At 62.3% G+C, this 56,286-nt stretch carries 58 protein-coding genes, 1 tRNA gene and 1 other RNA gene (2 of these 60 running past the window's edge); 37 read left to right on the forward strand and 23 right to left on the reverse strand.

Annotated features, from left to right (window positions below; all coding sequences use genetic code 11):
• From PCS43_RS11000 to PCS43_RS11010, 3 genes are all read right to left on the reverse strand, one after another.
• Positions 1–1,065: the 5' portion of a multicopper oxidase family protein gene (locus tag PCS43_RS11000; RefSeq protein WP_070160148.1), read on the reverse strand. It extends 474 nt beyond the left edge of the window; only the first 1,065 of its 1,539 coding nucleotides appear in the window; the start codon lies at positions 1,063–1,065; the stop codon falls past the left edge of the window.
• 136 nt (positions 1,066–1,201) lie between these two features.
• Positions 1,202–1,984: a histidinol-phosphatase gene (gene hisN / locus PCS43_RS11005; protein ID WP_007731284.1), complete on the reverse strand. Its 783-nt coding sequence runs from the start codon at positions 1,982–1,984 to the stop codon at positions 1,202–1,204.
• A 19-nt stretch (positions 1,985–2,003) separates the two neighbouring features.
• Complete coding sequence (locus tag PCS43_RS11010; protein ID WP_007731285.1) at positions 2,004–2,498, reverse strand: beta-class carbonic anhydrase; 495 nt, start codon at positions 2,496–2,498, stop codon at positions 2,004–2,006.
• A gap of 109 nt (positions 2,499–2,607) precedes the next feature.
• Between PCS43_RS11010 and prfB the strand changes: the two genes are divergently transcribed.
• The 7 genes from prfB to PCS43_RS11045 all read left to right on the forward strand — a co-directional run bounded on the left by prfB (position 2,608) and on the right by PCS43_RS11045 (position 8,258).
• On the forward strand, positions 2,608–3,714 hold the full coding sequence (prfB, locus tag PCS43_RS11015; RefSeq protein ID WP_003942364.1) for a peptide chain release factor 2: 1,107 nt from the start codon (positions 2,608–2,610) through the stop codon (positions 3,712–3,714).
• A gap of 22 nt (positions 3,715–3,736) precedes the next feature.
• Positions 3,737–4,621: a mechanosensitive ion channel family protein gene (locus PCS43_RS11020; RefSeq protein WP_003942304.1), complete on the forward strand. Its 885-nt coding sequence runs from the start codon at positions 3,737–3,739 to the stop codon at positions 4,619–4,621.
• Positions 4,618–5,103, forward strand: coding sequence for a hypothetical protein (locus PCS43_RS11025; protein ID WP_007731286.1), 486 nt, complete (start codon positions 4,618–4,620; stop codon positions 5,101–5,103). The genes PCS43_RS11020 and PCS43_RS11025 overlap by 4 nt, the downstream gene beginning before the upstream one ends.
• 71 nt (positions 5,104–5,174) lie before the next feature.
• Positions 5,175–5,855, forward strand: a complete 681-nt coding sequence (ftsE, locus tag PCS43_RS11030; RefSeq protein WP_020969258.1) for a cell division ATP-binding protein FtsE — start codon at positions 5,175–5,177, stop codon at positions 5,853–5,855.
• 81 nt (positions 5,856–5,936) lie between these two features.
• A complete protein-coding gene (gene ftsX / locus PCS43_RS11035) occupies positions 5,937–6,842 on the forward strand; it encodes a permease-like cell division protein FtsX (RefSeq protein ID WP_003942367.1) in 906 nt (301 codons plus the stop codon).
• A 76-nt stretch (positions 6,843–6,918) separates the two neighbouring features.
• Positions 6,919–7,392 carry an SsrA-binding protein SmpB gene (smpB, locus tag PCS43_RS11040; RefSeq protein ID WP_003942330.1) on the forward strand — a complete coding sequence of 158 codons (474 nt, stop codon included), beginning with the start codon at positions 6,919–6,921 and terminating at the stop codon, positions 7,390–7,392.
• Positions 7,393–7,400: 8 nt separating this feature from the next.
• Positions 7,401–8,258, forward strand: a complete 858-nt coding sequence (locus PCS43_RS11045) for a DMT family transporter (RefSeq protein WP_074447096.1) — start codon at positions 7,401–7,403, stop codon at positions 8,256–8,258.
• Between the two features lie 226 nt (positions 8,259–8,484).
• On the opposite strand, the gene PCS43_RS11050 is transcribed toward PCS43_RS11045, so the two are convergent.
• The 3 genes from PCS43_RS11050 to PCS43_RS11060 all read right to left on the reverse strand — a co-directional run bounded on the left by PCS43_RS11050 (position 8,485) and on the right by PCS43_RS11060 (position 11,500).
• Positions 8,485–9,363: a sugar phosphate isomerase/epimerase family protein gene (locus PCS43_RS11050; protein ID WP_161120861.1), complete on the reverse strand. Its 879-nt coding sequence runs from the start codon at positions 9,361–9,363 to the stop codon at positions 8,485–8,487.
• A 213-nt stretch (positions 9,364–9,576) separates the two neighbouring features.
• Positions 9,577–10,503 carry an aldo/keto reductase gene (locus PCS43_RS11055; RefSeq protein WP_039973210.1) on the reverse strand — a complete coding sequence of 309 codons (927 nt, stop codon included), beginning with the start codon at positions 10,501–10,503 and terminating at the stop codon, positions 9,577–9,579.
• Between the two features lie 412 nt (positions 10,504–10,915).
• The gene (locus PCS43_RS11060) at positions 10,916–11,500 is read right to left on the reverse strand and encodes a helix-turn-helix domain-containing protein (RefSeq protein ID WP_007731290.1); all 585 of its coding nucleotides are present in this window, start codon (positions 11,498–11,500) and stop codon (positions 10,916–10,918) included.
• A 65-nt stretch (positions 11,501–11,565) separates the two neighbouring features.
• Between PCS43_RS11060 and PCS43_RS11065 the strand changes: the two genes are divergently transcribed.
• From PCS43_RS11065 to ssrA, 3 genes are all read left to right on the forward strand, one after another.
• Positions 11,566–12,513, forward strand: a complete 948-nt coding sequence (locus PCS43_RS11065) for an NAD(P)/FAD-dependent oxidoreductase (RefSeq protein WP_073512821.1) — start codon at positions 11,566–11,568, stop codon at positions 12,511–12,513.
• Positions 12,514–12,533: 20 nt separating this feature from the next.
• Positions 12,534–14,108 carry an SDR family oxidoreductase gene (locus tag PCS43_RS11070; RefSeq protein WP_209908169.1) on the forward strand — a complete coding sequence of 525 codons (1,575 nt, stop codon included), beginning with the start codon at positions 12,534–12,536 and terminating at the stop codon, positions 14,106–14,108.
• A gap of 66 nt (positions 14,109–14,174) precedes the next feature.
• Positions 14,175–14,545, forward strand: a transfer-messenger RNA (tmRNA) gene (gene ssrA, locus PCS43_RS11075).
• Positions 14,546–14,636: 91 nt separating this feature from the next.
• Here the strand turns inward: ssrA and PCS43_RS11080 are convergent.
• The 3 genes from PCS43_RS11080 to PCS43_RS11090 all read right to left on the reverse strand — a co-directional run bounded on the left by PCS43_RS11080 (position 14,637) and on the right by PCS43_RS11090 (position 17,952).
• Positions 14,637–15,617 carry an alkaline phosphatase family protein gene (locus PCS43_RS11080; protein ID WP_007731293.1) on the reverse strand — a complete coding sequence of 327 codons (981 nt, stop codon included), beginning with the start codon at positions 15,615–15,617 and terminating at the stop codon, positions 14,637–14,639.
• A gap of 101 nt (positions 15,618–15,718) precedes the next feature.
• Positions 15,719–17,020 carry an HNH endonuclease signature motif containing protein gene (locus tag PCS43_RS11085; protein ID WP_270923030.1) on the reverse strand — a complete coding sequence of 434 codons (1,302 nt, stop codon included), beginning with the start codon at positions 17,018–17,020 and terminating at the stop codon, positions 15,719–15,721.
• A gap of 110 nt (positions 17,021–17,130) precedes the next feature.
• Complete coding sequence (locus tag PCS43_RS11090; RefSeq protein ID WP_083471182.1) at positions 17,131–17,952, reverse strand: GNAT family N-acetyltransferase; 822 nt, start codon at positions 17,950–17,952, stop codon at positions 17,131–17,133.
• 53 nt (positions 17,953–18,005) lie between these two features.
• Here PCS43_RS11090 and PCS43_RS11095 point away from each other — a divergent pair, with 53 nt between their 5' ends.
• From PCS43_RS11095 to PCS43_RS11160, 14 genes are all read left to right on the forward strand, one after another.
• Positions 18,006–18,638: a dienelactone hydrolase family protein gene (locus tag PCS43_RS11095; RefSeq protein ID WP_054187610.1), complete on the forward strand. Its 633-nt coding sequence runs from the start codon at positions 18,006–18,008 to the stop codon at positions 18,636–18,638.
• Positions 18,635–19,915, forward strand: a complete 1,281-nt coding sequence (locus PCS43_RS11100) for an NAD(P)/FAD-dependent oxidoreductase (protein ID WP_007731296.1) — start codon at positions 18,635–18,637, stop codon at positions 19,913–19,915. Before PCS43_RS11095 ends, PCS43_RS11100 begins: the two co-directional genes overlap by 4 nt.
• A complete protein-coding gene (locus PCS43_RS11105) occupies positions 19,906–20,649 on the forward strand; it encodes a DUF1365 domain-containing protein (protein WP_054826108.1) in 744 nt (247 codons plus the stop codon). The genes PCS43_RS11100 and PCS43_RS11105 overlap by 10 nt, the downstream gene beginning before the upstream one ends.
• Complete coding sequence (locus tag PCS43_RS11110) at positions 20,646–21,935, forward strand: SAM-dependent methyltransferase (protein ID WP_003942339.1); 1,290 nt, start codon at positions 20,646–20,648, stop codon at positions 21,933–21,935. Before PCS43_RS11105 ends, PCS43_RS11110 begins: the two co-directional genes overlap by 4 nt.
• Positions 21,932–23,248: an SAM-dependent methyltransferase gene (locus PCS43_RS11115; RefSeq protein WP_209908299.1), complete on the forward strand. Its 1,317-nt coding sequence runs from the start codon at positions 21,932–21,934 to the stop codon at positions 23,246–23,248. The genes PCS43_RS11110 and PCS43_RS11115 overlap by 4 nt, the downstream gene beginning before the upstream one ends.
• Positions 23,245–24,048 (forward strand): DUF1295 domain-containing protein, encoded by an 804-nt coding sequence (locus PCS43_RS11120; RefSeq protein WP_037130102.1) that lies wholly within the window; start codon positions 23,245–23,247, stop codon positions 24,046–24,048. The genes PCS43_RS11115 and PCS43_RS11120 overlap by 4 nt, the downstream gene beginning before the upstream one ends.
• A 23-nt stretch (positions 24,049–24,071) precedes the next feature.
• Entirely contained in the window at positions 24,072–24,449 is a 378-nt protein-coding gene (locus tag PCS43_RS11125; RefSeq protein ID WP_054781426.1) for a fluoride efflux transporter FluC, read from the forward strand.
• Complete coding sequence (crcB, locus tag PCS43_RS11130; protein ID WP_003942344.1) at positions 24,446–24,790, forward strand: fluoride efflux transporter CrcB; 345 nt, start codon at positions 24,446–24,448, stop codon at positions 24,788–24,790. The genes PCS43_RS11125 and crcB overlap by 4 nt, the downstream gene beginning before the upstream one ends.
• Positions 24,791–24,887: 97 nt before the next feature.
• The gene (gene pgm / locus PCS43_RS11135; protein ID WP_042924497.1) at positions 24,888–26,525 is read left to right on the forward strand and encodes a phosphoglucomutase (alpha-D-glucose-1,6-bisphosphate-dependent); all 1,638 of its coding nucleotides are present in this window, start codon (positions 24,888–24,890) and stop codon (positions 26,523–26,525) included.
• A 42-nt stretch (positions 26,526–26,567) separates the two neighbouring features.
• Entirely contained in the window at positions 26,568–27,821 is a 1,254-nt protein-coding gene (locus tag PCS43_RS11140) for an MFS transporter (protein ID WP_030534968.1), read from the forward strand.
• 25 nt (positions 27,822–27,846) lie between these two features.
• The gene (locus PCS43_RS11145; protein ID WP_003942318.1) at positions 27,847–28,335 is read left to right on the forward strand and encodes a MauE/DoxX family redox-associated membrane protein; all 489 of its coding nucleotides are present in this window, start codon (positions 27,847–27,849) and stop codon (positions 28,333–28,335) included.
• A 42-nt stretch (positions 28,336–28,377) separates the two neighbouring features.
• Positions 28,378–29,121, forward strand: coding sequence for a DsbA family protein (locus tag PCS43_RS11150; protein WP_007731305.1), 744 nt, complete (start codon positions 28,378–28,380; stop codon positions 29,119–29,121).
• Positions 29,122–29,266: 145 nt separating this feature from the next.
• Positions 29,267–29,339 (forward strand) — tRNA-Ala (locus PCS43_RS11155).
• A 241-nt stretch (positions 29,340–29,580) separates the two neighbouring features.
• Positions 29,581–30,681: an NAD(P)/FAD-dependent oxidoreductase gene (locus PCS43_RS11160; protein WP_270923031.1), complete on the forward strand. Its 1,101-nt coding sequence runs from the start codon at positions 29,581–29,583 to the stop codon at positions 30,679–30,681.
• A 10-nt stretch (positions 30,682–30,691) separates the two neighbouring features.
• Here PCS43_RS11160 and PCS43_RS11165 read toward each other — a convergent pair whose 3' ends face one another.
• On the reverse strand, positions 30,692–33,226 hold the full coding sequence (locus PCS43_RS11165; RefSeq protein WP_270923032.1) for an alpha/beta fold hydrolase: 2,535 nt from the start codon (positions 33,224–33,226) through the stop codon (positions 30,692–30,694).
• Positions 33,227–33,404: 178 nt separating this feature from the next.
• Here PCS43_RS11165 and PCS43_RS11170 point away from each other — a divergent pair, with 178 nt between their 5' ends.
• From PCS43_RS11170 to bluB, 3 genes are all read left to right on the forward strand, one after another.
• On the forward strand, positions 33,405–34,007 hold the full coding sequence (locus PCS43_RS11170) for a lipocalin family protein (protein WP_270923033.1): 603 nt from the start codon (positions 33,405–33,407) through the stop codon (positions 34,005–34,007).
• An 81-nt stretch (positions 34,008–34,088) separates the two neighbouring features.
• Complete coding sequence (locus PCS43_RS11175; protein WP_209908305.1) at positions 34,089–35,141, forward strand: CobW family GTP-binding protein; 1,053 nt, start codon at positions 34,089–34,091, stop codon at positions 35,139–35,141.
• A complete protein-coding gene (gene bluB / locus PCS43_RS11180) occupies positions 35,138–35,767 on the forward strand; it encodes a 5,6-dimethylbenzimidazole synthase (protein WP_007731309.1) in 630 nt (209 codons plus the stop codon). The genes PCS43_RS11175 and bluB overlap by 4 nt, the downstream gene beginning before the upstream one ends.
• A gap of 14 nt (positions 35,768–35,781) precedes the next feature.
• Here bluB and PCS43_RS11185 read toward each other — a convergent pair whose 3' ends face one another.
• The 4 genes from PCS43_RS11185 to PCS43_RS11200 form a co-directional block, all read right to left on the reverse strand.
• Positions 35,782–37,221: a DEAD/DEAH box helicase gene (locus PCS43_RS11185; RefSeq protein ID WP_042450056.1), complete on the reverse strand. Its 1,440-nt coding sequence runs from the start codon at positions 37,219–37,221 to the stop codon at positions 35,782–35,784.
• Positions 37,222–37,449: 228 nt separating this feature from the next.
• On the reverse strand, positions 37,450–37,863 hold the full coding sequence (locus PCS43_RS11190; RefSeq protein WP_003944730.1) for a molybdenum cofactor biosynthesis protein MoaE: 414 nt from the start codon (positions 37,861–37,863) through the stop codon (positions 37,450–37,452).
• A complete protein-coding gene (moaCB, locus tag PCS43_RS11195; protein WP_047271627.1) occupies positions 37,856–38,842 on the reverse strand; it encodes a bifunctional molybdenum cofactor biosynthesis protein MoaC/MoaB in 987 nt (328 codons plus the stop codon). The genes PCS43_RS11190 and moaCB overlap by 8 nt, the downstream gene beginning before the upstream one ends.
• Positions 38,843–38,870: 28 nt before the next feature.
• Positions 38,871–40,073: a molybdopterin molybdotransferase MoeA gene (locus tag PCS43_RS11200; protein ID WP_003944714.1), complete on the reverse strand. Its 1,203-nt coding sequence runs from the start codon at positions 40,071–40,073 to the stop codon at positions 38,871–38,873.
• Positions 40,074–40,184: 111 nt separating this feature from the next.
• On the opposite strand from PCS43_RS11200, the gene moaA reads away from it, so the two are divergent.
• The 3 genes from moaA (at position 40,185) to PCS43_RS11215 (ending at position 42,563) form a co-directional block, all read left to right on the forward strand.
• Positions 40,185–41,243 (forward strand): GTP 3',8-cyclase MoaA, encoded by a 1,059-nt coding sequence (gene moaA, locus PCS43_RS11205; protein WP_007731315.1) that lies wholly within the window; start codon positions 40,185–40,187, stop codon positions 41,241–41,243.
• Positions 41,236–41,493 (forward strand): MoaD/ThiS family protein, encoded by a 258-nt coding sequence (locus tag PCS43_RS11210; RefSeq protein ID WP_003944706.1) that lies wholly within the window; start codon positions 41,236–41,238, stop codon positions 41,491–41,493. The genes moaA and PCS43_RS11210 overlap by 8 nt, the downstream gene beginning before the upstream one ends.
• Positions 41,494–41,807: 314 nt before the next feature.
• Entirely contained in the window at positions 41,808–42,563 is a 756-nt protein-coding gene (locus PCS43_RS11215; protein WP_003944763.1) for a hypothetical protein, read from the forward strand.
• A 25-nt stretch (positions 42,564–42,588) separates the two neighbouring features.
• Here the strand turns inward: PCS43_RS11215 and nadE are convergent, their stop codons facing one another.
• Positions 42,589–43,413, reverse strand: coding sequence for an ammonia-dependent NAD(+) synthetase (gene nadE / locus PCS43_RS11220; RefSeq protein ID WP_042450051.1), 825 nt, complete (start codon positions 43,411–43,413; stop codon positions 42,589–42,591).
• Between the two features lie 68 nt (positions 43,414–43,481).
• Here nadE and PCS43_RS11225 point away from each other — a divergent pair, with 68 nt between their 5' ends.
• On the forward strand, positions 43,482–44,036 hold the full coding sequence (locus PCS43_RS11225) for a nucleosidase (RefSeq protein ID WP_003944766.1): 555 nt from the start codon (positions 43,482–43,484) through the stop codon (positions 44,034–44,036).
• A gap of 19 nt (positions 44,037–44,055) precedes the next feature.
• Here the strand turns inward: PCS43_RS11225 and PCS43_RS11230 are convergent, their stop codons facing one another.
• Together PCS43_RS11230 and PCS43_RS11235 are read right to left on the reverse strand one after the other, a co-directional pair.
• The gene (locus PCS43_RS11230) at positions 44,056–44,835 is read right to left on the reverse strand and encodes an META domain-containing protein (RefSeq protein ID WP_007736061.1); all 780 of its coding nucleotides are present in this window, start codon (positions 44,833–44,835) and stop codon (positions 44,056–44,058) included.
• Between the two features lie 35 nt (positions 44,836–44,870).
• Positions 44,871–45,470: a TetR/AcrR family transcriptional regulator gene (locus PCS43_RS11235; protein ID WP_003944690.1), complete on the reverse strand. Its 600-nt coding sequence runs from the start codon at positions 45,468–45,470 to the stop codon at positions 44,871–44,873.
• Between the two features lie 106 nt (positions 45,471–45,576).
• Here PCS43_RS11235 and PCS43_RS11240 point away from each other — a divergent pair, with 106 nt between their 5' ends.
• Complete coding sequence (locus PCS43_RS11240) at positions 45,577–46,143, forward strand: NAD(P)H-dependent oxidoreductase (protein WP_030534957.1); 567 nt, start codon at positions 45,577–45,579, stop codon at positions 46,141–46,143.
• 55 nt (positions 46,144–46,198) lie between these two features.
• Here PCS43_RS11240 and PCS43_RS11245 read toward each other — a convergent pair whose 3' ends face one another.
• On the reverse strand, positions 46,199–47,026 hold the full coding sequence (locus PCS43_RS11245; RefSeq protein WP_209908307.1) for a siderophore-interacting protein: 828 nt from the start codon (positions 47,024–47,026) through the stop codon (positions 46,199–46,201).
• A 291-nt stretch (positions 47,027–47,317) separates the two neighbouring features.
• On the opposite strand from PCS43_RS11245, the gene nrdH reads away from it, so the two are divergent.
• From nrdH to nrdE, 3 genes are all read left to right on the forward strand, one after another.
• Positions 47,318–47,548, forward strand: coding sequence for a glutaredoxin-like protein NrdH (gene nrdH / locus PCS43_RS11250; protein ID WP_003944717.1), 231 nt, complete (start codon positions 47,318–47,320; stop codon positions 47,546–47,548).
• Positions 47,549–47,630: 82 nt separating this feature from the next.
• Positions 47,631–48,110 (forward strand): class Ib ribonucleoside-diphosphate reductase assembly flavoprotein NrdI, encoded by a 480-nt coding sequence (gene nrdI, locus PCS43_RS11255; RefSeq protein WP_003944767.1) that lies wholly within the window; start codon positions 47,631–47,633, stop codon positions 48,108–48,110.
• A complete protein-coding gene (nrdE, locus tag PCS43_RS11260) occupies positions 48,068–50,251 on the forward strand; it encodes a class 1b ribonucleoside-diphosphate reductase subunit alpha (RefSeq protein ID WP_003944756.1) in 2,184 nt (727 codons plus the stop codon). Before nrdI ends, nrdE begins: the two co-directional genes overlap by 43 nt.
• 60 nt (positions 50,252–50,311) lie before the next feature.
• On the opposite strand, the gene PCS43_RS11265 is transcribed toward nrdE, so the two are convergent.
• Positions 50,312–50,524 (reverse strand): hypothetical protein, encoded by a 213-nt coding sequence (locus PCS43_RS11265; protein WP_003944723.1) that lies wholly within the window; start codon positions 50,522–50,524, stop codon positions 50,312–50,314.
• A gap of 12 nt (positions 50,525–50,536) precedes the next feature.
• Entirely contained in the window at positions 50,537–51,454 is a 918-nt protein-coding gene (locus PCS43_RS11270) for an SPFH domain-containing protein (RefSeq protein WP_003944699.1), read from the reverse strand.
• Between the two features lie 170 nt (positions 51,455–51,624).
• Here PCS43_RS11270 and nrdF point away from each other — a divergent pair, with 170 nt between their 5' ends.
• Positions 51,625–52,590 (forward strand): class 1b ribonucleoside-diphosphate reductase subunit beta, encoded by a 966-nt coding sequence (nrdF, locus tag PCS43_RS11275; protein WP_003944744.1) that lies wholly within the window; start codon positions 51,625–51,627, stop codon positions 52,588–52,590.
• A gap of 73 nt (positions 52,591–52,663) precedes the next feature.
• Here the strand turns inward: nrdF and PCS43_RS11280 are convergent, their stop codons facing one another.
• From PCS43_RS11280 to PCS43_RS11290, 3 genes are all read right to left on the reverse strand, one after another.
• Positions 52,664–53,137 carry an NUDIX hydrolase gene (locus tag PCS43_RS11280; RefSeq protein ID WP_064075196.1) on the reverse strand — a complete coding sequence of 158 codons (474 nt, stop codon included), beginning with the start codon at positions 53,135–53,137 and terminating at the stop codon, positions 52,664–52,666.
• 66 nt (positions 53,138–53,203) lie between these two features.
• On the reverse strand, positions 53,204–54,208 hold the full coding sequence (locus tag PCS43_RS11285) for an iron-siderophore ABC transporter substrate-binding protein (protein WP_245361627.1): 1,005 nt from the start codon (positions 54,206–54,208) through the stop codon (positions 53,204–53,206).
• 157 nt (positions 54,209–54,365) lie between these two features.
• Entirely contained in the window at positions 54,366–55,361 is a 996-nt protein-coding gene (locus tag PCS43_RS11290; protein WP_204855690.1) for an ABC transporter substrate-binding protein, read from the reverse strand.
• A gap of 350 nt (positions 55,362–55,711) precedes the next feature.
• Between PCS43_RS11290 and ctaD the strand changes: the two genes are divergently transcribed.
• Positions 55,712–56,286, forward strand: the start of a protein-coding gene (gene ctaD, locus PCS43_RS11295) for an aa3-type cytochrome oxidase subunit I (protein ID WP_020907234.1). It continues 1,216 nt past the right edge of the window; 575 of the gene's 1,791 nt are visible here — the first part of the coding sequence; its start codon is at positions 55,712–55,714; the stop codon falls past the right edge of the window.

The raw sequence follows: 56,286 nt of genomic DNA on the forward strand, positions 1-56,286 counted from the left end.
TACGGCCAACTGCGCCGGGAGAGTCGACCGTGACGCGCGGCTGGCAACGCCCCGCAGTTCGAGGATGTCGAAGCGGTCGTTCATGCCGAAGTTCTCGGCGTCGGAGGAACTCACGCCACCGCCGTCCTCGATCGGGAACGACACCAGTGTGGTCGTCGCACCGGGGTCGACGCGAACCACGATCTCGGCTCGTTCGCCGGGGCTGAGCTGAATCCGCTTGATCGCAATAGGTGATTCGAGCAGTCCGCCGTCGGTGGCAATCAGATCGAACGTGCGGTCGTCGGGGAACCCCAGGTTGTAGAGACGGCCGGAAGAGCCGTTCAGAATGCGTAACCGGACGACCCCGGTGGTGACGTCGAGGTAGGCGTCGGAGATGCCGTTGGTGACGATCGTGTCGCCGAGCAGGCCTATGTCGGTCGGATCCGATTCGTCGAAGCTGCCGTCGGCGAGGAATCGACGATCCTGGATGATCAGCGGAACATCGTCGACACCATAGGTTTTGGGGATGTCCAACGCCCGCGTGTCGGCGTCGTCGATCAGGAACAGTCCGGCGAGACCGCGCTGCACGTGCCGTTCGGTGGATCCGTGCGGGTGTGGGTGATACCAGAGCGTCGACGCCGACTGGCCGATCGTCCACGCCGGTTCCCAGCGTCCGCCGGCTTCGATGGTCTGGTGCGGGCCGCCGTCGTATCGGGCGGGCAGATGCATGCCGTGCCAATGGACGGTCGTGGGCTCTGCCAGTGTGTTGTCGATCGTGAATGCGACAGATTCTCCGCGTTCGGCGCGGACGGTCGGCCCCAGAATGGATCCGTTGAAACCCCAAGTGTCGGTGAGTTTTCCCGCGACGATCTCGGTGGTCCCGGCACCGGCACGAAGTGTGAAGTGGCGAACACCGGCGTCGTCGACGGTGGATTCGGCAAGCGGCGGAATCGGTAGCGGACGCGAAGTTCCGGCCACCGCCAACGTGGCGCTCTTCGCTGCCGGGTCGGCGCCGCAGCCCACCGCGAGCCCGAGGGGCGCTGCGGCCAGACCGAACAGAATCGTGCGCCTGGAAATCCGGTTCATCGTTCTCCTGGAAGTAGTGCGTGATCAACTACTTCCAGTCAACGGGCCGAGATGTCGTGCCGAATCCTGCCGACGGGCCTGTCGGAATTCCTCCCTCGGACCCTTGCGGCGGGTGGGATGTTCTGGTACTCGGGTGTTACCGCAGGCGGGCCAGAACGTCTTCGTGCAGCAGTCCGTTGGTGGCGACCGCGCTGCCGCCGTGCGGACCTGCGCCGCCGTCCAGATCGGTGAACGCGCCGCCGGCCTCACGGACCAATACGTCGAGCGCTGCCAGATCCCACAGGGAAACCTCGGGTTCGGCAGCAATGTCGACGGCGCCTTCGGCCACGAGGCAGTAGGAGAAGAAGTCCCCGTAACCGCGCACGCGCCAGACGTGGTCGGTGAGTTCGACGAACTGATCGCGAATTCCGCGGTCCTTCCACCCCGAGAGGCTCGAGAAGCTCAGGCTCGCTGACTCGCTGCGATCGACGGCGGATACCTGGATCGCCCGCGCATCACTGTCCCCGAAGGAAGTATGTGCACCCAAACCTGTTGCAGCCCACCATCGCCGATTCAGTGCAGGTGCGCTCACGACGCCGATGACCGGGACGCCGTCCTCGAGCAAGCTGATCAGCGTGGCCCACACCGGTACGTTGCGGACGAAGTTCTTGGTCCCGTCGATGGGGTCGACCACCCACTGTCTGCCCTCGAAGACTGCGTCGCCGCCGAATTCCTCGCCGAGTACGGAATCCGCAGGACGATGCTCACCGAGCGTCGCGCGCACTGCTCGCTCGACAGCCAGATCGGCGTCGGAGACGGGGGTGAGGTCCGGCTTGTCGTCCACTCGAAGGTCGAGGGCGCCGAAGCGGGCGCGAGTGATCGCGTCAGCCTCGTCGGCGATACGGAGGGCGAGTGCGAGGTCGGATGCGCGATCGGTCACGGGTACACAACCTACCGGCTCAATCGGGGAGGACCTCGTTCAGCTTTCCGGTTGCGACGTCGAAGACGAATCCGCGTAGGGAGGTCGTCGCGGTGACGAACGGACTGTTCTCGATGCGCTTCAACGACTGACGGACGTCCTCGTCGATGTCGGGAAACGATTCGGCAGCCCAATTTGGTTTGATGCCGATCTCGTCCTGGATGGATCGCTTGAAGTCGTCGTCGGTGAACGTCAGCATTCCGCAGTCGGTGTGGTGGATGAGGATGATCTCGGTAGTTCCCAGCAGACGCTGGCTGATGGCCAGGGATCGGATCTCGTCGTCGGTGACGACTCCACCCGCATTGCGGATGACGTGCGATTCGCCTTCCTTGATTCCCAGCACCCGATAGACGTCGATGCGGGCGTCCATGCAGGCGAGTACGGCGACGTGTTTGCTGGGTGGGAGGGGGAGCGGTCCGGTGAACTGCTCGGCGTAGGCGGCGTTGTTCTGCAGGTATTCGTCGGTGACAGTCATCGTTCCAGTAGGTTCCCTCGGAGCGACGTTGGCAAGGCTTCCAGTCCCGGTGATCCCAATACGTGACGGGCGGCAGGGCCGAGGTCGGCACCCGGTAGCCTTGAGAACCGTGCATCCCGACGTAATTGCAGACCTGAACGCCCTCGACACCACCCTTCGCACCTGCGAATCGGTTGTGGACGTCGAGGAGCTGCGCCGACGCATCGACGAGCTCGAGCACCAGGCAGCCGACCCGGGTCTGTGGAACGACCAGGAACACGCCCAGCAGGTCACGAGCCAGCTCTCCCACGCGCAGGCCGAGCTGCGCCGGATCGTGGCACTACGCGAGCGACTCGACGAGATGCCGATCCTCTACGAACTGGCAGAAGACGAAGGCCCCGACGCGGTGGCCGACGCCGACGCCGAGCGCGCGAGCCTGCGAGACGACATCGCGGCGATGGAAGTCAAGACCATGCTCTCGGGCGAGTACGACGAGCGCGACGCGCTCATCAACATCCGCTCCGGTGCCGGCGGTATCGACGCTGCAGACTGGGCCGAGATGCTCATGCGTATGTACATCCGCTGGGCGGAGAAGCACGACTACGGCGTCGAGGTCTACGACACGTCGTACGCCGAAGAAGCCGGACTCAAGAGCGCGACGTTCGCGATCAAAGGCCCGTACACGTACGGCACGTTGTCCGTCGAGATGGGCACCCACCGGCTCGTTCGCATCAGCCCCTTCGACAACCAGGGGCGCCGTCAGACGTCGTTCGCCGAGGTCGAGGTACTGCCGGTCGTCGAGACGACCGACCACATCGAGATCAACGAGAACGACATCCGCGTCGACGTCTACCGCTCGTCCGGTCCCGGCGGCCAGTCGGTCAACACGACGGACTCCGCCGTTCGACTCACGCACATCCCGACGGGAATCGTCGTCACCTGTCAGAACGAGAAGTCGCAGCTCCAGAACAAGGTGTCGGCGATGCGCGTCCTGCAGGCAAAACTGCTCGCGGTCAAGCGTCAGGAAGAGCGCGCCGAGATGGATGCGCTCAAGGGCGACAGCGGCAGCTCGTGGGGCAACCAGATGCGCTCCTATGTTCTGCATCCGTACCAGATGGTCAAGGACCTGCGTACCGAGTACGAGGTCAACAACCCGTCGGCAGTGCTCGACGGCGACATCGACGGGTTCCTCGAGGCCGGCATCCGCTGGCGCATGAGCGAGAACCAGTCCGCATAGCGTTCGGATACCGAAAGGCACGATGACTTTACTTCGACCTGGGCAGAACCTGCTCGATTGGCTTCAAACCACCGGTTTGTCCGTCCTCATGACCGTGCTCGGGGCGATGATTCTCGCCCGGTTGGTCAGTTGGGGAGGCAACAAGGTCACCGACCAGATCGACTCCAACTATCAGTTGGGCGATGCGCTGGTTCGTTCCGAGGCGACCAAGCATCGTCACTCGGTCGCGCAGGTCATCACCTGGGTGGTCATCACGTTCATCTACGTGATCGCGACGCTGAAGGTTCTCGACCAACTGAACCTGCCGATCGGAAGTCTCGTCGCGCCGGCGACCGTTCTCGGTGCGGCGCTCGGTTTCGGTGCACAGCGCGTCGTGCAGGACATTCTTGCCGGTTTCTTCATCATCACCGAACGTCAGTACGGCTTCGGTGACACCGTGCGACTTGCGATCACCGGCTCCTCCGACGACGCCGAGGGTGTCATCGAGGACGTGACCCTGCGCGTGACGCGAATGCGGAACTCCGACGGCGAGGTCATCACCGTTCCCAACGGGCAGATCGTGAAAGCGACCAACCTGTCCAAGGATTGGGCACGCGCCGTCATCGACGTTCCGGTTCCGGCGACCGCCGATCTCACCCGGGTCAACGAGGTGCTTCGCCAGGTCGGAGTCGACGCGATGGCCGACCGCGGACTCAAGAAACTGCTGCTCGACGAGCCCACGGTCATGGGCGTCGAAAGCCTGGAGGTCGATCAGGTCAACGTGCGGATGGTCGCGCGCACACTCCCTGGCAAACAGTTCCAGGTCGGACGCGCTCTTCGCGTCCGCGTCGCCGCAGCACTGCGACGTCAGGGGATCACGGTGTCACCGGATCTGCACACCGTACGGACCGAGGAGGCGAGCGAATGACCGATCAGGAACCGCGCCGCGGACTCGACCGACTGTTTCACCTGGACTGGCTCCCGTCCCGGATTTTCGGCGGCCGGATGCGAACCTCTACCTTCATTCTCATCGTGGCGTGGATATTGACGTATCTGTTGCATACGTATCTCAATCCTGAGGACCCGACCGCAGTGACACCACCGCCCAGCGTGGACACGTCGCAGACCGAGCCTTACGTCGCGCCCTCGGTCAAACCGTCGACGACGACCCCCGTGCCGTCCTCGACCGAGCCGACGACTACGTCCGAGACCCAGTCTCCGGAATCGAGCACGGGCAGCTCAGGTTCTCCGACTCCGACTTCGGGTCCCGCGCCTGCGCCGGGCAACGCCGAACAGTCCGCGACCACGGTGCCGACCACTCCGGCGACGACGACCGTTCCCCAACCTGGCGCGGCGATGCAGGCACCGACGTCTGTGCCGCAGTCACCCGCGACCACCGGTACCGGATAAGGACGAGGGTGCTCGCGCGTGGCGCCAAGGTCACCGTTAGATAACGGCTAGACTGGCTAGTTGTGATCAGCATGAAGAATGTGTCGAAGTCCTACAAGGCCTCCACCAGGCCGGCGCTCGACAAGGTCAGTGTGGAGGTGGAGAAGGGGGAGTTCGTCTTCCTCATCGGCCCCTCCGGCTCCGGCAAATCGACGTTCATGCGGTTGCTGCTCAAGATGGAGTCGCCCACGTCCGGCGACATCGAGGTCGCGGATTTCCACGTCAACAAGTTGGCGGCCCGCCGCGTGCCGAAGCTTCGCCAGAGCATGGGCTGTGTGTTCCAGGACTTCCGCTTGCTTCAGCAGAAGACGGTCTCCGAGAACGTGGCCTTTGCGTTGGAAGTCATCGGCAAGCCCCGCAACGTCATCGCGCGCACTGTGCCCGAGGTTCTCGACATGGTCGGTCTGGCCGGCAAAGCCGATCGACTGCCCACCGAACTTTCCGGCGGTGAGCAGCAGCGCGTCGCCATCGCCCGCGCATTCGTGAACCGCCCTCTCGTGCTGCTCGCCGACGAGCCCACCGGCAACCTGGACCCCGAAACGAGCCAGGACATCATGCTGCTGCTCGAGCGGATCAACCGCACCGGCACCACCGTCGTGATGGCGACCCACGATCACCACATCGTCGACTCCATGCGTCGACGCGTCATCGAACTCGATCTCGGCAAGGTGACCAGAGACGAAGCGCGGGGTGTGTACGGCGTCGGCAGGTAGCGCCGACTACGACCACACGTCCCGTACGCCCACCGGTTGTCGTGAAACAACCGGCCTCTCGAAAAGGAATCGGATTCCCCGATGCGCGCCAGCTTTATTTTCAGCGAAGTCCTGACCGGCCTACGCCGCAACATCACGATGACCATCGCCATGATCTTGACGACGGCGATCTCCCTCGGACTCTTCGGCGGTGGTCTGCTGGTCGTGCAGATGGCAGGCAAGACCCAGCAGATCTTCCTCGAACGAGTCGAGGTGCAGATCTTCCTGACCGACGACATCTCTTCGGCCGATCCCGGTTGCGAGCAGGAGATCTGCAGTTCGTTGCGCAAGGAACTCGAGCAGACTCCGTCCGTCGTCGCGGTTCAGTACCTCAACCGCGAAGACGCCGTGAAGGACGCCACCGAGCGCGTGTTCAAGGACCAGCCCGAACTGGCAGCCCTGGTGAGCCCGGACAGCTTCCCGGCGTCGTTCAAGGTCAAGCTCAGTGACCCGGAGCGGTTCGGCGTCATCAACGACACCTTCGGTTCGAGGCCCGGCGTCGAGAGTGTGCTCAATCAGCGCGAGTTGGTGGACCGACTGTTCAGCGTGCTCGGTGGAGTGCGCAACGCAGCGTTCGCGATCGCGATCGTCCAGGCGATAGCGGCCATCCTGCTCATCGCCAACATGGTCCAGATCGCCGCGTTCACGCGTCGTACCGAGGTCAACATCATGCGGTTGGTCGGCGCGACGCGTTGGTACACCCAGCTTCCGTTCCTCCTCGAAGCCGTCGTGGCGGCCTTGATCGGTGCGGTGCTCGCCATTGCCGGACTGTTCACGGCGAAGAACGTCTTCATCGACGGGGTCCTGTCCGACGTCTACGAAGCGAACATCGTGGCGCGGATATCCAACAGTGACGTGCTGTTCGTCTCGCCGATCCTCGTACTTGCCGGTGTCGGAATGGCCGCGGTGACGGCGTACGTGACGCTGCGTCTGTACGTCCGCGAATAATCGGTTTGCACGAGCTTCTATGCTGGAACAGCAAGAACCATTCGACAGCAAGACAGCGGACTGAGAGGCCCGGACAGTGAAGGAAAAGGGCCGCAAGGTCATTGCGACCAATCGCAAAGCACGCCACAACTACACGATCATCGACACCTACGAGGCCGGCATCGCTCTCGTCGGGACCGAGGTCAAGAGTCTGCGTGAAGGCAAGGCGTCGCTCGTCGACGCGTTCGCCACGGTGGACAACGGCGAAGTGTGGTTGCGCTCGTTGCACATTCCGGAGTACACGCAAGGCACGTGGAACAACCATTCGCCACGGCGTACCCGAAAGCTCCTGCTGCACAAGCGTGAGATCGAGCACCTCGTCGGCAAGACCCGCGAGGGAAACCAGACGCTGGTCCCGCTGTCGATGTACTTCAACGACGGCAAGGTCAAGGTCGAACTCGCACTGGCAAAGGGTAAGCAGGACTACGACAAGCGCCAGGACATGGCCAAGCGCACCGCCGAGCGCGAGGTGACCCGCGAGCTCGGTCGTCGTATCAAGGGCATGCGCTGACCTCCATCCTGCTTGCCCTCGTGGCGGCAGTTGCCTACGGAGTCAGCGACTTCGTCGGGGGAGTTGCGTCACGACGAGTTGCCGCACTGCGTGTGGTGATCGTCTCGTATCCACTCTCGCTCGTCATCGTTCTGATCGCAGCACCTTTCGTATCCGGGACGCTGACGCCGAACGGTCTGATCTGGGGTGCGATCGCGGGCGTCACGAGTGGTCTGGCGGTCTGGTGGTTCTATCTCGCGCTGGCAACCGGCCCCATGTCGGTGGTCTCGCCGCTGACAGCTGTTCTGGTGGCGGGTATTCCGGTGCTCGTCGGCTTCGCTTTCGGTGAGCGGCCGGGGTTGATCGCGTACCTGGGTATTGCCGTCGCGCTGGTCGCCGTCGTCCTGGTCAGCCGCGAGTCGCCTGACGACACCGCGGGTGAGGTTGCCGGCGGAATCACCCTCCGCTTCACCAGACAAGTGGCTCTTCTGACCGTCGGAAGCGGTGGCGCATTTGCACTCTCGTTCATCGCACTTCACCAGATCGGCGAGGGCAGCGGGCTGTGGGCGTTGGCCGTATCTCGAGGTGCCGCGACCGTCGTGGTGTGGTTGGTCGCGCTGGCGGCCGGTCACTTCGTTCTCCCACGACGCGAGCCACTCAAGCTCGCGGTGTACGTCAGCGTCCTCGACGTCGTCGCGAACGGGACGATGATCTACGCCTTCCAAGGCGGAATGCTCTCACTGGTCAGCGTGATCGGTTCGCTGTATCCGGCTGCGACGGTTCTGCTCGCCATGGTGATGCTGGGCGAGCGGGTAAGCCGCGTGCAACAAGCGGGAATGCTGTTGGCGCTGGCGGCAGTCGGCATGATTGCCGTCGCTGGGGCGTAGTTCCTTTTCAGCGGCTGTGACCCGTACACCCATCGTAGGAACGCGCTGTTTCATTCCTCGACGAGTACCAGGGCTACTTGCACGCCGGATACCCCGATCCGCCACCATCCTGTCAAAAGAGTCCCGCGTGGTTTGAACTGGTCTCCGATTGGCGGAGTGGCCAAATTGGAAAACGCGGCGGCGGTGCGAGTTTGGTACCGCACCAAACTCAGGGCCTCGGGATAGCTCATGACGGCTCGACAATGCCCGCGGGCGAGCCAAATTCAGTACTCCGCAGGAACATCCGAGTGGCCGCGGAAAGGTGGGCCACGGTTTCCTCCGGATCTCCGATATCAGCGGTGAACACCTCGACTCCCAACACGACGTCGGGAGCCACGACCCCCAACGACCGCACAATCTCCGCGATCGGCGCCGTTCCCTCGCCAGGAGCCAGGCGGCCGGTCATCGGTACATAGGGATCGTGGCGGTCAGGCTGGACGCGATCGCTGATCTGCACTTCGAATACCTGACCATGGGTAACCTCTGCAAGCTGGGTCGGCGTACCACCCGAGCGCAGAAAGTGCCAAGTATCGAACAGGATTCCAACGCCGGGGTGGTCGGCTCGCCGGACGATGTCCAACGCCGCACCGAGATCCGGTATTCCTGTGCCGGGGATGAACTCCAGACTGACACGAACTCCGACCTCGGCTGCGCGGTCGGCGACTTGTCGCACCGCCGACGCCAGCGCGTTTCTCTTCACTGTCGGATCACCCAAGAAATGGGCGACGTTGAGAGTGCGAGCGTGAAGCGCCTCAGCGGCTTCGAGACACTCGTCGAGATCTACCATGAGCTTGCGCCAGTGTGGAGGTACCTCATCCAGTCGAGCAGAGCCGGGTAGATAGGTCATGAGCGCATCGATCACGCCAACAGTCACACCTAGACCGTCCAGGCGCTCCCGCACTCGGGAGTCGGCACTCTTCACAATCGAATATTGCGAGGGATGAACAGTGATCTCTGGAAAGCCGCCCCTACGGGCCAACTCGGCGAGCTGTATCAAATCAGCGTGTGGGATGCATCCCCAGCAGAGGGCAGTGCCCTCGATTGGCTGCACAGCCTGGTAGGTCATCGATGGCCACTTCTCTTCGTCACTCACACACACTCGGAGGTGATGTGTTGGTCCTGTCGTTGCGACTGCCGGCGGAACAAACGCGGTGGACGCGGCTTACAGGTTGGAAGTCCAACATTGGACTGCGAAAGCGAGCTACCAGTGCGCGGGCCGTTTGTTTTCTATCTGGCTGCTCAGTAGTCAAATCAGCAAAAGGAGTTGAACCGCAGACTTTCAGGGGCGCGAAGGCAGCGCCGCAAGAACGTCGTCGTCGAGCTTCCACTCCGCGGCGGCAACATTTGATCGCACTTGTTCGGGGTTCATCGCACCGATGATCACAGAGGGAACGCTCTCCTGCGCGCACAGCCACGCTATGGCGAGTTCGAGTATCGAGTGTCCGTACGCTTGTGCGAACGCTGACAGTTTCTCCACGTACTCGAAGTTCTCTTCCGTCGCCAGTGTGGCGAAGTACGGCGCACTGGCTAGTCGGCTGCCGGTCGGAAACGGCCGTCGCATCGTGTACTTACCGGTGAGCATTCCGGAAGCAAGCGGAAAGAAAGGGATGATTGACATTCCGACCTCGTGTGCGGCGGGAACAATGTCTGCCTCGATCGCGCGGTTGAGCAAATTCCATTCGACCTGGTTCGCCAATAAATGCGATGCGCCAGTACCGGTGGCGATGCCCTCGGCCTGCCTCATCTGATCCGCGGAGTAGTTCGAGCAAGCTACGTGGCGGGCTTTCCCTTTGGCTACCAGCCCATTCAACGCCTCGATGGCCTCCTCCAGTGGAGCATCGGGGTCAGGGACATGCTGGTAGTACAAGTCGATTCGATCGGTGCTGAGTCGCCGCAAGCTTGCCTCACAGCTATCCTCGATGCTCCGTGCGAGTACTCCGGGCTTGTAATCGACCTCACGCGGGCGTGGAATCGCTTTGGTGGCGATTACCACCTGGTCTCGTTGACCTGCGAGCGCCTTGCCGAGGATTTCCTCCGAGCGCCCGTTTCCGTACATCGTCGCTGTGTCAAAGTGGGTGACGCCCTCATCGAGGGCGGTACGGACTACCTCCGTACTCCCCTCAGGGTCCAGTCGGGTACCAAAGTTGTTACACCCTAGGCCAATACGCGAGACTTGAAGATCGCGCGCGAGTTGTCGTAATTCCATGTCATTCCCCTTGTTTTCGCCACTTACGTGAATTCGTCGCCCCGCGAACTCGACGAATGATTGGACGCAAGATCAATTACCCTGCAAGAGCTCTGAGCGGTCGGCAGGCCCTGTGGGACGAACGAACATCTACATTCCATACATCGACAAGGTGGGTCCGCCGACCCACTTCATCGGAGCGATTCAAATCGTGCACGAGCCCGGACCGCAGTAGGAAGTGGTTTTTCCACTCATCGGGATTCCTCTTCTCGGTCATGATGATTCATCGGGCTAGCTATCTCGCGCGGAGACAGGCGGCGCGGTACAACAGGTGGAATTGGTTTGGCCGGATTCTCAGTCATCTCTCAACGATGTGCACCCGCTCCACCGAGTCACCCGCTTGTAGATGTCCTCGCTTCTCGGAGAATTTTCCTCAGCCGCGTCTGTCGGCCGGCGCTGCGCGTAGGTGAACCCGCTCGCCCTGTTTTCCGAAGAGGCTGATCGCCTCGGCCGGCCGTCCGTCGGCAGCACTGATGCGGTGCGGGATGTGCGTGTCGAACTCGGCGGCCTCGCCTGCCCCCATGATGAAATCCCGGTCGCCGAGTTGGAGTCGGATGCGCCCGGACAGAACGTAGACCCACTCGTAGCCCTCGTGGGATCCCGGTTCGCGATCGTCGTCGGTGGGCGAGATGATCATCTTGTAGGCCTGCAGATTGCCGGGTTGACTCGTCAACGGAATGACCGTCATACATCCGACCGTCCGAGGTTCTTCGCGCACGCGCGGATCTTTGATCTTGCTGTTCACGAGGTCGTCCAAGGGGACGCCGTGTGCCTTGGCAATCGGCAGCAGAAGCTCCAAGTTGGCTCGGCGAGTACCGGATTCGAGTCTCGACAGTGTGCTGACGCTGATGTCGGTGGTCTCCGACAAATCGGCCAGGGTCATGTCGGACTGTTGGCGCAACGCACGTAGACGAGGGCCGATGCCGGCTAGTACGGCTTCGAACGATGTTTCGGTCATGCACTCATTTTGCCAAAGTGGCAACAGCGTTTGTCAAGACTGCGTTCTCTTGTCATTCTGGATTCATGACGCAGAACTCATTCGACGTAGCAGTAATCGGAGCCGGTGCGGCAGGCCTCAACGCCGCACTCATTCTCGGTCAGGCACGCAGGTCCGTGATCGTCTTCGACAACGGATCGCCACGGAACGCGGCCGCCGACCACATGAACGGATTCCTCTCCCGTGACGGCATGAACCCCGCAGAATTGTTGACCATCGGCCGAGGTGAGGTCCGCAAATTCGGCGGCGAGTTCCACGACGGCACCGTTGTCTCCGTGACACGGGACGGCGAGAAATTCTCGGTAGAACTGGCTGACGGCAGCAAGATTCAGGTGCGCAAGGTGCTTGTTTCGACGGGTCTGACGGACCGCCTACCGGTAGAACTCGAAGTCTTCGGCGAGCGTTGGGGACGCGATGTGTTGCACTGCCCGTACTGCCACGGGTATGGCGTGCGTGATCAGCCGCTCGGCGTGATCGCCAGGAGCGCGGAATTTGCGATGCACCAGGCGCTCATGGTTCGCCAGTGGTCCGATGACGTGGTTCTCTTCCTTCATCGCATCACCGAACTGAGTTCCGAAGATCGGGAAAAGCTTGCGGCTCGCGGTATTTCGATCGTCGAGGGTGAGGTTGCCGGTCCCGTCGTCGAGGATGATCGGTTGGTGGGCGTGCGGTTGGCCGACGGCAGTGTGGTCGCGCGTTCGGCGGTCTTTGTCGGTGGCGCCCTCACGATGGACCCCAACGATGCGATCTTGCGCGCATTCGGTGCGCAGCGCGCCGAGACGATGATGGGCGATTTCGTCACAGTCGACATGATGGGGGCCACAAGCGTGCCCGGCGTGTTCGCCGCGGGCAATGTCGTGGACCCGGGTGCCCAGGTCATCATGGCCGCAGCCGCCGGGGCGAAGGCCGGAGCGGGGATCAACATGATGTTGACCAACGACGACCTCGGGGTTGCACTCGCGCTTCGCAGTTGAATTGTGCGTAGCGTGGGGTGATGGACGCAGTGAGAGTGTTGATCACGGGTGCGACCGGATACATCGGCGGACGTCTTGCCCCTCGCCTGGTCGAAGAGGGCCATCGAGTTCGAGTGGTGGTGCGCAGCCCGGAGAAACTACGCGATGTTCCCTGGCGCGATTCCGTGGAGATCAAGCGCGGGGATCTGACCGACAGTGGCACCCTCTCAGGTGTTTTCGACGATATCGACGTGGTCTACTACCTCGTTCACGCCATGGGTGGGGGAGGGTCGTTCTCGGATATCGACAAGCGAAGCGCGGAGAACGTCGCCGCCGCTGCCCGCGATGCGGGGGTGCGACGGATCGTCTACCTGGGCGGGCTTCATCCGTCCGACCGAGAGTTGTCGACTCACTTGCAGTCCCGGCTCGAAGTCGGTCGGATCCTGCTCGACTCCGAGGTTCCGACGGTTGTGTTCCAAGCTGGAGTGGTGATCGGATCGGGTTCGGCGTCCTTCGAAATGGTGCGCCACTTGACCAATCGGCTTCCGGTGATGACCACACCCAAGTGGGTGCACAACAACATTCAGCCGATCGCGGTGCGTGACGTACTCCACTATTTGATTGCAGCCGCGGCGACGACGCCGGAGGTCAACCGCGCCTTCGACATCGGTGGGCCGGATGTCATGCAGTACGGCGAAATGATGAACACCTACGCCGACGTCGCTGGATTGGTACGCCGACGCATCCTCGTCCTGCCCGTCCTGACCCCGCGTCTGGCAGGTCACTGGGTGGGATTGGTCACGCCGATCCCACGAGGTTTGGCGATGCCCCTGATCGAATCCCTGCAGAACGACGCGGTGATGCACAATCACGACATCGACGGCTTCATCCCGCCTCCCGCCGAGGGCCTCACGCCGTATCGAGAAGCGGTGCGGCTGGCACTTCGAAAGATCGAGACTGGTGAGGTGGAGACGGCGTGGTCCGGTGCAACGATCGCGGGCGCTCCATCCGATCCTCTTCCATCCGACCCGGATTGGGCCGGCGAAGCGGTCTACGTCGATCATCGCGAACGTGACTGCGCGGCGGATCCGAAAACCCTCTGGTCGGTGGTCGAGTCGATCGGCGGCGAGAACGGTTGGTATTCATTCCCTTTGGCGTGGGCCATTCGGGGGTGGATGGACCGCGCGGTCGGTGGTGTCGGACTGCGCCGGGGCAGGCGGGATCCACGCCGGCTCAACACGGGCGAAGCCCTGGACTTTTGGAGGGTCGAAGAAATCGATCGAGGCAAGTTGCTCCGATTGCGCGCCGAGATGAAGGTCCCGGGCGGAGCATGGTTGGAGTTGCGAGTATCAGAAGGCCCAGCCGGTGCCGACGGACGGCCGGTGGGTTCCCACCTCGATCAACGCGCGGTCTTCTTCCCTCGCGGGCTCGCGGGTCGGGCGTACTGGTATTCGATCCTGCCTTTCCACGGAGTCGTCTTCCAGGGGATGATCACCAACATCACCGGTGCCGCCGAGCGTGAGATGGCTGCAGTGCAGGAAATGGGTGCAGTGCAGGAAGCGGGTGCAGTGCAGGAAACGGCTGGGCCGAAGGACACGGAAAGTGCCGCCGATTAATTGGTATGACTTCCGAACTTCGGCGCGTTATAGTGAATAGCCCCACGAAAGACGCGGGGCACACACGGGGCTGAACGGTTTCGACTGCGTGTGTTGAGTTAGGGGAAGCGTGTCGGTGCAGGCAAGAGACCACCGTAAGCGTCGCTGCAAACCTATAAGCGCCGATTCCAATCAGCGCGACTACGCTCTCGCTGCCTAAGTAGCGAAGCGTGTCTGTCAGCCCGGGGTTGCCCTCGACCCGGTTCCTGGCATCAGCTAGAGGGCTTTACTGTTCGGCTCGGTCACGGAGTCGAATGGGACATCAAACAGTGACTGGGATCGTCATCCTGGCTTGTTCGCGAGACTGGGAGATCCAAGTAGAGACTTAGCGAACTGCACACGGAGAAGCCCTAGCGATTCAACGTAGGACCCGGGTTCAATTCCCGGCAGCTCCACAACAGGTCGGGCCGGAGAGCACACGCTCTCCGGCCCGGCCCTTTTGCTGCCTTGCTGCTGCCTTGCTGCCGTGTGGCCCGGGCCTTCTTGCGATCAGGAGCCGAAGAATCCCAGGTCGACCGAGCCGACGAAGCCGGGAGCTTCCTTGGCCAGCGGCTTGCCGTCCAGATCGGCAGGCAATGCAACGCCCAGGCTCTGGAGGATTGTCGGGGTGATGTCGGCGATCGTGTACGAGTCTGTGTTCTTACCGGCCGCGTATCCCGCGCCGCGTGCTATGACGAATGTCGTTGCTTCCGCGGGTGTCTGACCGCCGTGCCCACCGGCGGGCTTGTGCCCGTGATCCGCAGTGACCAGTACAGTCCACTTCTCGCCGGTCTTTGCTGCGCGCTGATCGACGGCATCGACAATCTTGCCCACCTGAGCATCGACCGAGGCGATGGACTCTTCGTACGCAGCGCCGTTGGTGCCGCCGCTATGTCCCGCGCCGTCCACCTGATCGAGTTGGGTGAAGATCAGGTCAGGTCCCTTGTCTGTGATGTCGCGGGCGACGGCGTCTGCCGTCGCAGCGTCGGTGGCCGCTCCGGAACCTGCATCGGCCGTGGTGACGACAACGTCGGCTTTCGGTGTCCCACTGGAGGCGATGTTGTCGATGCCGCCCCAGGTGGAGATCGATTCGGTGAGGAGGGAGGGCTTTGCTGTTTCCAGTCGGGTGAAGACGCTCGGGTAGAGGTCGAAGCGGGCGCCCGCGTACGTGTTGTCCTTGACTCCGTGCTTGGTATCCCAGACTCCGGTCAGGATGGTCGACCACGACGGTCCGGAGATGGTGGTGTGGCCGAGGATGGAAGATTCTCCGCTGGTTCCTTCGGCGATCAGCTTCTGGAGGCGGGGAGCGTCGGCGGTCTTGATGTGGCTGAGCATAGTGCCGTCGAGGCCGATGACAACTGTCTTCTCGGCGGCCGACGGATTGAGGTCGGACGATCCGGGAATTGCTGCAGCAGTTGCAGTTCCGGCAGCAACAGCGCCGGCGAGGAGGAGTGTGATAGCGGCTGAGGTGCGTGCGATTTTCTTGGTCACGCTAAGCATCTTGCGATAGGACTAGACCAATTGCACTACCTGGATGTGAGGGTTGTCCTGTTGTTCACGGCAGATTCAGATTGGACTAGACCAATGTTTCCTCAGGCAGCCCAACCGTCGAGGATGACGCTGACCGCGTGATCGAGGTGAAGGGGCTCGCCGTCCCATCTTGGGATGATCGCGTCGTCGGGTATGTCTCCGCGCAGTAGGCCATCAGCGAATCCCTCGGTCGGTGGTGCTGGGTCGATGACGTCACCATTGGCGTAAAGGAACTCGAACTTCTGCTCGCCGAGAGCAGTGATCGTGAACTGGCCGTCATGCAGCGCGCGGTGGCAGGTGCCGCACAGCATGATCAGATTGTCCAAGTCCGTATTTCCGCCGCGTCCCCAGAATTTCACGTGATGTGCGTGTAAGAAGCGAGTCCGCCCGCAACCCGGTGTGCGGCAACATCCGTCGCGGTAATTCAATGCCAGCATTTGTTTGGCGCTGACGACGCGGGTCCTTCGGCCCAGATTCAAAACGCATCCCTCCTTTGTCGTTCCCAGGCGAAGTTTCGCGTTGCAGAGCACTTCCTCGGCGGCACTTTGGGGGAGCGCGGGTCCACTCGGTACACGGACGGTGTTCGCTTCGTGGAAGAACACAACTTCGTTCGCGGCGGCCTTGGACGTGCGGTCTGTGACTGCGGCGGTGGCGAGCTCTGCCATCGCGACGAGTCCTGGTCCGATATTTCCGGCCGGGTTCTTTGTGGCCTTCTCGTCGACAGGGCGGATGGCAGCGGTTCGGGTGCGTTCACGTTCCGCCGCCGCCAATGCTGCGAGGATTCGGGCGCCGTCCTGCGCGGGCAGGCGTCCTTTGATGACAAACTCGCCCGTATCCGAGTCCCAATGCCAGCGGACCTGAAGATGTTCGGGCGCTTTGCTTTTGCCAGATTCATTGTCGGTTGCAATACGCAGACCTGCGGCGAGACGATCGATCTGGGCTGCGGGCGCCTCGCATCCGAACCGAACCATCTGCTGTTCGTTTGACGGCGTGGTGACCCGGGTGAGTGCGCGAACCTTCGAGTAGGACAGCCGGCCTTGCTCGAAGGCCTTCCGCATCTCGGGCAAAGGTCGGAGCGCTTTGGCGACGCGAACATATTCCCTGCCGGTGTGCAGGCTCATTCCACATTTCCACGACAGCCAGTGGGCGCACGAATGAAGTCCAGGGCCGGTCCAGCCGCGGTCTTCGTCGAATTTTGACAGGAGGGTAAGGAATCGAGCCGTGGCCGCGGCGATCTGGCCGGCGAGAGCGCAGATTTCGGAGCCGAGTTGCTCTACGTCGCTTCGGGTGGAACCCTGCGTTTCTTCATTGATCAGTGCTGCGGTATCGGTCAGTTCTGCGGTATCGGTCAGTGCTGCGTTCATCGTTGCCCCCCGGCGCGTGTCCGACAATGTTTCGAATGTACGTTCGATAGTAGATGCCAGTACCGACACACATCCGTGGATGAGGACGGAAAGCGTCCCCGCGGGGACGTCTAACCGCTGCCGATCGAGTACTCGGCGTAGGTACCGACATCCTCGAAGCCGACGTTTCGATAGAGCTGTGCGCCGTCGCTGGACGCCTGAAGTACAGCGGTTCGGGCACCTCGCTCGCGGGCGATGTCGAGTGCGGCAAGGGTGACCGCCGAGCCGAATCCGCGTCGGCGCGCCGTTTCGAGTGTGACGACCCCATACAGTCCGGCGACGTCGGCGGCAAAATGGACCTCGGCTCCGGCGACAGGCTGGGAGTTCGCGTATCCCACGACAAACGAACTCCGCGAGCGCTCATCGAGGATGTCATCGGCGGTGTCTTCGAAGAAACGTATTACTGCGGTTGAGGGCGGCGACCAATTGGCGGCCATCACGGCGGCGTAGTCGGCGAGCTGCGAACGAGTCGTCACTCGCTGAACGCACAGTTCTGAGACAGGCGTTGGGCGTGGGACGACGTCCAAGTCTGCCGTCATCGCTCTTTCTTCCTCGGAGCGCACGCAGCCGAGGGCTGACAAGCGAGCGCCGAGGTTAGAGGGCTTGTCGCGCGGACCTGTCCACCAGGAGAACGGACGACCGGTTGCTCGAAGCCACGCGAGTACGTCGAGTAGTCGTCGGTCTTCTTCCGGGCCTTCAGCAGCAGGTACAGCGAAGCGCGCACCAGCGATGATGTTGAAAGTGTCGTCGGTGAGGCCGCTGTCTGCGACGACAACATCTGCAGAGACCGTGACCGATCCCGTCGGCAAGTGTTCATGCAGGTGGCAGGCATGGGATACCAAGTTGGCGTCCATGGCGTCGAGGACATCGCCGACGAGTGCTTCACGATTCACAAAAGAAATTCTACGAACCCCATCCAAATGGTTTTCGGCTCCGAATGCCGTGTATGACGCCCAACCGACGGCAACAGCAGGACGGTGACCAGCACCTGGTGGTGCTAGTGCTGCCTGGAGGAAAGGTATCGAGCCATCGCCCGGCTCGCGCCTGGCATCTGTCCAACCTTCGGATGTGCCCGTTCACCGCTCAGCTTCGCCTCTCCGGTGTCAAAGCGGTGCAGGCTCGCTATCGAGTTCGAGGTTGGAACGGTGCCGAGCGCAGTCCGGTCGTGGACGCCCGCGCCGCACTCGACGCGATAACGAAACGTAATTCACAAGCTCAGGTGATCCTGCTGGGGCACTCGATGGGCGGACGGGTCGCCGCCGAACTATGTGGCGATCCGGCGGTGGTCGGTGTGGTCGCGCTGGCGCCGTGGTGGCCCGATGGAACGTCGGTGAATCTGCGTTCGGACACACCACTGTCAGTCCTTCACGGCACGGCTGACTCCTGGACCGATCCGGAGGTGTCGCGGCGAAAGGTCGACGAACTGCAGGCGTCGGGTAAGAGCGCTGAATGGATCGGCATCGACGGCGCAGGCCACTTCATGCTCCGTCGGGCGGCGACTTGGCATCGCCTCGTCGCGGATGCAATCGCAGGAATGAGTCGCGGGGTAGCCGCAACAAAGATGGGAGAACGACGATGAGTTCCGACAAGCGCAAGGTGGCCGTCGTCGGTAGTGGTGTCGCAGGTCTGACAGCGGCGTGGGTGCTCAGTAAGGACAGTGACGTCACCCTCTACGAAGCGGATTCACGGCTCGGCGGGCACGCGGACACCCATTCGGTCACCGACCCGGAAGGGCGAAGCCTCGCCATCGACACGGGGTTCATCGTCCACAACGATCGCACCTATCCGACATTGTTGCGATTGTTCGCAGAACTCGATGTGCCTACGCAGGAATCCGATATGAGCATGTCGGTCAGGTGTGGGGGGTGCGGGCTCGAGTACTCGGGAGGCCAAGGGTTGCGCGGCGTTCTCCCGACGCCGGGGCTGCTGGTGAACGGCAGTTTTCTGTCGATGTTGATGGAGGTCAAGCGCTTCCATCGCCGTGCCCGCGCATTGCTCGACAACACGGATCCGTCGGCACCTGACCAGACGCTGGGAGTGTTTCTGCGCAGCGGCCGGTTCTCCGACTACTTCACCGCTCATTTCATGACTCCGCTCGTGTCGGCAGTCTGGTCGTGTGATCCCGGCTCGGCCCTGAAATATCCCGCGCGGTACCTGTTCTCGTTCCTCGATCACCACGGAATGCTGAGCGTCACTGGATCGCCCACCTGGCGAACAGTCACCGGTGGATCGGGCGAATACGTTCGTCTCGTCGCCAAAAGCATCGGGGATATCCGCCTGAACACGCCGGTTCGCGCCGTCCACCGGTTCGACGATCGCGTCGACATTCGTGACGGCGACGACCAGATCCAGACCTTCGACGCAGCCGTGGTCGCAACGCATCCGCAGCAAGCACTGAAGATTTTGGCGGATCCGACGCCTGCCGAATCCCAGGTCCTCGGCGCAATGCCGTACTCCGTCAACCACACCCAACTTCACACCGACGAAAATGTGCTGCCCGGCAACACCAATGCGCGCGCGTCGTGGAACTACTACATCCCTGAATGCAACGCGAAGCCGGATCACGTTCTGGTCAGCTACGACATGACGAGGTTGCAGCGGCTCCCGGAGACCGGCCGGCGCTACCTGGTGACCTTGGGGGGAGGCGAAATGGTGTCCCCGGACTCGGTGATCGATCAGATGACCTACGAGCATCCGCAGTACACACCCACCTCCGTCGCCGCTCAAGCGCGGCTTCCCGAGCTGGACTCGGACGTACTCGCGTTTGCCGGCGCGTACCACGGATGGGGCTTCCACGAGGACGGTGCACTGTCTGGCCTGCGTGCCGCCGAACGCGTCGGAGGTCGGTGGCCGTGACTACTCCCATCACGCCGTCCATCGTTCATACGAGCATTCGGCACGTACGAACGGAGCCGTTGCACAACGAGTTCGAGTACCGAAGCTACAGTTGGCTCGTCGACGTCGACGATTTGCCCGAGCTTCCGAAGGCTTTGCGGCCCTTGGCGAAGTTCGACGCCGGGGATCACCTCGGCGACCCCACTCGATCGATTCGTGCCAACGTCGAGACTTTTCTGGCAACCAACGGATTGGAGTTCGCCGGCGGTCGCATCCTCATGCTTGCGAACGCGCGTGTGTTCGGCCATGTGTTCAACCCGCTGAGTGTGTTCTGGTGTCTGAACGACGACGGCAGTCAGCGGTGCGTCGTTGCCGAGGTTCACAACACCTACGGCGAGCGGCACTGCTACCTGCTCGAAACCGACGAACGTGGCGCGGTTCGCACGTCCAAAGAGTTCTACGTATCTCCGTTCAACGATCTGGACGGCGAGTACCGGATGCGACTTCCGCTACCCGACACCGCGCTCGCGCTCTCGATAGTTCTGGCCCGTGACGGCAAGGCGCCCTTCGTGGCCACGGTGTCCGGTCGTTGTGTGCCGGCGACGACGCGCGAGATCGTGCGCAGTGCGCTCGCCATCCCGCTGGCTCCGCTCCGAGTCGCCGCGCAGATCAGATTTCAAGGAATCCGGCTGTGGGCCAGGCGCTTACCCATCGTTCCCCGACCGCAACATCACCCGCAGGAGGCAGTGCAATGACCACAACCACTCTCGGCACCGAACCTTCCGCTCACACGATCGAAACCGAGCGGTGGCCGGGCGTCGCCACCGTGCCGAGCGGGCTCAAAGTGCGGGTTGCATCACCGGTTGCCCGCGCCCTGTTCCACAAGGCGGTCGCACGTTTGCCGCTGCGTGTCCAGATGCCCAACGGTGAGTTCTCCGGTGGCGGTAGCCCCGATTCGCCGTTGATGGTCATTCACCGCCCAGACGACTTCGCTGCTCGTGTGGGGGACAGTGGTTTGATCGGATTCGGCGAGTCTTACATGGCGGGCGATTGGGAAGCATCCGACCTCACTGCGGTCCTGGAAGTCTTCGCCTCCCGCGTGGCGACGCTCATTCCCGACTTCCTGCAGCGGCTACGAGGCCTCTACATTCCGAAGCAGCCTCGCAGTGAACGGAATTCGACGCAGAACACGCGCTCGAACATCTCCCGGCACTACGACCTCTCGAACGAGATGTTCGAACTGTTCCTCGACGACACCATGACGTATTCCAGTGCACTCTTCGAGGATCTGTCGGTAGGGGCGACCCCATCGTGGGACGTGCTCGCAGCGGCGCAGCATCGGAAGATCGATCGACTGCTGGATGGCGCAGGTGTCGGACCCGGTTCGCGAGTGCTCGAAATCGGCACAGGCTGGGGAGAATTGGCGATCCGAGCTGCCCAACGGGGAGCGACGGTGCGCTCGGTGACACTTTCGGTCGAACAGCAGGAATTGGCAGCGAAGCGGATAAGCGCTGCGGGACTGGCAGATCGCGTTCAGGTCGACCTTCTCGACTATCGGCAGGTACAGGGGGAGTACGACGCCGTTGTGTCGGTCGAGATGATCGAGGCCGTCGGCCACCAGTACTGGGGAAGCTACTTCCAGACGATCGACGCCCTGCTGGCGCCGGGTGGGCGCGCGGCGATCCAAGCCATCACGATGCCGCACGATCGAATGCTCGCGACCCGCAACACCTACACCTGGGTGCACAAGTACATCTTCCCCGGCGGATTTCTCCCGTCGGTGCGGGCGATCGAGGACGTCACCGAGCGCATGACAACCCTGCGGGTGCGTGAGCGGATGTCGATGGGCGATCACTACGCGCAGACGTTGCGACTGTGGGACGAGCGATTCAGCGCTCGCACCGACGAGGCGTCCGCGCTCGGGTTCGACGCAGTGTTCGCGCGCATGTGGCATTTCTATCTCTGCTACTCCGAGGCGGGGTTTCGGTCGGGGTATCTCGACGTCCAGCAAATTGTTCTCGATCGGAGGAACCAGCGATGACTGCCACAATGGATCGAACGACACAAGGTACCGGCGTTGCGGGTCGTCTCTCGGACATCCTCAGTCCACTTGTCGGCGGCGAACTTCCGGTGCGGTTGACTGCATGGGACGGCAGCACGGCAGGTCCGGAAGATGCTCCGAAAGTGACGCTCTACAGCCCGAATGTTTTGCGACGCTTGCTCTGGAATCCCGGCGAGTTGGGGGCTGCGCAGGCATATGTTCTCGGTGAACTCGACGTCGAGGGCGATCTAGGCGATGCACTCACACACGTGTGGAAGGTGTCTGCCGAGCGGGGGCTCGGGTCGATTACCCCGACACCCTCGCTTGTCCTGGCCGTGGTCAAGGCTGCGCGATCCTTCGGTGCTTTCGGGAGACCTTTGGCTCCGCCGGCGTCGCAGGCTCAGGTGAAGGGGCGCCTGCACAGCCTCGCCCGCGACCGCGAGGCGATCGGGCACCACTACGATTTGTCGAACGATTTCTACCAATTGATCCTCGATGAGAACATGGCGTACTCCTCGGGCTATTGGACTTCCGATGCACCGGACTACACGCTCGAAGACTCACAGACAGACAAGCTGGACCTGGTGTGCCGCAAGGTCGGTCTCGATCGAGCGCGAGGCTTGCGGTTTCTCGATGTCGGCTGTGGTTGGGGCTCGCTCAGCCTGCATGCAGCGCGGGAGTACGGTGCCAGGGTTGTCGGAATCACGATCTCGGCGGAGCAGAAGGCTTTTGTCGACGCGAAGGTCCGCGCGCTCGGTTTGGAAGACTGGGTCGAGATTCGCCTCCAAGATTATCGAGAGATTCCAGACGGTCCCTTCGATGCGGTCGCTTCCATCGAGATGGGTGAGCATGTCGGTGAGGACAACTATCCGACCTACGTGAAAGCGCTCCACGACAATGTTATTGCCGGTGGCCGTGTGCTGATTCAGCAGATGTCCCGCACTGGCCCGCACCCCGGGGGAGGTCCGTTCATCGAGTCGTTCATCGCGCCGGACATGTACATGCGGCCCGTCGGTCGCACTGTTGCGATGATCGAGGAAGGTGGACTCGAAGTGCGGGACGTCCACGCCCTGCGTGAGCACTACGTGCGGACCGTCGACGCGTGGATCGAGACCTTCGAATCGAACTGGAATCGCGTCGTGGAACTCGTAGGTGTCGAAGTCGCTCGGGTGTGGCGTCTCTACCTCGTCGGCGGAGGAATGGCATTTCGGGACGGCAGGATGGGCGTCGATCAGATTCTGTCGGTCCGGCCGCACGGTGATGGTCGATCGGGTATGGAACCGGTACGGCCGCAGTGGGTGTCGCGGCGATGAACGGATTCGACTGGGGCGCGTTCGGAGTGGTCACACTCACGAGTCTGCTGGCGATCGCCGTCGGAATGGCGGTGACAGCCACGATCGGTGTACGGATCGGGCGCCACAACGTTGTCGACGTGTCGTGGGGCGCCGGCTTCGTTCTGATCGCGCTCGTGTCCGCGATAGTGGGAACCGGCGACCTCTGGCGCCGGTTGCTGATGCTTGCGCTCGTGGCGATCTGGGGTCTGCGGTTGGCGACGCACATGGCGATTCGATCGCGTGGCAAAGGTGAAGACCCGCGGTACGAAGAAATGCTCGGACGAGCGACGGGTAATCGAACGCTGTATGCGATCCGCAAGATCTATCTCACGCAGGGGATTTCGTTGTGGTTCGTCTCCCTGCCGATCCAGGTCGCAGCAGTGTCGAACGGCAGCTTCGGACTTCTTGTCGTACTCGGAATCGCGCTGTGGATTGTCGGCGTCACGTTCGAGACGGTCGGCGACCGACAGATGGAGGAGTTCAAATCCGATCCGGGCAGCCGTGGCCACATCATGGATCAAGGTTTGTGGGCATGGACGCGGCATCCCAACTATTTCGGCGACGCGTGTGTCTGGTGGGGGATCTTCCTCGTCTCGGCGTCCGTGTGGCCGGGGGTGTTGACCGTCCTCTCACCGATCGCCATGACGTACTTCCTGGTCTTCGCCACCGGAGCGCGGTTGCTCGAGCGACACATGGAACAGCGTCCGGGCTATCGCGAGTATCAGCAGCGGACAAGTTACTTCATTCCTCGCCCGCCGAAAGCCCGCTCCGGGACGTAGGCTCTTTCGGGTGAGGCCAGAGCATGGGTGATCTGAAACTGCCGGCTGCGGTGTGCGCGGTTGCCGTCGGCGGAGGGTTGGGCGCGCTCAGCCGCTACGGTCTGGGGGAGCTCTTTCCCCACATCTGGACGACGCTGGTCATCAACGTCGTCGGCTCGTTCGTTCTCGGTGTTCTCGCGGCCCTGCTCGTGCACAACAAGGTTGGGTACCTCTTTCTCGGCACGGGCTTCTGCGGCGGCTTCACCACCTTCTCGTCCTTCGCGGTTCACGCCGTGACGGAGAGTCCGTGGCGATCGATTCTCTATGTTCTCGGGACGCTGATTCCCGCGATCCTCGCTGCAGCACTGGGCAAAGGGCTCGGTGAACGCTGGATCCGCACGCGGGACGGAGCGTCGGCATGACAGTTCTCCTGGTGGCACTCGGCGGCGGCGCTGGTGCGAGTGGCCGGTACCTGTTGGCGCGGTATGTGCCCGCGTACAAGGGATTTCCGGCTGCGACGTTCGCCGCGAACGTGATCGGCTGCTTCCTCCTTGGATTGTTCACCGGGGCAGCTCTTTCCACCGAGATGGCCGCACTTCTGGCGACCGGCTTCTGCGGCGGCTTGTCCACATATTCGACCTTTGCGACCGAGAACGTCGGGATGATCGAGAGGCGCCAGACGGCGCTTTCTCTGATCTACATCGTCCTCAGTCTGATCGTGGGACTGTCCGCTGCGTGGTTGGGAATCCAGATCACGGATTGACGGATCCGGCGCCGAGCGTGCACGCCACGCGGCCAGGGTAGACAATTGTCCACAGTCGCGTCGACACAGTGGTCGACCACCGGGCCGAGGGGGATTCGTGGCGCACGAACGAGCAGGACAAGTGGCTCTGCCAGAGGATCTGATCAATGTTCCTCATCTGGTCACCGCCTATTACACGCGCACTCCGGATCCCGAGAACCCGATGCAGCAGGTACTTTTCGGCACTTCAGGACATCGCGGTTCCAGTCTCGACTCGGCGTTCAACGAAGCTCATATCCTGGCGACAACCCAGGCGATCGTCGAGTACCGCGCTTCGCAGGGAATCGACGGCCCGCTGTTCATCGGCCGGGACACACATGCGCTCTCGGAGCCTGCCTGGCTGTCGGCCTTGGAGGTCCTCGTCGCCAACGACGTCGTCGTCCTCGTCGATTCACGCGATGCCTACACGCCCACCCCGGCTGTCAGTCACGCGATCTTGCGATACAACTCGACGGGTCCGGAGGCCAAAGCCGACGGCATCGTCGTGACACCGTCACACAATCCGCCTCGTGACGGTGGCTTCAAATACAACCCGCCGCACGGCGGGCCCGCGGACACGGATGCGACGTCGGTTATCGCCGATCGAGCGAACGAGCTACTGCGCAAGGGGCTTTCCGGGGTACGGCGTGTGACGGCGGCACAAGCGCTGGACCGCGTCGAACGCTACGACTTCCTCCGCTACTACGTCGAAGACCTCCCCAGTGTCCTCAACCTCGACGCGATCCGCGATGCCGGAATCACGATCGGTGCAGACCCCCTCGGCGGGGCAAGCGTCGACTACTGGGGCGCGATTGCCGAAACTCACCGACTCGACCTCGAAGTGGTGAATCCTCTCGTCGATCCGACCTGGCGGTTCATGACGCTCGATACGGACGGCAAGATCCGCATGGACTGCTCGTCGCCCGACGCGATGGCGTCGCTGATCGGGATTCGGGATCGCTACGACATCGCGACCGGAAACGATGCGGACTCCGACCGCCACGGCATCGTCACTCCCGACGGCGGTTTGATGAACCCGAATCACTATCTCGCCGTTGCCATCGAGTACCTGTTCGCGAACCGGCCAGGTTGGGGCGCAGATACCAAGGTCGGCAAGACACTCGTGAGTTCCTCGATGATCGACCGTGTCGTGAGCAGCCTGGGCCGCGAATTGCTCGAGGTTCCGGTCGGGTTCAAGTGGTTCGTTCCAGGATTGCTCGACGGGTCCGTGGGATTCGGCGGCGAGGAAAGCGCCGGCGCGTCCTTCCTCCGACACGACGGTTCCGTCTGGACGACGGACAAGGACGGCATCATCCTTGCGTTGCTCGCGTCGGAAATCACCGCGGTGACGGGAAAGTCTCCGTCAGCGCACTACGCCGCGTTGGCCGAGAAGTTCGGGAGCCCGGCGTACGCACGTATCGATGCGCCCGCGACGCGCGCACAGAAGGCAGTCTTGGCAAAACTGTCTCCCGACCAGGTGAGTGCGACCGAGTTGGCGGGTGAACCGATCACCGCGACACTGACTGCCGCGCCCGGAAACGGCGCGGCGATCGGTGGTCTCAAGGTGACGACGGAGAACGCGTGGTTTGCAGCGAGGCCGTCCGGCACGGAGGACGTGTACAAGATCTATGCCGAGTCGATGAAGGGCGCCGATCATCTGGCTCAGGTTCAGGCAGCGGCCAAGGACTTGGTGTCCAGCGTCTTGAAGGCGAACTAGCCCGCGGACCGCTCATGTCGCCCGGCTAGAATTCCGGGCGACATGAAAACTCGTGCAGCCAAGCTGCCACAGGAAATTTGGGTACTGGTCGCCGCCAGCTTCGTCATCGCCCTCGGATTCGGGTTGGTCGCCCCGGCACTACCTCAGTTCGCGCGCAGCTTCGACGTATCGGTCACCGCCGCCACGATCGTGATCTCGTCTTTCGCTTTCATGCGGTTGGTGTTCGCGCCGATGAGCGGCACTTTGGTACAGAAACTCGGTGAGCGGCCGGTCTACATCGTCGGCCTTCTCATCGTCGCGGTCTCGACCGGTGCGTGCGCTTTCGCGGGGGAGTACTGGCAACTTCTGCTGTTCCGGTCGTTGGGCGGCATCGGGTCGACCATGTTCACGGTGTCGGCTCTCGGGCTGATCATTCGCATGTCACCGCCGGACAGTCGCGGCCGCGTGTCGGGTCTGTACGCGACGAGCTTTCTCATGGGATCGATCGGCGGCCCGCTGGTCGGCGGTGCGCTGTTGCAGTTCGGTCTGCGGATGCCGTTCATCATCTACGCAATTGCGTTGGTGATCGCCGCGCTCGTTGTCTTCGTGAGCCTGCGTGGATCTCATTTGGCGTCACCGGACAAGGCTGTCGATGTGAAGTCGATGACTCTCACAGAAGGCCTCCAGTCTCCGGTGTACCGGGCAGCGCTCGGATCGAATCTCGCCTTCGGCGGCGTGATCTTCGGAGTTCGCGTTGCCATGGTTCCCCTGTTCGTCGTCGAGTTCCTCGGCCGAGACCCCTCGATTGCGGCCTACGCCCTGACGATCTTCGCCGTCGGCAATGCGTTGGTGTTGATCGTCTCCGGACGACTCTCCGACCGCTTCGGACGCAAGCCCTTTGTCGTGAGCGGTCTGCTCATCTGTGGTCTGGGAACCATCGCAATGGGATTCACCGACAACCTCGTGGTGTTCTTCGCCATCGCCGCAGTGACTGGTGTCGGCTCCGGGCTCATGAGTCCGGCCCAGCAGGCCGCGGTTGCCGATGTTGTCGGATCGACGGCCCGAGGCGGACCCGTTCTGGCGGTATTCCAGATGATGTCCGACATCGGTGGGGTAGTGGCGCCGATTTGTGCCGGGCTGATCGCCCAACATGTTTCGTACTCGGCGGCCTTCGCAGTGATGGGAGCCGTCGTTGTCGTGTCGGCGACGGGGTGGCTGTTCGTCCCGTCGCGAACGAAGCCTGTCGAATCCGTTGTAGAAGATCTGACTGATGTGACGGTGCTAACGGATACTCCTGCGCGGACAAACCTGGACTGACCGGGCATTCTGTACTCTCGATCGGGTGGCAATTCGCATCGTGAGTCTTGTGGCCCGATTGGGTTTGGCGGCCGTCTGGCTGATTTCCGGGGGACTCAAGTTCTTTGATCCCGTTCAGACGAAGATCGCGGTGCGCGCCTATCAACTATTGCCCGAGTCACTGGTGGGTCCGGTGGCGACGGCTCTTCCCCTGGTCGAAATAGTCCTGGGCCTGCTGATCCTCGTCGGGTTGGCGGTGCGAGCATCCGCTGCAGTCTCGGTGGTCATCCTCACGGTTCTCATTGCGGTGATCATTTCGGTGTGGGCCAGGGGATTGTCCATCGACTGCGGATGTTTCGGCGGCGGAGGTGCAGCCGACGTCGGCGCTTGGGACTATTCGAAGGAGATTCTCCGCGACCTGGGCTTCTTGGCACTTGCCGTCTGGCTGCTCGTGTTCCCGCGTTCGCCACTCGCATTAGGGCCCGGATCACGCGCGGCGTTCTCAGTGGATACTCAGTCTTCAGTGGCAAGGTAAGCAATCGGTAAATCGTTTCGACGCACGAAGGACTGCATCAGCGTGAGCACCAAGAGCAGCAAGAACAAATACTCGCCGGAACCGGTCTCGAGCCGCTCCACCTACATCATCGGTGGCCTCGCGGTGCTCGTGATCGCGGCCCTCGTCATCGGCGGTGTCTTGTGGACGAACAGCAAGAACAAGCCCCAGAACGACGGTTACGGCTCCGTGCAGAGTTCCGAAGTTGCTGTCACGGTGCAGGACAACGGAGTGGTGCTGCTCGGCAAGCCCTCCGCCGCGACAACCATTGATCTCTTCGAGGATCCGCTGTGCCCCGCCTGTGCCGCTCTCGAACACCTCAGTGGCCAGGCTCTCGCGGCCGCTGTCGACAACGGTGACGTCGCCGTGCGATACCACATGCTGAACTTCCTCAACCGGGCGTCGGGCAGCGGTGACTACTCCACACGGGCCGGCGCTGCGCTCCTGTGCGTTGCTCAGGGCGGCGACGCGATCGCGTACTCCGCATTCCACAACAAGCTTTTCGCGACCGACACGCAGCCGGCCGAGGGCGGCAGCAGCGACCACACCAACGACGACCTCGCCCAGATCGCTCGTGATGCGGGCGCATCCGAGGACGTGGCAACCTGCATCTCTTCCGGTACCAACGTCGAAGCCGCCGCGGCCAATGCCGCAGCCGCCAGCCAGGCGCTCAAGGATGTCGGGTCGAACGGGACGCCCACGGTTGTGGCGAACGGCAAGATCGTTGACACAGGCAGCAGCGACTGGGTTTCCAAGCTCTCCTCTTGAGCTGGAGCGGCCGCTTCGACAAGGAGCGGCCGCTTCGCTCTGACCAGGCGATTTGTTGCCCAGGAGTCAAGTGGTGTAACTTTCTTCCAGCAAGCGGAAAGCAGAACAGCCGCTGCGAGTTCGACTGTTAGAGCGAACTGAATACGGGGCTATGGCGCAGCTGGTAGCGCACCACACTGGCAGTGTGGGGGTCAGGGGTTCGAGTCCCCTTAGCTCCACCCAAGACAAATGCTCTGCACCAATCGGTGCAGAGCATTTGTTGTTTTCGAGCCAGTGTTGTGTTGTCGACCCTGTGTTTTTCGAGTCTCAATTGCATGCAGCACAGTTCTGCCTAGATGTGTCGACCGCCATGACGCCAGGGCGTCAATGTTTAATAACGTCCGCGATGAGGCCTGATCATCCCGTGCATTCTCAGCATGGGGACCGTTGGCGGAACGGAGAACCACGAGTGCACACGTGGTGATAATCGGGGCAGGATATGCGGGCGTCATGGCAGCGAAGCGACTGCTGAGAACTCGGTCGGACATCACGGTGACCGTCGTGAATCCGCGCCCACACTTCGTGCAAAGAATCAGGCTCCATCAGATGATCGCGGCTGGCTACGACGCGACGGTCTCGTTCGACAGGGCGCTACCGCGTGCGGCACACCGAGTCTTCGGAGAGGTGACGACGATCGAGGCGGGGCTCGGCAGGCTTACCCTCGACGACGGCAGTGTGCTCGACTACGACTATCTGGTCTACGCAGTCGGAAGTGGGCAGTTACCCAGCACTATCGGCGGGGCGGCGGAGCACGGGTTCAGCGTCTCCGAATTCGAGGACGCGGTTCGCCTCGAATCCAGAATGGCGACACTCGACGGGAAGGCTACGGTCTGCGTTGTCGGCGGCGGTCTCACCGGAATCGAGACTGCCGCAGAATTGGCTGAGCAGCGAAGCAGCCGAATCACTTTGGTGACCGGAGGAATCGTGGCCCCGGATCTGTCAGAGCGTGCGCGATCTGCAATTCTCAGAACATTGACCGATCTTGGGGTCGACATCGTCACCGAATCCCGGGTTACACGGATTGACGGTTCGTCCTGCGAGCTTGCGGGAGGCGCACGGGTGGAGGCAGATTGCACGATTCTCGCGACAGAATTCGGGGTCCCCGAGCTGGCGCGCCGAAGTGGCCTTCCCGTCGACGGTCTCGGTCGTCTGAAGGTCGACGACCGACTCGAATGCTCGTCCCACCCCAACATCGTCGGTGCGGGTGATGCGGTCGCAGTCGGTGATCTTTTACTGAGGATGAGTTGTCAGGCCGCGATTCCCTTGGGAGTCCATGCGGCCGAGACGATCCTGCATCGACTCGAAGGTTCCGCGCCGCGCCCGGTGGCTCCGAAGTTCGCAGGCCGGTGCATCAGTCTCGGGAGGCGGCGAGGTGTGTTCCAGCGGACCACTCGTGTCGACGACGCAACGGGCATGTTCGTCGCAGGCAGGGCGGGTGCGTTCGTCAAGGAACGAGTGTGTTCGTCGACGACCGACTGGGCCCTCACTCCGCGCCGCTCTTTCTTCTACAGCTGGACATGAGGAGCGCTGGTCACGCTCGATCACAGACTCGATCGATGATCGCCGCAGTCTTGCGGACGTACGGTTGGCGGACGACGTCTTCGTGGCACGCGTCGACGTCCTCGAAATCCAGTGAGCCCGTGGCAATGAGTGACCAGATCTCGCGTCCACGGTTGTTGGTGGCCCCACGGATCACGGTGACGGGCGCGGCGCATGCTCGTATTCGATGCTTCCGGAGCGCCTGGCCTCCGATGTAGAGGAACACGGTCCACTGGGTGGCCGGCGGGTACTGCAGAATGCCGGCGAACAGCGTGCGGATCCACATGGCCGCGACGGTGCGTCTGGTCGGCTTCCAGCGGGCATTGGTGGATGGTTGTGGTGCAAGGTCGACGATCGACGGATCCAAAGTGATGCCCGCTCGACCAGCCAGTCGTGCGGCAGCCTCGGTGGAGATTCTGGTGTCGAGAACGGTGACGTGTTCGACAGTGTCACCTGACTCGGACAGCTGTGCCGCCATTTCCAGCGCCACGTAGCCGCCGTACGAGTATCCGGCGAGGAGGTATGGCCCGGTGGGCTGAATCTTCTTGATTTCGAAAATGAAACGGCGGGCGCTTGCTTTCACCGACCGGTCGGGTAGTCCGCGAGATTCGAAGCCGTGTGGCTGAAGTGCGTAAACCGGCCGATCGGTGTGAAGCGCTTTCGACAAGGTGGACAGCGTCGTCGATGGGCACCCCGCTCCGTTCATGATGAACAGCGGTCGCCCGGAGCCTTCGAGCTTCAGTGGCACCATCGTGTTGTGACAGACGCGATCATCGGGATCGATTCTGCGCCGATCCACCAGCGCTGCAAGGTCTTTGACGGTACTGGCGGCCGCGAACTCCGCCGCCGTGATCCGGATCCGGAACATGTCGTGAATCTTTGCCACCACTTCGGTTGAAGCAAGCGAATCGCCGCCGAGTTCGAAGAAGTCGTCCTCACGGTCGATGGAGTCGATACCGAGAATCGACTCCCAGATCGAGGACAACCACAATTCGGCGGGCCCGGCGAGAGTCGGTGGAGTGGACCGCACCTGGACGGAGGGCAGCGCTGTTCGATCGACCTTTCCTCTTTCGTTGCGGGGCAACGCCGGCATCAGAACAAAATGTCGGGGGAGCATCCAGGCCGGCAGATATGTCGCCAATTCGCGCCGCATCTCGGCGCCCGACCGTGCCATCACGGCTTTGGTCAGGACCACGTAGGCGACGATCTCCGGTCGATCGTTCTCGAGGACGACGGCCACGAAAACATCGGCGACGCCTGGAATTCGACGAATATGCGCCTCGACTTCCATCGGCTCCACCAGGTAGCCCCGAATCTTGACGGCGTCGTCGACGCGTCCCCGCAGTTGCAGTTCTCCGCGTTCGTCGATGCGGCCCCGGTCACCGGTCCGGTAGATGCTCACTCCGTCGCCCAGTCGCGTGAATCGTGTTGCAGTTCGATCCGGGTCGCCGTGGTATCCGTCGGCAAGATCACTGGAGACAACCTGAATCTCTCCGATCTCTCCGTCGGGGAGAGGCACGCCGTTCACATCGACGATCTGTACGTCCTTGCCGTCGCGAGCACGTCCGGCCGGTACCACTCCGACGGGTAGTTCGGGATGTGGTGGGAACGCGTTGTACGCGACGACACCGGTCTCGGTGGTGGCCAGCCAGTTGACGTACGTGACGCGAGCGAAGCCGTGACTGCGATGGCGCGCGTAGTCCTCGCCGTGAACTGCTTCTCCGTACGTTACGACGACGCGTAGGGAACCGATCGAATCATCATTTGCTGCACCGCAATCGAGATCTGACCACGCCCGCAGAAAAGACGGCGCACAGTGCGTGGTCGTGATCGAATTCTCGATCAGCCAGTCGTCGATTCCCGAGACGCCGTCGATACGTGGATCCCAGCAGTAGACCGTGACTCCGTTCATAAGCCCCATGATCAGGGCCGTGATTCCGGCTCCGAAACTGACGGGCAACAGGTTCCCGATGTGATCGTCGGGTCGCAGGTCGATTGCTGCGGCGAGTTCGTCGGCCTTGTTCAGGCACATGGAGTGGCTCAACACGACTCCCTTGGGTGCCCCGCTGGTGCCTGACGTGAACGCGATCATTGCAGGGTCGGAACTCGATGGTTCCAACGCGCTGTCGAATCTGAAGCCCGTCGCAGCAGACTCGTCGAGTATCGACTGCAGCGGGACTGCACCCGAGGTGCTCATGATGTGCGCTCGGCGGGCCTCGGGGAGTTGTGGGTCGATCATGACCAAGGGCCGACCGGAAATCAGAGTGGCGAGGATGGCGGGCACCGACTCGGCCGTTGGTTCGAGATCGACCGCAACCGGGCGTGCCCCGTGTGACCCACGTAGGCGAAGTTCGCGGACCAATGCGTCGGTCCGGAGTTCGAGTTCGGCGAAAGTGATCCGGTCGCGCGGAGTCACGACGGCAACGGCGTCGTGCTGCATAGAGGTGACTCGGCGCCACCTCGACTCGATCGTCTCGTCGATGACTGCATAGCGAGTGCGTTCTAGACCTAAGTCGACAACCTTCATCACAGTACCTCCGTCCGACTTTCAGCTATCTTTTAGCAAAGACTACATAAGGTTTGTGAAGTAGGTCCATAACAAACCAAAAGTAGTTTTACATACCGCCCCATCCTCCAGTCCGTCAGCTCCGAATGTCTTGAGAAACCAATGCCGATCGAGCGTTGTACAGACGAGGAGCAGTGACATGAAGTGGTCGGGGCGAAGTGCGATTGCGATTGCGGGAGTGTGCGCCGCAGCGACGATGTTTTCGGGAACCGCGCAGGCGAGCCCACTCTGGGAACCCTTGCAGCCGGTGGCGAACCTGGACGTCGCGCGCTACGTAGGGGAATGGAACCACGTGGCGGCGATTCCTCAGCCCTTCAACCTCGCGTGCGCGAAGGACACCCGGGCGAGTTACGGGATTGTCGATTCCACGAACGTGAGCGTGAAGAACACGTGTACGACGTGGACCGGTCAAGCCAACGAGATCGTCGGGAATGCCCGAGTTACCGATCCAGCAACGGGTGCCCAGTTGCATGTGAGCTTCCCCGGGGTGCCCTCACAGGAAAGCTTGGACGGCCCACCCAACTACATCGTCACCTACATTGCCGACGACTATTCGTGGGCACTGGTGGGCGATCCGCTCAGGCTTTCCGGGTTCGTGCTCTCACGGTCGGCGGTCATCGACGCGGCAGGCTGGAGTGAGATCCGCCGGGTCGCCGAATCCCGTGGATACAACGCATGCACGATCCTGACGTCACCGACCACCGAGGGCACGTCGGACATCCGTCCGCTCTGCACGGTGTGAGTCTGCTGTCAGCGTGAACCTTCCGGAGCCACACTCCACTACGATCACTGATCGGTACGTGTGGTTTCGGAAGGTTGTGTGGTGGCGAAGAAGCAGATTTCCGTAATAGTCGTCGCAGGCTTTCTCGGTTCGGGCAAGACGACGCTGCTCAACCATCTTCTGCGTAACAACGACGGTGTACGCATCGGCGTGATCGTCAACGACTTCGGATCCGTCAACATCGACTCGATGATGGTCGCCGGTCAGGTCGATTCGATGCTCTCTCTCAGCAACGGCTGTTTGTGCTGCGCTGTCGACGTCTCGGACATGGACGAGATGCTGAACAAGTTGGCGCACCGGCAGTCCGGGATCGACGTGATCGTCATCGAGGCCAGCGGGCTTGCCGAGCCGCGGAACATGATTCGACTCGTCCTCGGAAGTGAGAACCCGTCTGTCGTCTACGGCGGCCTGGTGGTCCTGGTCGACGGAGCCAATTTCTCCACCGTTCGCCGCGAACATCCCGAGCTCGATCAACATGTCCGCCTGGCAGACCTGGTGGTAGTCAACAAGATCGACAGCGTTCCGGTCGCCGAACGCGAGCGATTCACGGCCGAAATTCGTAAGTTGAATCCGCGAGCGCCGATGGTGGAAACCTCGCACTCGCGGATAGACCCCGCTCTGTTGTTCGATACCGGCGAGGTGACCCCTCCGGCTCCGGGCGATCAACTGAGCCTCGACGAGCTCCTGCGCGACGGGCACGACGACGATCACGAGGACGGCTCGTGTCATCACGATCACCTGCACCACCGCTACGAATCGGTTGATTTCGCATCGGAGACGCCTCTCGATGCCAGGGCCTTGACGCACTTTCTCGAGAATCAGCCGTCGGGTGTTTACCGCATCAAGGGCTTCGTGAACTTCGAGATTCCGGGCTACACAGGAAAATTCGAGATCCAATCGGTGGGTGATCATGTCCGGATCACGCCGCTGCGATGGAAGTCGGGCGAACCTCGAACCACGCAACTGGTCGTGATCGGCACCGGGATGGATTCGGGGGCGGTCGGCAGCGCGCTCCGCGCCTGCATGCGCGAAGAAACGGTCGAACCGCACCCCGACGCCATGCTGGGATTGCACCGCTATACCGTCGGGGCGTGAGTGAATCAGCTGTATCCGTGTACGAAGCGATTCGGCGACGCCGAGACGTTCGCGCCGAGTTCTCGGGAGAGATCGTCCCCGACGAAACTCTGATGCGCATTCTCGACGCCGCCCATCGCGCGCCGAGCGTGGGAAACACGCAACCGTGGGATTTTGTCGTCGTTCGTAATCCGGAGACGCTCGACACCTTCGCGGCACACGTCGCCGATGCCCGGGTGAAATTCGCGCAGTCTTTGCCCGAGGATCGCCGCTCGACGTTCGACCCCATCAAGATCGAGGGAATCGCCGAGAGCGGTACCGGCATCGTCGTCACTTACGACCCGTCGCGCGGTGGTCCGAACATCCTCGGCCGTCATACCGTCGACGACACCGGACTGTTCTCGGCGGTACTGGCAATTCAGAATTTGTGGCTCGCCGCGGTAGCCGAGGAGATCGGCATCGGCTGGGTTTCGTTCTACGACGAGAAGTACCTCACCGAACTCATGGGCATTCCGTCACCCGTTCGCCCCATTGCGTGGCTGTGCGTCGGGAAGGTGACCGAGTTTCAACAGGTTCCGGATCTCGAACGCTTCGGATGGCGACAGCGCCGGCCATTGGCCGACGCTGTCCACTACGAAACCTATTGAGTTGTACCGGGGGCCTAGCGTGCGGGACGGCCACCGGTGGAGCCTGCGGTGCGAGCGCCGCCGCCGGTGCGGGGACGGCGAGCGCCACCACCGGCATGTTCCTGACGGGCAGCTCCGCCGGTGCGAGCACCGCGTGACTGACCGCCCTGTCCGGAGCGAGCCTGACCCGAACGTGCTGCGCCGCCGCGTCCACCCTGGCCGGCGGGACGCTGTCCGCGTCCGCCGTTGGGCTGGGCAGGAGCCTTCGGAGCCGGCGTGACGTGCGGTGCGATGTCGCCGACCAACTTGACGACGTGCTCGGAGTTGGCAGTCGAACGGACCGGGGTCACCTTGATGGCTGCCTTGCGCATGAGGATCGCAAGATCCTTACGCTGCTCGGGCAGAACCACGGTGACCACGTCGCCGGCGCTGCCTGCGCGAGCGGTGCGACCACTGCGGTGCAGGTAAGCCTTGTGCTCGGCCGGCGGATCGACGTGGACGACCAACTCGACGTCGTCGACGTGGACGCCACGCGCTGCGACGTCGGTGGCGACGAGGACGCGCGCTTCACCGGCGGAGAATGCCGCCAGGTTACGGTCGCGAGCAGCCTGCGAGAGGTTGCCGTGAAGGTCAACGGACGGGATGCCCGACTCGGTGAGCTGGCGAGCCAACTTGCGAGCCTGGTGCTTGGTGCGCATGAACAGGATGCGACGACCGGTACCGGAAGCGAGCTTCTCGACCAGAGCCTTCTTGGCTTCGACGCCGTCGACGTCGAACACGTGGTGCGTCATTGCGGCGACGGGGGAGTTGGCCTCGTCGACCGAATGCATGACCTCGTTCTTGAGGAAACGCTTGACGAGCTTGTCGACGCCGTTGTCCAGCGTTGCCGAGAACAGTAGACGCTGCCCGTCCTGCGGGGTGGACGAGAGGATGCGGGTGACGACGGGCAGGAAGCCGAGGTCGGCCATGTGGTCAGCCTCGTCGAGCACGGTGATCTCGACGGCGTCGAGACTGACGAACTTCTGCTTCATGAGGTCTTCGAGGCGACCGGGGCAGGCGACGACGATGTCGACTCCGGCCTTGAGAGCCTGAACCTGGCGGTGCTGCGAGACACCACCGAAGATCGTGGTCACGCGCAAGTCGTATGCGGCGGCCAACGGTTCGAGGGTTGCGGTGATCTGGGTGGCGAGCTCACGCGTGGGTGCGAGCACCAGGCCGAGCGGTCGACCCGGACGACGCTTTCCTCCGGACAGTTCGCCGGCGAGGCGGGAGACCATGGGGATGGAGAACGCGAGGGTCTTGCCGCTTCCGGTCTTTCCGCGGCCCAGTACGTCGCGCCCCGAGAGAGTGTCGGGGAGGGTGTCGATCTGGATCGGGAACGGAGAAGTGATTCCGCCGTCTTCGAGAGCTTTCACCAGCGGTGCGCGCACACCGAGGGCTGCGAAGGTGGTAGCGGGCGTAGAGATGTCAGACAAGTGTGTTCAGAGCCTTTCGGGCACGTGTTCGTGCCCGGATGCCGACACGGGAATTAACCGGTCGAACAATCAAGCACAGTGGTGGCGGCGCTGCCGGTCGGCAGGCTTCTTCGCCGTAAGAAGAGCGGGTGCATTGAGCACTCAGCAAGAAAATTTGCGTTCTACGACGCTGGATGCCCGATTTCAGGCACCTAGTGATCGCAACTCTACCTTCCCGGAGCGTTCGACCTACAACCCGACCCATTCGGAGACGCCGTTCGCGAAGTGTTGCCGCTTCCAGATCGGTACCTCGTGCTTGATGCGCTCCACCAGTTCGGCGCACGCGGCAAACGCCTCCGCTCGATGCGGCGCGGCGACGGCGGCGACCAGTGCGAGGTCGCCGATCTCGAGGTGACCGACGCGATGGATCGCGGCAACCGGCAGGCCGGTCGAGGCCGCAACCTCTTGGCAGCACGTCTCGAGGAAGCGTTCGGCATCCGGATGCGCTTGGTACTCCAACGCCGAAACCGCTTGACCTCCATCGTGATTGCGCACCGTTCCCGTGAACACCACAACAGCGCCGTTCTTCGGACCGGCAACGGCGGCGTCGACGGTGTCTGCGTGAATCGGTTGCTCGGAGATCCGAGCCAGTAGCTCACTCATCGTGCGCTCCTCCGCCTGCGACCTGCGCGAGCAGGTGATCGATGATGGGTTCGAGGACGGCGAGACCGTCCTTCACTCCACCGGGAGAACCCGGAAGATTGACGATGACCGTCGTACCTGTGAGACCTGCCACACCACGGCTCAGCGACGCGTGCGGTGTCTTCTCGAGGCCCTTGGTCCGGATCGCTTCTGCGACGCCGGGCAACTCACGGGTCAAGACTGCCCGGGTAGCTTCCGGGGTGGCGTCCGTGGGGGAAGCCCCGGTGCCGCCGGTACTGATGACGAGTGACGGGGAGCCCTCCTTGGCGTCAGCGATGCCCGCCGCGATGTCTGCGTCGGCGTACACAAGCGGTCCACGTACCTCGAAGTCCCGTTCACGTAGCCAGGTCGCGATCGTGGGTCCGGTGGTGTCGGGTCTGGTGCCGTTCGCACCGCCGGTGGAAGCCACGAGGACGGTCGCGGACCGTGCCGAGGTGAAGGTGTGCGCCGGAGCTGTCTGTGCGTTCTGAGTGTCGCGGGTCCAATGTCCGCGCTTACCACCGTCTTTGGTGAGCAGACGAACACCGTTCATGGTAGCTCCGGGGTCCACCGCTTTGACCATGTCGTGCAAGGTCAGGCCGGCTACCGCGACGGCGGTGAGTGCTTCCATCTCGACGCCGGTCTGTCCGCGAGTCTTCGCCGTCGCCTCGACGGTGATCGATGTTTCGGTGAACCCGAATTCCACCTTGACCGACGAGAGCGCGAGTTGATGACACAGCGGGATCAGTTCGGAGGTCTTCTTCGCACCGGCGATTCCGGCGATGCGCGCGGTGGTGAGGACATCAGCCTTGGGCATGCCGTCGGCGCGGACGAGGCGAACTACCTCGGCGGTCGTGACGAGTTCGCCGGCGGCGACGGCGATACGCGTCGTCTCGGCCTTGGCGCTGACGTCGACCATGCGCGCTCGGCCCTCGCTGTCGACGTGTGTCAATTCGGTCATCAGTGTCCTTTGAATCAGATCGAGTGAATCAGATCGAGGAAGTCGAGAGCGGGACGACGTCGACGAGATCGCCCGCGCCGAGCTCGGTCACGGCGGCGGGGATGTCGATCAGGACGTCGGCCCACGCCATGGCTGCAACAAGGTGCGATCCGGGTCCGGCAACGAGTTCGATTCCGTCCGCAGTTCTGCGTGCCCGCAGGAACTGCCGCTTGCCATCCACCGAACGCAGCGGTGCAGTAAGTGGCAGCCGTTCGCGCGGGATCTCGGGCAGACCCGCGGCCCGGCGCAGTTCGCCGCGGGCGAAGACCTCGAACGAGACCATCGTGCTGACCGGGTTGCCCGGGAAACTCAGGACCGGCACTTCGTTCACCACTGCAGTGCCTTGCGGACCACCAGGTTGCATTGCGACGTGGCCGAAGTGTGCTCCCAGAGGCGTGAGAGTTTCCTTCACCACCTCGAAGTCGCCCATGGACACTCCGCCGGAGGTGAACACCAGATCAGCGACCGAGGTTGCGTACGAGAGCAATTCGCGGAACTCGGCGGGGTCGTCGCTGCTTCGGGCGACGGATACGACATCGGCGCCGTTGGCTTCGGCCAATGTTGCCAAAGCTGGACCGTTGGAATCGTAGATCTCACCGGGTTCGAGAGTTGTTCCGGCACTTTTCAGTTCGGCGCCCGTCGTAATTATCGCGACCCGTGGCTTCGTGTAGGTGTCGAGCGAGGCCAAGCCCACAGCACTCAGCGCGGCGATATGGCGAGGTTCCAAGTGCGTTCCGGCCGTGACCAGTAGCATTCCGGCGGTGATGTCGCTGCCACGTTCGCGTACGAATTCGCCTACCGACCTGCCCCGTTCGATCGTGACGACGTGCTCGGTGACACCCGTTGTGTCCTCGACCGGAACAACGGCGTCGGCACCCTCGGGGAGCGGAGCACCGGTCATGATGCGAAATGCCGATCCTGGAAGGTGTTTCGGTGGTTTTCCGCTTCCAGCGGCGATCACGCCTCGAACCGTCAGTGTGGTCGGAACCGAGGCCACAGAAGCAGCATCGACGGCATACCCGTCCATCTGCGAGTTGCGGAAGAGTGGCAGGTCTACCGGCGATGCGATATCCGAGCAAGTTATGCGCCCCAACGCTTCTGCCGTCGGAACTGCCGTCGGAGAGAGGGTGTGCAGGCCGGTGAGCAATCCGGAGATGTGCGACGCGTGTTCCTCGACCGAACGCGCGCTCATGACAGTAACCTCGACAACCTCGACATGTTTTGATCCTAGGCGGTGTGGTCCGTCCGACACACGGAGTACGGCTTTCGGTCATACTGGAGCAATACGGAAGTTGGTGAAGTGATGACAGTGGTCTCGATGGGAATTCCCACCGTGCGGTTCGACGCTGCCTCCCTCGCCGGTCGTCCCGAGACGGATCTCCTGGTCGACAGGTTCGGGCGTGTTGCCAGAGATCTGCGAGTCTCGATCACCGAGAAGTGTTCACTTCGTTGCACGTATTGCATGCCGGAGGAAGGCTTGCCGGCCATCGCTGCGGAAGATCTTCTGAGTGCCGACGAGATCATTCGAGTAGTCGGAATCGGCGTCGAACGAGTCGGTATTCGCGAGGTGAGATTCACCGGCGGCGAACCGCTGATGCGTAGTGACCTCGAAAAGATCATCGGGGGGTGCGCCGCGCGCGTGCCAGGAATTCCACTTTCCATGACTACCAACGCCGTTGGGCTCGAACATCGTGCGGCGAAGTTGGCTGCAGCTGGTTTGACTCGCATCAATGTTTCCCTGGATTCGGTTGATCGCGCCCATTTCGCTGAATTGACGCGTCGAGACAGGTTGCCGTCCGTTCTCGCGGGAATTCGAGCGGCAGCTGCGGCCGGGCTCGCGCCACTGAAGATCAATGCGGTGCTGATGCGTGAAACGCTCCACGGCGCGGCGGATCTTTTGCAGTGGTGCCTCGAAGCCGGCGTCGAATTGCGCTTTATCGAGCAAATGCCTCTGGACGCAGACCATGCATGGGCACGCGAGAACATGGTGACCGCGGCTGAATTGTTGTCCGTTTTGGGAAGCCGTTTCGAATTGGAAGCAATCGGCCGTGAAGATCCGTCGGCTCCTGCCGAAGAATGGCGCGTCGACGGGACCACGATGACGGTAGGGATCATCGCTTCCGTGACCCGCTCGTTCTGCAGTGAATGCGATCGGACGCGAATGACCGCAGAGGGAACAATTCGGTCATGTTTGTTCAGTGACCGTGAAGTTGACCTGCGTGCCGCGCTCAGGGCTGGAGCAAGCGACGACGAACTAGCGGATTTGTGGCGCGGTGCGATGTGGAACAAGTGGGCAGGGCACGGCATCGACGCCGCGGACTTCGTTCCGCCGGAAAGAAGTATGGGAGCGATTGGTGGCTGATCCGCATTCGATCTCGGTTCGTTACTTTGCTGCTGCAGCGGATGTATCCGGTTGCCGTAGCGAGGTAGTCGCCATCTCGCCTGACAACACACTTGCCGAGTTGGTGGCGGTGCTGGTCGGGCGATACGGACCGGAGATGGAGCGAGTGCTGTCGGTCTCGGCTTTCCTCGTCGGTGACGAGTTGACCCGCGACGTCTCTCGAGCCTCCGGTAGCGCTGTCGATATTCTTCCGCCTTTCGCTGGAGGCTAGTCCGAGAATTGCCGGCGTAGCTATTTGTGGGCTGCCGACGTATTGTCCTTTTTCGGGTTTCCGGTCCAAATATTCATATCTTGATCGCTCCAGCTCAAGTGGCATCTATCTCCGTTTTCTCCATTGTTGGTCAATTGTCCAGCATTGGTCGTTTTGTTTAGTTTCTCCTACTTTTGGGGGAGCGAATGCACTTCGAATTGCCAAGGTGAATTGTCATCTGTTTGGATGACAAAAGAAATACCTTCGCTGTTGGTAATTGTCGACATGTGTTAATTTTGGCGCAATTCCACTCGGGATATGTGAAAGGTATTTCAATGTCGATTAATTCCACGCGCCGTGTCGGAGTCGTCGTAGCGCTCCTCGGGGCAGCTGCACTCACCGCTCCGGCAATTGCTACTGCGCTTCCGTCCACCGGTTCTCTCGGCTCTTCTGCGCCGGAAGCCTCGTGCTCGACCCTGTCCACCGAAGCGACGCCGAACGGGTGGGGCATCCCGTTCACCGACGAGAAGGATCAGACCGCGTCGTATTCGGCCGACAACGTTCTCGACAAGGACGGTTCACTGAAGCTGGCCGTCGACGGTACCGGCGATCGTTCGGTTTCCTACCATTCGGCCGGCGGTATCAAGTTGTCCGACGCAGTCGGCAAGGCGATCGGCTTTGCCGAGCGCGCCGCCACGCCGACTGCGGCGTTCCAGCTCCGCCTCACCGGAACGACCGGCGGAAAGTTCGAGAACGGATTCACCACCCTGGTGTGGGTCCCGGGACCCGACGCCACGCCGACGGCTGACGGCGGCGTTCACGCGGATCTCCAGAAGGGCGTGTGGTGGAGCACTCAGAACATCGACGGCGCCAAGGACCGCGTGTCAGTGCCTTTGGCTGACATCGTCGCCGCGAACCCGAACGCGGTAGTCGACCACTACGGCGTCAGTGTGGGCACCGGTTCCGCCGCCACGTCGACGCTGGTCGATGCAGTGCAGTTCAACGGATGCACCACCAACTTCGCGAAGAAGGATCCGGCTTCGGGAACGGGTTCGCTGGGCGACGTCTTCGGCAGCCTGTTCGGTAGCTAGTCGCTGGTAAGAGCTCTGGTAGGAGTTACTTCCACCAGTCATCGAGGGGTGTGACCGGCACCGTGCGCTTGTGACGAGTGTTGGTGAACATCTTCTCGAGCTTCTCGGCTACCTCGGAGGAAACGTCCTTTCCTTCGAGGTAGTCGTCTATCTGTGAGTACGTGACGCCGAGGGCAACTTCGTCGGGTAGCGCGGGTCGGTCGTCCTCGAGGTCGGCGGTCGGCACCTTGCGCCACGTGCTCTCGGGTGCGCCCAATTCCTGCAGCAATGCAGCGCCCTGGCGTTTGCTCAAGCCGGTGAGCGGCGTGATGTCGACACCGCCGTCACCGAATTTCGTGAAGAAGCCGGTAATCGCTTCTGCGGCGTGGTCGGTACCGATCACGAGGTAGCCGAGCTGACCGGCAATCGAGTACTGGATGACCATTCGTTCGCGCGCCTTGATGTTGCCGCGGACGAAGTCGCGTAGTTCGCCGTTTCCCAGCGCCTCGGAGGCCTCACGGGCCGTGGCGTCGGCGCCAGGCTTGACGTTGACCGTGAGAGAGCGGTCCGGCTTGATGAAGCCGAGCGCGATCTGAGCGTCGGATTCGTCGGCCTGAGCGCCATAGGGGAGTCGAACGGCGACGAACTCGGCCTCGTGGCCTTCTTCGCGAAGTTCCGTGACCGCGCGTTGGGCGAGGGCTCCGGCGAGCGTGCTGTCCTGACCGCCGCTGATTCCCAGAACGAACCCTTTGGCGGGGGTCGAGCGCACGTAGTCCTTCAGGAACTGGACTCGCGCGCGAACCTCCGCTGCGGCGTCGATTGTCGGCTTTGTGCCGAGTTCTTCGATGATGCTTTCACGCAGTGTGGCCATGAATGGACTCTAGCGATGTGAGCAGGCGCGTGCAGTGCCACCGTATCCGGGGCGGTACGGTCGCGCACATGAGTGCGAACAACGTTCTGGTGGTCAGTGCGACGAAGTCGGAAGCGGCATACGTGCCGCAAGGATACGAACTGCTGATCACGGGGATTGGAAAGGTCAGTGCTGCAACAGCAGTCGCCTCTGCTCTCGCGCGGTACGAGCGGGATGATCTGCCGCTGGTCGTCAACATCGGGACAGCCGGTGCGCTGCACGCGCACCACGGCGGCCTCTATGTTCCCGGCGTCGTCATCAATCACGACATCAGCAGCACCGCGATCCGAGCGCTGGGGCACGACGTCGCGGACCGTTTGGTGCTCGCCGGCGGTGACGACTCGGTGTTGGCGACCGGCGACGCATTCATCGCCGACGCTGCAACCCGGGACGCCCTTGCGCAGCGAGCCGATCTGGTCGACATGGAGGGATTTGCCATCGCATTCGCCGCGCAGGCAGCGGGTGCTACCTGCCGACTCGTCAAACACGTCAGCGATCACGCGGACGACTCGGCCTTGGACTGGCCCGCGATGATCGATGCCAGCGCCCGCGAGTTGGGGCGCTGGCTGCTCGACAACGTCTGATCGAGCCTGCAGCGTCTGGTCAAGCCTGCGCAGTCAGTATCAATCCGGTGTCGTCGGGCTTGCGCAGGGTCAGCGTGTCGGCGTCGACGGTGTAGCTCACTTCGCCGTCGAGCACCGCCAGTATCTGGCGCTCGATGTCCATGTTCTCCTCGGGGCAAGCCATACGCGTGGTTGCCATCGGCGTGAACGTGACTGTGGTGTCGGACGTCTGGGCGCTTCCGGTCATGCGATTGCATCCGGTGCTCCCGCTGACCGAACCGTCTGCGGCAATCGTCAGTTCGGGAGCTGACGTCTCCAGAGCCAGGCTCGTACTGATCGCATCGGGACTGATGAGGGACGTGACAGTCCACGTCGTGCCCTGCAGCGGTCGATCCGGCGTGACGATTTTCTTGTCCTGCAGGGTGACTGTGGCGTCCTTCGATGTCAGGACGAGGGTGTCGCCGTCGAGGCTCCACGCCGGCGCGGCGGTCAGCAATGTTGTTGTCCAGGAGTCGGACTCGGCGATGCCGGGAGGGCAGCCCATCATGGTCGACGCCATGGTGCCGGTGGTCAGCGTGCCGTCGTTGAACTCGACCGAACCGTTTGCCGTGTTGCATCCGGCGCTCGCGGACACTCGACCGGCCTGGCTGAAGTCGAGAGTCAGCGGGCCGCCGCCGGGAATTTGTGTTCCATCCACGGAGGTCGAGATGAACACACGACCGGAGGGATCCGTCTTGTCTTCGGGGGAGTCGGACGAAGCGGAGCAACCACTTACCGCGGCGATGGTCAGGAGGCCGATGACGGCTGCAGCGATGCGCATGGGCTCACATTAAGTGGTGGGACGGATCTGGGGAGTCAACATCGAGTAACGCGCCGGGCAAGGTCTTCCCAGCCGGCCGCCAGGCGCTCGGTGGTCATCCCGAGATCGCGCACCTGATGAAGGACGAGCGACGCTTCGAGCGGTGCCAACAGTGCTGAAGCGAGCAGATCGAGGTCGCCCTCGACGCCGGCTCCTCGAAGAAGCCCGATGACGTGAGCGATGCCGAGAGCCCGGGCCGGACCGCCGAAGCGGTATTCAGGAGCGTTTTCCGCCGCTCGGAGGACTTCGCCCTGTACTTCCACCATGGCAATCCTGGCTCGTCCGAACGCGATGAGGCGCTCGATCGGCGGCGCGCCCGGACCCAACGGTGGGGGGCCGAACATGAATGCCTGCTGCAGTTCTCGCTCGGTGTGATCGAGCAGTGCCTGCATCAGTCCCGATCGATTGCCGAAGCGCCGAAAAACTGTGCCCTTGCCCACACCGGCCCGGCACGCGACAGCGTCCATCGTCACCGCGTCGACACCTCGCTCGGCAACGAGGAGGGCTGCGGCGTCGAGCAGAAGTACGCGGTTACGTGCTGCGTCACCGCGCTCGACCGGCGCGGCGCCGATCTGGGGGAGGGGGATTGCGCTCACGGGATCAGGTTACAGGGCCGGGGAATGTAAGTGGACCGCGGTCCGTTTAGTTGATATAACTTTCAACCGGAGCCACCAACCGCACCACTCTCGAAGGAAACTCGCTATGTCACAGACCAATGTTCTCGTTCTCGTCGGCAGCCTGCGCGCCGGATCCGTCAACCGCCAGCTTGCCGAGACAGCTGTGTCCGCCGCACCCGAGGGTGCCACGCTGACGGTCTTCGAAGGCCTCGCCGACGTCCCCTTCTACAACGAAGACATCGACGTCGAGGGTGCTTCCATCCCCGCTGTCGACGCACTGCGCTCCGCTGCGAGCGACGCGGACGCGTTCCTGCTCGTCACCCCCGAGTACAACGGCACCATTCCCGCAGTTCTGAAGAACGCCATCGACTGGATCTCGCGTCCGTACGGTGTCGGTGCAGTCAAGGACAAGGCTGTCGCAGTCATCAGCGCTTCGCCCAGCGGCAACGGCGCCAAGTGGGCACACGAAGACACCACCAAGGCGGTCCGTATCGCCGGCGGCAAGGTCGTCGAGGACACTGCACTGAGCATCGGTGGAACCGGCGCACTGTTCGGTGAGCTGCACCCGCGTGAGAACGCAGAGGTGCTCGCTCAGGTCTCCAAGGTCGTCTCCGACCTCGTCGACGCCGGCAAGCAGCTCGTCAACGCGTAATTCGTTTCACGAATGAGGGCCATGCCGGAAGGTGTGGTCCTCACTCGTATGCGCGCTAGAGCCCTTCGCGTTCCATCGCGTCGTCGACCGCGTCCCGAACCGACTCGAAATCCTTGCCGGCCATCATCGCTTCGCCCATCGCAGCATCGATACGGTCGGCGACGGCGGCGTACCGACGCTCCCAGTTCTCCTTGTCCTCCCGCCAGTAACCCATCACGTGCATGCGGGTTGCCGGGATTTCCCATGTTCGACGCAGGTGAGTGCGGATGCGTCTGGCGGCCGCGGCCTCGACTGCACACCAGATGTAGCCCTCGCCGGGGGGCAGGGGAGCGCCGGCCAATTCGGCGAGCAGCGAGTCCGATTCCTCGATCCATCGGTAGTGAGCGTCGGCGCGCGTCGTGAACGTCTGCTGTTCACTCGGCGCGGGTACCTGCGCGATGACGTGGATCGGTAGACCGTCGGGTGCTTCTTCGAGAATTCGCCCGATCGCGGGCAGAGCGGCGTGATCGGCGACCATCAGCAGCCAGTCGCAACCTGCCGGCGGCGTGAACCACCCGCTCGCCGTCGAGAGGTGAACGGTCTCGCCCGGTTGCGCAGTCGCGGCCCAGAGTGCCGCGCCGCCGTGGCCGTGGAGAACGAAGTCGATCTCCAGTTCGTTCTTCGACGGCTGCCAGCGCCGGACGGTGTAACTACGGGCGTGAGGGGGATCGAGGGGGAATCTGACGAGCACCCGTTCGTCGGGGCTCCCGCTCGTCTCGAAGTCGCTCAGGCCCTCCCCACCGAAGGTGATTCTGCGCATCAACGGTGTCACCTGCTGTGTTCTCGTCACGGTTGCCTCGTGGCGTGGAGCCTCGTCCTTCGGGGGTGTTTCCACGACGCTCATGGTAGGTCCGTGGCGCGGCTCCGAGAGGCTGGCGAGCACAAAAAGAAACTGTGACGCGCGACACGCCGACGCGCCGGGAAATGAAGGCGCTGAACTGGGGCGACCTGGGAATTCCAACGATGTGACTCACAACATCTCGCGTTATGTGTTTCTGTCGGCCACTAGGTGTAGTGTCTTGAGCACTGAGAGACCACAACGCGGAACGCCTCGAGCGAGACTCCGGCAATCGGTCGTATCGGTGCTGAACATCACTACATCGGCCTTTGTTGGCTAAGCGAAAGAGGGACTCTCATGAGCATCACCGTCTACACCAAGCCCGCTTGCGTTCAGTGCAATGCCACCTACCGCGCCCTGGACAAGGCCGGTCTCGAATACAACGTCATCGACATCACCGAGGATGCCGAAGCCCGCGACTACGTCATGGCTCTCGGGTACCTCCAGGCACCCATCGTGGTTGCCGGTGAAGATCACTGGTCGGGCTTCCGTCCCGATCGCATCAAGACCCTGACCGTCGCTGCTTGAAGCGCCGCAGTGTCGGCGGTGGACACCTCCGCCGACACATCTGAGTAGTTCCGGGCACCGTACAAGAAAATGGTGACAACCGATGACTTCGCTGGTCTATTTTTCCAGCGTGTCGGAGAACACCCACCGATTCGTTCAACGTCTCGGCCTGCCTGCGACACGTATACCTATCCATGACCGTGACGGCTCATTTCGTGTAGACGAGCCCTATGTGCTGATTCTGCCCACCTATGGTGGCGGGGTCACCGTGACAGGGCGCGACACCAGTTATGTACCGAAGCCGGTCATTCGTTTTTTGAACAATCCACACAACAGGTCGTTGATCAGAGCAGTGATCGCGGCGGGAAACACCAATTTCGGTGAGTCCTTTTGCTATGCAGGAAACATCATTTCCCAGAAATGCCACGTTCCTTTTCTGTACCGGTTCGAACTCATGGGCACTGCCGAGGACGTCGACCGGGTACGAGAAGGCTTGGGGGAGTTCTGGAATCATCTCGAAACAGAGAAGGAGCACGGGCAGTGGCGCCAACCATCACTGACACGATCGCGGCAGGAAGCGTAGAGCGTGATGCGCGCGGCGGCGATTCCACCAACGGTCTCGACTACCACGCACTCAACGCCATGCTCAACCTGTACGGCGCCAACGGTGAGATCCAGTTCGAGATGGATGTCGCTGCAGCCCGTCAGTACTTCTTGCAGCACGTCAACCAGAACACCGTGTTCTTCCACAACCTCGACGAGAAGCTGGACTACCTCGTCGAGGAAAACTATTACGAGCCCGAGGTTCTCGATCAGTACTCACGTACTTTCGTGAAGTTCCTGATCGATCACGCGTACGCCAAGAAGTTCCGCTTCCCGACGTTCCTGGGTGCATTCAAGTACTACACCTCCTACACGCTCAAGACCTTCGACGGTAAGCGCTACCTAGAGCGTTTCGAAGATCGTGTCTGCATGGTTGCGCTCACCCTGGCCGCAGGCAACGAAGACCTGGCCGTCGAACTCGTCGACGAGATCATCGCCGGACGCTTCCAGCCCGCCACCCCGACGTTCCTGAACTCGGGCAAGAAGCAGCGCGGTGAGCCCGTGTCCTGCTTCCTGCTTCGTATCGAAGACAACATGGAGTCCATCGGTCGCTCCATCAACTCGGCACTGCAGCTGTCCAAGCGCGGTGGCGGAGTTGCCTTGCTGCTCACCAACGTTCGTGAGCACGGCGCCCCGATCAAGAAGATCGAGAACCAGAGTTCGGGTGTCATCCCGATCATGAAGCTTCTCGAGGACTCGTTCTCCTACGCCAACCAGTTGGGTGCGCGTCAGGGCGCCGGTGCTGTGTACCTGCATGCGCACCACCCCGACATCTACCGGTTCCTCGACACCAAGCGTGAGAACGCCGACGAGAAGATCCGTATCAAGACGCTCTCACTCGGCGTCGTGATCCCGGACATCACGTTCGAACTGGCGAAGAAGAACGAGGACATGTACCTGTTCTCGCCGTACGACGTCGAGCGCATCTACGGAGTTCCGTTCTCCGACATCAACGTCTCCGAGAAGTACTACGAGATGGTCGACGACAAGCGAATTCGCAAGTCCAAGATCAAAGCTCGCGAGTTCTTCCAGACCGTCGCCGAATTGCAGTTCGAATCGGGCTACCCCTACATCATGTTCGAGGACACGGTGAACCGGGCGAACCCGATCGAGGGCAAGATCACGCACTCGAACCTGTGCTCGGAGATCCTGCAGGTTTCGACGCCTTCACTGTTCAACGACGACCTGTCCTACTCGAAGGTCGGCAAGGACATCTCCTGCAACCTGGGTTCTCTGAACATCGCGAAGACCATGGACTCGCCCGACTTCGCCAAGACCATCGAAGTGTCGATCCGCGGATTGACGGCGGTGTCCGACCAGACGCACATCTACTCGGTGCCGTCGATCGAGCAGGGCAACAACGACTCTCACGCCATCGGCCTCGGTCAGATGAACCTGCACGGATACCTCGCTCGTGAGCGGATCTTCTACGGCAGCGAAGAAGGCATCGACTTCACGAACATCTACTTCTACACCGTGCTGTTCCACGCACTGCGTGCGTCGAACAAGATCGCCATCGAGCGCGGCTCGTACTTCAAGGGTTTCCCGGAGTCGAAGTACGCCTCGGGTGAATTCTTCGACAAGTACACCGACCAGGCTTGGGAGCCTGCAACCGACAAGGTTCGCGGACTCTTCGCCGATGCGAAGCTGCACATCCCCACCCAGGACGACTGGCGTGAGCTGAAGGCTTCGGTTCAGAAGCACGGTATCTACAACCAGAACCTTCAGGCCGTCCCGCCGACCGGCTCGATCTCGTACATCAACTACTCCACCAGCTCCATCCACCCGGTGGCGTCGAAGATCGAGATCCGCAAGGAAGGCAAGATCGGCCGCGTCTACTACCCGGCGCCCTACCTGACCAACGACAACCTGGAGTACTACCAGGATGCCTACGAAATCGGGTACGAGAAGATCGTCGACACCTATGCTGCCGCAACGCAACACGTCGACCAGGGCCTGTCGCTGACGCTGTTCTTCAAGGACACCGCAACCACCCGCGACATCAACAAGGCGCAGATCTACGCGTGGCGTAAGGGCATCAAGACGCTGTACTACATCCGTCTGCGTCAGATGGCACTCGAAGGCACCGAGGTCGAGGGCTGCGTTTCCTGCATGCTGTAGAGGCTCCGCCCCCGTGCGCCTTTTCGGTAGTGGTTACTACCGAAAAGGCGCACAGGGGTATCAGGCCGGCGGACGGCCGGGACCGTGCATCTTGCCGGCATTCTTCGGCATACGACCGTGTTCGGTGAGTGCGCGCCGAAGGAGAAACTCGATCTGGGCGTTGGTACTTCGGAGATCGTCGGCCGCCCAGCGGGCAAGCGCGTCGTGCACCGCAGGATCCAACCGAAGCAGGATCTTCTTACGCTCCGATCTCGGAGCTGGATCCGTGGCCATGTGGCCTTTCCTTTACTGGTAGAGCGAACCGGTGTTGAGCACCGGTTGTGCGTCGCGGTCGCCGCACAGCACGACCAGAAGGTTACTGATCATCGTGGCCTTGCGTTCCTCGTCGAGTTCGACGACGTGCTTTTCCTCGAGCTGCTTGAGTGCCATGTCGACCATGGACACCGCACCTTCGACGATTTGCTTGCGGGCGGCGATCACTGCACCCGCTTGCTGGCGCCGAAGCATCGCGCTGGCGATCTCCGGTGCATACGAGAGCCGGTTGATGCGTGTCTCGATAACTTCGACACCCGCAGCACGTACGCGGGCGTGAACCTCCTCCGACAAGGTGGTGGTGATGATATCGGCGTTCTCGCGCAACGAGACTCGGCCTTCGGCGTCGTACGGGTAGCTACCGGCGATATGGCGGACGGCCGCCTCGGTCTGTACGGAGACGAACTCCTCGTAATCGTCCACCTGGAACGAGGCGAGCGCTGTGTCGGCCACCTGCCAGACGACCACCGCCGAGATCTCGATGGGATTGCCGTCGGCGTCGTTCACTTTCGCCTGACCGGTCTCATGGTTTCGGATGCGCGTCGAGATCGATCGACGGACCGTCAGCGGGTTTGTCCATCGCAGTCCCGGCGTGCGCAAGGTGCCGCTGTACGAGCTTCCGAGAAGTTGCAGAACTCGGGCTTGATTCGGTTGCACCAAGGTCAGGCCCATCAGGAGGGGGAGTGACGCGATGAACAGCACCACTCCGACCGGAATCAGGGCGAAGAGTCCCAGAACTCCGCCAACGACGGACAGCGCGATTCCGGCCAGGAAGAGAAGGACGCCGCCGAGGAGCATCCAGCTGCCGGACAGGTCCCAGCCTGGGCGTTCGGCGATCGTTGTGGTGGCGACACCGGTCGGTTTCTCGGCCACGGTGGGTGTGCTGGTCATGCGAGACTCGCTTTCCATCGGTAAGTGATATTTAATTGATATCACATTTTTTGTACTCGTGGAGGGGCGCGTGCGACACATGTTGTTGTGTTGGCATCGCGGACCCGACACAACGGGTAGTGTTCAGGCAAGCCAACATTCGGCAGTATCTCTCTCGCTAGGTAGGAATTATGGTCAAGCTGGTCAGTCGCGTTTCCGCCATTAACTGGAATCGCGTCCAGGACGAGAAGGACGCCGAGGTATGGGATCGCCTCGTCAGCAACTTCTGGCTGCCCGAAAAGGTGCCGGTCTCCAACGACATCCCGTCCTGGGGAACGCTGACCGCGCAGGAGCAGCAGCTCACCATGCGCGTCTTCACGGGCCTGACGCTGCTCGACACCATCCAGGGAACCGTCGGCGCCGTCAGCCTCATCCCGGACGCGATCACTCCCCACGAAGAAGCGGTGTACACCAACATCGCCTTCATGGAATCGGTGCACGCGAAGAGCTACAGCTCTATCTTCTCGACGCTGTGCTCCACCCCCGACATCGACGACGCGTTCCGCTGGTCGGAGGAGAACCCCAACCTGCAGCGCAAGGCGCAGATCGTTCTCGACTACTACAACGGCGAGTCGCCGCTCAAGCGCAAGGTCGCATCGACGCTCCTCGAGAGCTTCCTCTTCTACTCCGGCTTCTACCTGCCGATGTACTGGTCCTCGCGAGCCAAGCTCACCAACACCGCAGACCTCATCCGCCTCATCATCCGCGACGAGGCCGTGCACGGGTACTACATCGGCTACAAGTACCAGAAGGGCCTCGAACAGCTCACCGAGGCCGAGCGTGAAGAGCTCAAGAACTACACGTTCGAGTTGCTCTTCGAGCTCTACGAGAACGAGGTCGACTACACCCAGGACCTCTACGACGGCGTCGGTCTGACCGAGGATGTCAAGAAGTTCCTGCGCTACAACGCCAACAAGGCGCTCAACAATCTCGGCTACGAAGGCCTCTTCCCGAAGGACGAGACGGACGTCAATCCGGCTATCCTGTCGGCACTTTCACCGAATGCGGACGAGAATCACGACTTCTTCTCCGGCTCGGGTAGCTCCTACGTCATCGGCAAAGCCGTCAACACCGAAGACGACGACTGGGATTTCTAGAGAGCGACCTACACGCCGAAGCCCGACTCCTGCACACGCGGGAATCGGGCTTCGGCCGTGTATTGGGAGCGGACTAGCGCTGAAACCACGCTTCCGGCTTGTCCAGCAACGCTTTTGCGAGGCGCAGACGCGAGGTTTCCGTCATGTCCGAAGGCAGTGCGCTCGGCGCGAACCACGCGACCTCGAGGTTTTCGTCGTCCGCCACGTGTGCATCTCCGCCGGTCCACCTGGCCAGGAAACACACGTCGAGGTACTGAGTCACGTCGCCGTTGGGGTACGTAATGGGCTCTGTGACATCGACACTCGTGATCCGAATCAATTCGGCGTCGACGCCGGTTTCTTCCTTCGCCTCGCGCACCGCCGCCGCCGACGGTTCCTCCCCAGGCTCGAGAACGCCGGACACGACGGCCCACTGACCGTTGTCGGCGCGGCGGGTGAGCAGGATCCGGCCGTCGTCGTCGCGGATCACGACGCTCACTCCGGACAGCCAGAGCGGCGCATGACCGACCTTCTCGCGCAAAGCGACAATGAATTCCGGGATCGGCATGATCAGAACCCGACCGTCACAGTTGTGGCGAGCCGCTTCGAATGTCGGAGTTGTGGTTCGTCCCAGTCAGCTCGCATATCCGTTCAAGGTTCCCTTCAAGTCCGCCAATACGGCGCGGGCGGCAGTCATCCCGTTTCCGTTCCAGATGTCGTCTTCAGCGACGAACACACGCCGGTCGGTGGCGGCGGCGAGGTCCTGCCACTGGTCGCTCTTCATGATCTCGGTGCCGTAGGTACGGCCGTTCGGCCCGTCGAAGAGGACGTAGATCAAGTCACCTTCGGCGACGCTGAGATCGTCGGCCGGAATCGGTGCCGTGGTCGCATCGGTCAATCGCTGCGCCGGTGGGCGCCGGACGCCGACGTCGCTGAGGATCTGTCCGGCGAAGGATGCAGGGCCCTCGATCTGTAGGTCCTTCGAACCGAACCGAACCACTGATGCCTGCGTCTGCGATGCATTCAATGCGTCGCCGAGCTGCACGACGTCCTGCTGGTAGCGGTCGAGCTCCGTCGCAGCCGCGGACGAACGGCCCAGTGCCTGGCCGGCGAGGGCGAACTGCGCTTTCCAGTACACGGGATCCGAGCCCGCGAACACGGTGGGGGCGATGGCGTCGAGTTGCCCGTACAAGCCGTCGGACGCCGGACTGGACCCGAGGATCAAGTCCGGCGCGGCGGCCTTCACGGCGTTGACGTCAGGTGCGCTCACGGGGCCGACACTCGGAATCTCCGAGATGCCGAAACCCAGGTACGACGGTTGAGGCGAGTCGACACCGGTTGCGGCGCCCACTACCCGCTCCCACAGACCGAGGGCGCACACGGCGTCCATCGAGACACTGTCGAGGACCACGATCCGTTGGGGATCGGAAGGAACCTCGGTTTCACCCGCAGTGTGTACGACTCGACGCTTCACCCCGGGGCCCGCTCCCGGGTCGGCTTGCGTCGGCGTCGGGCACGCGGTGGCGGTGTCGCGTTCGATGCCCATCACGCCGGCACCGGCGATCGACGTAGTGGTCCGGACGATGGTGCTCGCCGGATCGTCCGACGAGTCGGACGAGCAACCACCGAGGACGAGCATCGTGGCGGTGATCCCCAGGATCGAGACACGACGAACGGACGTGCGGGCGGTCGTGCGTGAGAGAACAGACGTGCGTGAGAGAACAGACGTGCGTGAGAGAACAGACAAGTCGACGGCTTCCTGTGTGAGCGGGCGCCGTTCAGGTTAGCTGTTCGACTCAGCTGTTCTGCTTGTCCACCTCGAACGTGTCCGAGAGGTCGTCGAGGATCATGTGGGCGCCCTGGATGCTGACCGGCGACATCCAACGTGAATCGTCCACGTCCACCTTGCGTCCTCGAAGCGTCTGCCACAGCGGGCTCTCGAGGAACGGCTTCGCAGCTTCGGCGCTCTTGCCCTCGGCGTCCTGCCAGGTGCTGATGAAGATGACGTCCGCGTCGGCTTCGTTGATCAGCTCGGGGCTGATCTTCATCATGATGTTGCCGGCATCGGCGGGGTCAGGTCCCTGGTTGTCCGGGCGCTTCAATCCGGCGTCCTGAAGAACGATGCCGCTGAACGAGGTGGTGCGGTAGAGACGTGCGGTCGGTTCACCGGCGAACCGGACTACCGAGATGACCGGGTTGTTCGCCTTCTCGTTGATTTCCTTGCCGACGGCAGCCGCGCGTGTTTCGTATTCGGTGATCTTCGCCTCGGCCAGCGATTCCTTGCCCAGCGCTTCACCGACTACGCGGATGTTGTCCTTCCACGTCGGACCGGTCGTCTGGGTGAAGACGGTGGGCGCGATTGCGGAGAGCTGCTCGTAGTTCTTCCCGTCGCGGACCTCGGCGGAGATGATGAGGTCCGGCTGCAGTGCGGCGATCTTCTCGAGGCTTGCACTGCTGACCGTGCCGACCGAGACGGCGTCCGCGGCGAATTCCTCTCGGGAGGATCCGAGGTAGTCGGGCAGACCGGGCTCGCGGTAGTCGACGTAGCCGACGAGCGGGGATTCGAGGAGAAGGACGGCGTCGGTGAAGCTGTTGTCGAGCGCGACGATCCGCTGGGGTGCGGCCGGGATTTCGGTGCTTCCGCGGAAGTGCTCGACGGTACGGGGAAATGCGCCCGACTCGGTCGAGTTGGTGTTTGCAGCGGGCTCGTCGTTACTCGAGCACGCTGGAACGACCAAGGCGATCGAAGCTGCGACCGCTACCAGCGCGGCCCGGCGGGGAAAGAATTTCACTGATTGGCTCCTGAGATGAGTTAGGCGAGGGTGACCTTATCAGTGGAGGGGTTGGCCGAAAACGGACACCGACCGAATTCTTCGACGCGCACGACACGCCGATTCGGAAGTGGGTTCGGACTCCCGGGGGAACATAAACCGCAGGTCGTTCGTTCGGTGCCGTGAAAAACGGATGCTCGAGTACGACGCAGAGTAGGACCGGGTCGCGGTGCCTCGGAGTCACGGTCTACGATTCGATGAGCGCAAGCCAGAAGCCGTTGTCCGCAGCCCGGGCGACGGACCCTGCGGGCGCAACCAAGGGCTCTTTGACGGAGTCTGCGGAGCGACCAAAGGCACATTCAGGAGGATCAGTGACTGCCGTAGCGCCCCAGCCAGTCCCCACGATAGCGCCGGCCAGGCCTTACCCGCCGCGGCAGGGACCCAAGGGCTCATTCATTTTCAAGATGATCACGACCACCGATCCCAAGGTGCTCGGAATCATGTACTTGGCGACTTCCATCGCCTTCTTCCTCATCGGTGGCCTCATGGCGCTGATGATGCGTGCCGAACTTGCTGTACCCGGCATGCAGTTCCTTTCCAACGAACAGTTCAACCAGCTGTTCACCATGCACGGCACGATCATGCTGCTGCTGTACGCGACCCCGATCGTCTTCGGCTTCGCGAACTACATTCTTCCGCTCCAGATCGGTGCACCCGACGTCGCGTTCCCGCGCCTGAACGCGTTCAGCTACTGGCTGTACCTGTTCGGTGCGATCATCACGACAGCCGGATTCGTCACGCCCGGTGGCGCAGCAGACTTCGGTTGGACGGCATACACGCCGCTGACCAGCGCGCTGCACAGCCCCGGCGTCGGCGCCGACCTGTGGGTCTTGGGTCTGGCCGTCGCCGGCCTCGGCACCATCCTCGGTGGCGTCAACATGGTCAC

It is taken from the genome of Rhodococcus sp. C-2 (assembly GCF_027854095.1).
In the GTDB taxonomy this organism is placed as follows: domain Bacteria; phylum Actinomycetota; class Actinomycetes; order Mycobacteriales; family Mycobacteriaceae; genus Rhodococcus_F; species Rhodococcus_F qingshengii.

Excerpts from the sequence above, each read along its gene's own strand:
- PCS43_RS11010 (WP_007731285.1), bottom strand. The coding sequence starts at position 2,498 with ATGACTGTCACCGACGAATACCTGCAGAACAACGCCGCCTACGCCGAG.
- PCS43_RS11020 (WP_003942304.1), top strand. The coding sequence starts at position 3,737 with ATGACTTTACTTCGACCTGGGCAGAACCTGCTCGATTGGCTTCAAACC.
- PCS43_RS11025 (WP_007731286.1), top strand. The coding sequence starts at position 4,618 with ATGACCGATCAGGAACCGCGCCGCGGACTCGACCGACTGTTTCACCTG.
- ftsE (WP_020969258.1), top strand. The coding sequence starts at position 5,175 with ATGAAGAATGTGTCGAAGTCCTACAAGGCCTCCACCAGGCCGGCGCTC.
- ftsX (WP_003942367.1), top strand. The coding sequence starts at position 5,937 with ATGCGCGCCAGCTTTATTTTCAGCGAAGTCCTGACCGGCCTACGCCGC.
- PCS43_RS11050 (WP_161120861.1), bottom strand. The coding sequence starts at position 9,363 with ATGACCTACCAGGCTGTGCAGCCAATCGAGGGCACTGCCCTCTGCTGG.
- PCS43_RS11055 (WP_039973210.1), bottom strand. The coding sequence starts at position 10,503 with ATGGAATTACGACAACTCGCGCGCGATCTTCAAGTCTCGCGTATTGGC.
- PCS43_RS11060 (WP_007731290.1), bottom strand. The coding sequence starts at position 11,500 with ATGACCGAAACATCGTTCGAAGCCGTACTAGCCGGCATCGGCCCTCGT.
- PCS43_RS11065 (WP_073512821.1), top strand. The coding sequence starts at position 11,566 with ATGACGCAGAACTCATTCGACGTAGCAGTAATCGGAGCCGGTGCGGCA.
- PCS43_RS11070 (WP_209908169.1), top strand. The coding sequence starts at position 12,534 with ATGGACGCAGTGAGAGTGTTGATCACGGGTGCGACCGGATACATCGGC.
- PCS43_RS11085 (WP_270923030.1), bottom strand. The coding sequence starts at position 17,020 with ATGAACGCAGCACTGACCGATACCGCAGAACTGACCGATACCGCAGCA.
- PCS43_RS11095 (WP_054187610.1), top strand. The coding sequence starts at position 18,006 with ATGACGCCCAACCGACGGCAACAGCAGGACGGTGACCAGCACCTGGTG.
- PCS43_RS11100 (WP_007731296.1), top strand. The coding sequence starts at position 18,635 with ATGAGTTCCGACAAGCGCAAGGTGGCCGTCGTCGGTAGTGGTGTCGCA.
- PCS43_RS11110 (WP_003942339.1), top strand. The coding sequence starts at position 20,646 with ATGACCACAACCACTCTCGGCACCGAACCTTCCGCTCACACGATCGAA.
- PCS43_RS11115 (WP_209908299.1), top strand. The coding sequence starts at position 21,932 with ATGACTGCCACAATGGATCGAACGACACAAGGTACCGGCGTTGCGGGT.
- PCS43_RS11120 (WP_037130102.1), top strand. The coding sequence starts at position 23,245 with ATGAACGGATTCGACTGGGGCGCGTTCGGAGTGGTCACACTCACGAGT.
- PCS43_RS11125 (WP_054781426.1), top strand. The coding sequence starts at position 24,072 with ATGGGTGATCTGAAACTGCCGGCTGCGGTGTGCGCGGTTGCCGTCGGC.
- crcB (WP_003942344.1), top strand. The coding sequence starts at position 24,446 with ATGACAGTTCTCCTGGTGGCACTCGGCGGCGGCGCTGGTGCGAGTGGC.
- PCS43_RS11140 (WP_030534968.1), top strand. The coding sequence starts at position 26,568 with ATGAAAACTCGTGCAGCCAAGCTGCCACAGGAAATTTGGGTACTGGTC.
- PCS43_RS11165 (WP_270923032.1), bottom strand. The coding sequence starts at position 33,226 with ATGAAGGTTGTCGACTTAGGTCTAGAACGCACTCGCTATGCAGTCATC.
- PCS43_RS11170 (WP_270923033.1), top strand. The coding sequence starts at position 33,405 with ATGAAGTGGTCGGGGCGAAGTGCGATTGCGATTGCGGGAGTGTGCGCC.
- PCS43_RS11190 (WP_003944730.1), bottom strand. The coding sequence starts at position 37,863 with ATGAGTGAGCTACTGGCTCGGATCTCCGAGCAACCGATTCACGCAGAC.
- moaCB (WP_047271627.1), bottom strand. The coding sequence starts at position 38,842 with ATGACCGAATTGACACACGTCGACAGCGAGGGCCGAGCGCGCATGGTC.
- PCS43_RS11200 (WP_003944714.1), bottom strand. The coding sequence starts at position 40,073 with ATGAGCGCGCGTTCGGTCGAGGAACACGCGTCGCACATCTCCGGATTG.
- moaA (WP_007731315.1), top strand. The coding sequence starts at position 40,185 with ATGACAGTGGTCTCGATGGGAATTCCCACCGTGCGGTTCGACGCTGCC.
- PCS43_RS11215 (WP_003944763.1), top strand. The coding sequence starts at position 41,808 with ATGTCGATTAATTCCACGCGCCGTGTCGGAGTCGTCGTAGCGCTCCTC.
- nadE (WP_042450051.1), bottom strand. The coding sequence starts at position 43,413 with ATGGCCACACTGCGTGAAAGCATCATCGAAGAACTCGGCACAAAGCCG.
- PCS43_RS11225 (WP_003944766.1), top strand. The coding sequence starts at position 43,482 with ATGAGTGCGAACAACGTTCTGGTGGTCAGTGCGACGAAGTCGGAAGCG.
- PCS43_RS11230 (WP_007736061.1), bottom strand. The coding sequence starts at position 44,835 with ATGCGCATCGCTGCAGCCGTCATCGGCCTCCTGACCATCGCCGCGGTA.
- PCS43_RS11240 (WP_030534957.1), top strand. The coding sequence starts at position 45,577 with ATGTCACAGACCAATGTTCTCGTTCTCGTCGGCAGCCTGCGCGCCGGA.
- PCS43_RS11245 (WP_209908307.1), bottom strand. The coding sequence starts at position 47,026 with ATGAGCGTCGTGGAAACACCCCCGAAGGACGAGGCTCCACGCCACGAG.
- nrdH (WP_003944717.1), top strand. The coding sequence starts at position 47,318 with ATGAGCATCACCGTCTACACCAAGCCCGCTTGCGTTCAGTGCAATGCC.
- nrdI (WP_003944767.1), top strand. The coding sequence starts at position 47,631 with ATGACTTCGCTGGTCTATTTTTCCAGCGTGTCGGAGAACACCCACCGA.
- PCS43_RS11265 (WP_003944723.1), bottom strand. The coding sequence starts at position 50,524 with ATGGCCACGGATCCAGCTCCGAGATCGGAGCGTAAGAAGATCCTGCTT.
- PCS43_RS11270 (WP_003944699.1), bottom strand. The coding sequence starts at position 51,454 with ATGACCAGCACACCCACCGTGGCCGAGAAACCGACCGGTGTCGCCACC.
- nrdF (WP_003944744.1), top strand. The coding sequence starts at position 51,625 with ATGGTCAAGCTGGTCAGTCGCGTTTCCGCCATTAACTGGAATCGCGTC.
- PCS43_RS11280 (WP_064075196.1), bottom strand. The coding sequence starts at position 53,137 with ATGCCGATCCCGGAATTCATTGTCGCTTTGCGCGAGAAGGTCGGTCAT.
- PCS43_RS11285 (WP_245361627.1), bottom strand. The coding sequence starts at position 54,208 with ATGCTCGTCCTCGGTGGTTGCTCGTCCGACTCGTCGGACGATCCGGCG.